Here is a 57,227-nt window from a genome sequence, read left to right on the forward strand (position 1 = left end):
CCCGGCGGCGGAGGCGGCGGCGGGGCGATCGGAGCGCCCGGCGGGGCGCGCGCGTGCCCGGCCATCATGACCACCGGCGCGGGCGGGGCGCCCGGGACCATCGGCTGCTCAGGCGGCACCGGCAGGAACATGTGGTTGGTGAACTGGTCCTGGTAGGCGCCGCCGCCCCCGATCTTCACGCCGCCGCCCTCACCGGACGAGACGGGAGTGCCGTCGGGCAGGGTGGCCGCCGTGTGGCCGCTGTTCCAGCCGACGACCAGCGCGCCCGGCTGGGTGCCGTACTGGAACCCACGCTCGAGCAGCGCGCTTTCGATGTTTCCCGTGTTGAACCGGTCCCCGTACACGGGCCGACCGGTCGCTGCATTCGTCACCCAAGACACCAGGCCCGAGCAGTCCGTACCGGCAGGCGAGTCGCCGCCGGTGACGTACGGCGTGCCGGACACCTGGTTTACAAGCGTCAAAAGCGTGGCAATAGCAAACACGCGGTCGGACGCTACAAGTTTCCGGACAACGCCACCAAATTCTGTGATGGCCTTCACAGCCTGCGGTTTCTATTGCCTACTTCACGAATAGCATTGCAGAGTCACCCTTTTGGCGTCGGCTTAGCAACATCGGATACCACCGGTCGAATTTGGCCGTGCAGCAATCGAATTGCCGCCGCGATATCGCATCACACTGTGAATCACGTTGGACTCCAGTCGATCTGCCGTGCACCGCGAGGGTTGCGACGAGAACTCAGCCGAGCGCCAGCAGCAGCGGAACCGTCTGTTCAGCGAAGGTGAGCGACCCGTGATGCCCGATCAGTGACGATTCCAGCGGCTCGGCGGTGCGCCGCACGATCGCCGCGGTGTCGCGGGCGGCGGCCACGATATCGCCGATGCGGGGCCGGACCTCGTCGCTGACCTGGGGTCCGAACCAGGCGGCCTCGATGGCTTCCTCCTGGGAGAGCACCCACGCGCGCTCACCCAGCACGGTCCGCCAGGCGTCGAGCACATCGCCCTGCGAACCGTCCTCTATATAGACGTGCCGGGCCCGCGCCTCACCGGCGACCGCCTCCACGCCGTCGAGCAGCGCCGGGGTGGCGTCGACGTCGACCGTGCGACCAGGGGAGACCTCGACCATTCCGTGGTCGGCCACCACGGCCAGCAACCCGCCCGGCGGCAACGCTTCGACCACCGATTCGATGAGCGTGTCGATCTGTCGCAGCTGCATGCGCCATTGCGTCGACCCCGGGCCGTACAGGTGGCCCAGCATGTCGAGCTCGGCGTGGTACCCGTAGCAGAATCCGCCGTCGGACAGCGTGGTCTGCACCGCCGCCGCGAGATCGCCGAGTGCATGAACACCCACGTAGCGTCCGCCGCGAAGCACGGCGCGGGTGAGGCCGGAGCCGGTGAACTCGGCCCCGGAGATGACGCTGACGGCGACGCCCACCGAGGTGGCCCGCTCGAAAGTGGTGGGCAGTGGCTGCATCTGTTCAGGGATGACGGTGCCGCGAAGGTCCTGGCCCCAGGGGTGCGGGCGCCATCGCAGGGCGTTGATCACACCGGCATCCGGCACTCGGAAGGAGTAGCCGACGAACCCGTGCTCGCCGGAGCGGCGGCCGGTGCCGACGGCCGCCAGCCCCGCGGCGGTGGTCGACGGGAAGCCGACGGTCACCGTCCTGCCCCGGAGCGACGCCATCGTGGGTGCATCGGCGGCGTACCGGTCGAGAAGTTCGGCGCCCAAACCGTCGATCAGCAGGACACAGGCGCCTCCGAGGTCATCGACGAGCCCGAGGGAGTTCTCGAAACCGCGGGCGCCCATCGCCGACAGGATCGACGGCACCACATCGGCCAGATGGGGCAGGGCGGGATCCGGTGTGGGCAGCTCCACGAGCTGAGCCTGCCACACCCGGGGACCGGGTTTCGTTGCCAGCGCAAAGACCCAGCTCACAGGGTTCTTTACCGGTTCTTGACCGCATGTTGAATCGGCCCTCAGACGATCGCGATGTGATTACGCTCCAAGAGGTGGAACTGGGGGTTCTGGGACCTCTGCAGGTCCGGCAGTACGGGTTGCCGGTCGCCATCCCCGGTGCCAAGCCCCGGGCCATCCTCACCATGCTCGGGCTGCACGGCGGTTCGGTCCTGTCGGGCGACACTCTCGTCGCGCTGCTCTGGGGCGACGAGCCGCCGCGGACAGCCACCAAGGCGTTGCAGACCCACGTCTCGTCGCTGCGTCGCGCCCTGGGGGACGGCTTTGTGTTGACGGAGGGCACCGGCTGGACCCTGAGCACCACCGAAATCGACGCCGTCGGCTACAAGACCGCCGCGAAACTCGGCCGTAAGGCCCTTGCCGCGGGCGACCCGACCCGCGCGGTGAGCCTGTTCGACCAGGCGCTGGCCCTGTGGCGTGGCATTCCTGAACTTCCGGACAGCTCGCGGGGATCGTCGGAGAAGACGCGCTGGCTCGAAGGTCACGCCGCCCTGGTGGAGGACCGGGCCGACGCCCTGCTCGCGACGGGTCGCGCCGCCGAGATCGTAGGGGAACTCGAGTCCGCGATCGCCGAAGCGCCTCTGCGCGAACGTCGTTGGGGTCACCTGATGCTCGCGCTGTACCGGGCGGGACGTCAAGGCGAGGCATTGGGCGCATACAGGCGGGCGCGGTCGCTGTTGGCCGAGGAGCTGGGTGTCGATCCCGGACCGGAGTTGCGGAGGCTGGAGGCGGCGATCGTCGCGCAGGATGCCGCGTTGGAAATGCCTCAGTCGCAGCAGCTTTCGACGGTCACCCGCGCGGTGACGTTCCTGCTGACCGATATCGAGGGATCGACGGCGGCGTGGGAGGCCGATGCCGACGCGATGGGGAGGGCGCTCGCCCGGCACGACGAGATCGTTGAGCAGGTCGTCACGTCGCGCGGCGGTCGGCTCATCAAGACCCGCGGCGAAGGGGATGCGACGTTCTCGGTGTTCGACCGGCCGTCGGCGGCCGCGGCGGCCGCAATCGAACTGCAGGGAGCCATCGGTCACGAGGATTGGCGGCTCGCGCACCCGATGCGGATCCGGGTGGCGCTCCACACCGGAGAAGTGGAGTTTCGCGACGGTGACTACTTCGGCCGGGCAGTCAACCGCGCTGCGCGTCTGCGTTCCCTGGCCACGGGTGGTCAGATCCTGTGTTCCGGCGCGACCGCCGAGCTTGTCATCGACTCGCTTCCGGATGACGTCCTGCTCGCTGACCTGGGCACGCGCCGGTTGCGCAACCTTCCTCGGCCCGAGCATGTCTTCGAACTGCGCATGGAGACCGCGGACGATCCCGCTCCGCCCACAACCGAGGCACCGATGGTGCGGCCTGCGCTGCCCGGCGTCCTCGTCGGCCCGGGACCGTTCGTCGGACGTGGGCATGAACTGGAACGACTGGTGTCGGCATGGCAGTCGACCCTTGCGGCGGGCACCCGGGCGGTGCTGATCGCCGGCGAACCGGGCGTGGGCAAGACGCGGTTGGCCGGAGAATGGTCGCGTCACGCGTACGAGCAGGGCGCCGTCGTCTTGTACGGCCGCTGCGATGAAGACCTCGGCGCGCCGTATCAGCCGTTCGCCGAGGCATTGCGCTCGCTGGTGTCATGCGTCGATTCCAACCGGCTGCGCAGCGTGCGAGGTGTCGAGTCGCTGTTGCCGTTGGTGCCGGGACTGGGCGATGCGCTGCCTGACGTGACCGTGCCGCCGCGTGCCGATCCGGACACAGAGCGCTACGCGATGTTCGACGCGGTGGTCGCTCTCCTGGGCACAGCCTCCGCGACCGCCCCCGTCGTGCTGATCCTCGACGACCTTCACTGGGCGGCCAAACCGACGCTGTTGTTGCTGCGGCACCTGCTGCGTTTCGGGGATGAAGCTCGAGTCCAGATCATCGGCACGTACCGCAGCACCGATCTCGACCGCTCCCATCCGCTGGCCGCGATGCTCGCCGACCTTCACCGCGACGGTACCGCGACTCGGCTGCAGCTCAGTGGCCTCGAAGAAGGCGACGTCACCGCCTATGTCGCCGAAGTCGGTTACCACGACGAAGAACTGGGCCGGGCGCTGGCGACCGTGACAGGTGGCAATCCGTTCTTTCTGATCGAGGCCCTGCGCCACGTGGAGGAAAGCGGGGGCCGTTGGGATCCGAGCACGCTGCCGCAGGGTGTCCGAGAGGCGGTGAGCCGCAGGCTGTCCCGACTCACGGCCGAGACGAATAAGGCGCTGGCGGCGGCCGCGGTCGTGGGGAGCCGGTTCGCGTTGACACTCGTCGAGCAGGTGGTGGGTGAAGACCTTGTGGATGCGTTCGACGAGGCCGCTAAGGCGGGCATCGTCATCGAGGAGCCCGGGGCCGTTACCGGTTCAATCACGCCCTGGTGCGGCAGTCGCTGCTTGCCGAGCTTCCCTCCGTGCGACGCATGCGGTTGCATCAGCGCATCGCGGGGACGCTCGAAGGCGAAGCCGGCGCCGATGACGAGCTGCTGGCCGAGTTGGCCTATCACTACTTCGAATGTGCTTGGGCCGGAAACGCGGTCAAGGCGGTCGAATACTGCCGGCGTGCGGCGGATCAGGCGATGTCGCGGGTGGCTTACGAAGGCGCGGCCGACCTCTATGACCGTGCGCTCCATGCGCTCGAGGAACTGGACGACGAACTACCCGACCGCGACGCGTTGCAAGCCGAGTTGCTGATCGCCCACTGCGAGGCGTTGCTCGCCGCCGGCGATGTGACATCAGCCAAAGATGCGGTAACGCAATTACGCGCGACTGCTGGCGATTCGGGCAGGCTCGGGGCATGGGGGATCTGTTTTGACGGTGAGCTTTCGATGCTCACCGATCCCGAGCGGCTGGACGATATCGAGTCGGCGGTGAACGTGGCCGCCGAACGACTGGCGGCGTTGGACGACGCCGCGGGGGAGGCCAAGGCGCACACCGTCCGCGCCGGATGCCTGGCGCGTCTGGGCCGCATCGGTGACTGCGAAACGGCTTTGGACCAGGCACTGACGGCGGCACGACGGGCCCGTGACCACAGCCGGGTCAACGCAGTACTCGCGGGTGCGCCGCTGGCGGCGCTATGGGGACCCAATCCGGTTCCGCGTGCGGGCGGGCGGTGTCTGGATGTGGTGCGGCTGTTGCGCATCACGACCGGGTCGCCGCTTGTGGAGGCGACGTCGACGCGGTGTCAGGCGGTGCTCGATGCGCTCCGGGGACGCGCGGCCGAGGGGCGTCGCCTGATCGAGTCGGCGAGACGGACGCTGACCGAACTCGGCCTGCGTCACGCGCTTCTGGAGGTGGACCAGTTCGCCGGCATCATCGAGTTGGTGGCCGACGATCCGGCGGCCGCCGAACCCTACTTGCGTCGGGCCTATGAGGGCCTTCGGCGTATGGGTCTGGACACCGACACCGCGGACACCGCGGTGCTGTTGGCGCGCGCATGTCTGGTGTTGGACCGGGATACTGAGGCGGACGAGTTATGCGCCGAGAGTGAGCGTCTCGCTGGTCACGGGTCGAAGGCATCGATCGCGTGGCGGACGGTCAGAGCGCAGTTGCTGGCACGCGCCGGTGCCCACGATCGGGCCAGGCAGATCGCCGAGGAAGCGGTCGGCCTCGCCGGAGCCACCGACGCTCTGGTCGATCACGGTGATGCTTGTCTGGCGCTGGCCACAGTGCTGCGTATCGCCGGAGATACGGCAGGTATGCGAGCCGCGGCAGAACAGGCGGTGACGCTCTACGACCGGAAAGGTGCTGCCGCTCTTGCGGAGAAGGCGCGGAAGCTCCTGAATGCCTCTGCTGCACCTAGGCCCAGCGCGGTCGAGCAACCGGTTGTCGAGTTGTCCAACACGTGCGTCGAGGTGGGGCAGCGCGTGATCGACGCCATTAACCGACAGGCGTGGGAGGAGTTCGAGCGGCTTTTCGCCTCAGAGGACGTCGTCGAGAGTCGACGGAAAATCGTCGGGTTCACCCGGGCCGATCTGCAGCAGGGTAACTGGGCGCACCAGAACAGACACATCTTCGAGGCGAGCGGCGACGTACGGATCACCCAATCGGTCGTCGCCGTGCGAGGTGACCGCTTGGCGCTCTCCCGATTGTTTGTGGGGAGCACCGACTCGAGTCTTGGTGCGCCACAGGACGAATTCCTGCAGATCTACGGCATCGACCACGACGGTCGCGTCTCGCTGCAGGTGTGGTTCGACCCCGAGGACCTTGACGCCGCGCTGGCGGAGTTGAATGACTTGTACGGTCAGCGGGAAAAGTCGCGGCAGCGATCGCCACTGGAGAATACTGCGACGCGGACCATCAGGAAGTCCTGCGAGCTCTTTGCGGGCCATCAATGGGATGAAATCACCAGACTATTTGCCGGGGCCGTCCGGGTCGATGACCGCCGGCGTGGTCTTCACCGAGTCAGCGACGACCGCGCCACAGAGGTTGCAAACCTCCGCGAACTCGCCGCCCTAGGTGTAGCGCAAATCTCGGCGACACCCCTGGCTTTAAGGGGTAATGGACTCGCTCTCAGCCACTTGCTATTTCAAGGACGCGATACGCGGCCGGAGGCCTTTGCTACTGAAGTGTTGGCATTGACGGAAGTCGATGACCCTGGGCTGATCACGGCGATGATCGGTTTCGACCACGACGACTTTGACGCGGCCATCGCGGAGCTTGACGCACGGTACTCGGCTGGCGAGGCGCAGCCGTTCGCGCAGACCTGGTCAGTCGTCACAGAGCTGACCGCCGCATTCAACCTGCATGAGTACGATGCGACGGATTGTCCGAGCATCGACCACCGCCGGGTCATGCGGTATGCGGGCGGGGACCTGACGATGGCCACCCTCACCCAGAGGAACTTCACGCCGGATCTCCGCACTTACATCGAGGTGGTACATCGGCTCAGTGATCGCGGTGTGGTCACCACCAATCGGTCACACGGGATTGCGCCAGGGGGCTTTGAAGCCGAATGGCGGGTCGTCAACATCCTGCTGATTGAGGGCGACGAGCTCAAGCGCTTCGAGGTCTTCGACGAGGCGGACATAGACGCGGCGCTGAAGCGATTCGACCAACTCACTCTCCCCGCAACGCTCTTGGAGAATGCGGCGAGTCGCACGCACGAGCGCATGCAGGAGATTTTCGCGAACCGTGATTGGGATGCAGCGGGCGAGCTGCTGAGCGAGGACGCTTCGGTCGACGATCGCCGCCGAGTGGTGAATACCGACATCCGGCAGGGGCGGGACGCAACCATGGCGAGTATGCGGGCGGGCGCTGAGCTCGGCGCGAGAAGCATCGCCTCGGTTGTGCTCGCCGTTCGTGGTGACCGGCTGGCGCTGCTCCGCACACGGTACGCGGGTAGGGATCCGAAGCCCGAAGCCTTCCATATGGACGACCTCACTCTGGTCGAGATCGACACCGACAATCGACTACGCGCCGGCGTTATCTTCGATCTAGACGACTTCGACGCTGCCATCGCCGAACTCGACGCTCGATACATCGGAGGCGAAGCTGCACCGTATGCGCGCGCATGGTCGGTCATCGCCGGCGCGTACGCATCGGTGAGTCGACGTAAGCGACCCGCAATGACACCGAACGCGGTGAGTGTCGACTGGCGGCGTGGCGCCGCATTTGAAACCGATGGCCTGATGGCGTATATCCGCGGCGGGCGGGAGCTTGAGCTGCATGCAGGCCCGTACGTAGAGACGGTTCATCGACTGAACGACCTCGGAGCTGTCGTCACGTATGCGTCGAAAGCGGGATCTGACGAAGGCTTTGAAGCGGAGTGGCGGGAAGTGACCCTTTCGACCGTCGACGGCGATCTCATCGACCGCTGCGAGCTGTTCGACGAAGCAGACCTCGAGACCGCGCTCGCCCGCTTCGACGAGCTCAGCCGTCAGGCGCACCGGCTCGAGAACGGGGCAACCAGAGTAAGTGACCGCCTGTACGCGTGCTTCGCGGCGCGAGACTGGGCTGCATTGGCTGACCTGGTGATCGACGACTTCGAGGGCTATGACCGACGCCAAGTGGTCAATGTCGACTTGCATGGTCGCGACGCCATGGTCGAAAGTTTCCGATCGGTCACAAATTTCGGCGACCCGGATGCGACAACAGCCGTCCTTGCGACCCGAGGCTCGCGGCTGGCCCTGACGTCTGTCCGGTACGCCGTCAGCGACGGGGCGTCCGATGCCTTCCACGTCGACCTGCTGCAGCTGGTCGAGATCGACGCCGCCGAGCGGATCGCATCGCTCGTCACGTTCGATCTCGACGACACCGAGTGCGCCCTTGAGGAACTTGACACCCGATACATGTCCGGGGAGGCCTCGTCCTACGCACAGACGTGGGCGGTCATCGTCAGGGGTTATGCGGGACTCAATCACAACGAACTCGCGCCGACGACGCCCGACTGGGTGAACGTCGACCACAGACGTTTGGCGCCGGTCACAGCTGGCCGGCTCGGTGCCTACATACGGACATCCCAGGTAGAGACACCTGATATCGACATCCATATCGCGGCGGTGCACAGAATCTCTGAGCTGGGAGCGGTCGTGACTCGAGCGGTGACCGGCACCTCGCGCGAAGGGTTCTATGCGGAGTGGCGGGAGATCGACCTTGTGACGGTGGAGGGCGAGTTAGTCAGTCGCTGCGAGATTTTCGACGAGGCCGATCTCGATGTCGCCCTGGCGGAGTTCGACGAGCTGAATCAGTCGGAACCACGCTTGAATAACGCCGCAAGCCAATCGGCAGAGCGATTCCGAACGTGTTTCGCGAGGCATGACTGGGACGCCGCCCGCGAACTTCTGGCCGCGGACTGCACTTTCGACGACCGCCGTCAGGTTGTCAACGGCTCTTTGTTGCGTGGTCCCGATGATGAGATTGCCAATCTGCGGGTTATGGCGGACCTCGGGGTGGACACGGTGTCTTCTGAAATCCTTGCGATTCGCGGCGAGCGGCTCGCCCTCAGTCGTACCCACTACTTTGGATCTGACGATTTCCGAGCGGACGTCCTCGACATTGTCGAGATTGACGCAGAGGGCCGGCTCGCGGCCTACGTCACGTTCGACGCCGACGGTTTCGACGCCGCGTTCGAGGAATTCGAGACGCGTTACGTCGCAGGCGAAGCCGCGGGTTACGCAGGGACGTGGGCCGTCGTTGCGGGTATCTTCACGAGCCTCGCTCGCCACGAAATCCCGCCGTCGACGGCAGACTGGTCAACCATCGACCACCGTCGGGGGACACCGCTTGCCAACAGTGACCTTCGGGAAGTGACCGCTGCCCTCTGGGACCTCACGCCAGATCTTCACAATTACATCGAGGAAGTGCACCGGCTCGGCGACAAGGGAGCGCTCGTCACGCAGGTCTCCCGCGGAACGACGGCTGAGGGGTTTCCAGCCGAATGGCGGATGCTCAACTTGATCACGGTCGACGGCCCACTGGTCAGCGGCTGCGAACTCTTCGACGAAGATGACCTCGACGCCGCACTCGCGCGATTCGAGGAACTCAGTCAGCCGGTGCGGCGACTAGAGAACGCCGCGAGCCGCGAATACAAACTTTTCAATGCTCACTACACGTCTGGTAACTGGGATGGTCTGGCTCAGACGATGGCCGACGACTTCTACGCAGACGACCGTCGGCGCGTTGTAGGCGCTGGAGGCCAACAAGGGCGAGATGCGGCGATCGCCCATGCGCGCGTGACCGGCGAGCTTGGCGTCAACAACTGGACATCGGCAATCGTCGCGGTCCGAGGGGAGCGACTCGCGCTGCTGCGTTCCCGTTTCTGGGGCCGCGACGAGCGTCCGGGTGCTTTCGACACTGAAGTGCTCCACCTGATCGAAATTAACGCGGAGCTTCGTCTGACCAGATTCATCGCGCTCGACGTCGACGACATCGACAGCGCCTTCGCCGAACTCGAAGCTCGGTATCTCGCGGGCGAAGCTTCCGCTCACGCACACACGTGGTCGGTCATCGCCGGCGCCTACGCCGCGGTGCTTCGCCATGAACTGCCGCCGACGACGCCGGATTGGGTCAACGTAGACCACCGGCGAGTGACGTCGTTCGCGCCAAATGAGTTGGAGCCATTCCTGAAGACCGCCTGGGATGTTCTCAATCCAGACATCAGGATTCACGTCGAGACTGTGCGCCGCCTGACGGATACGGGAGCAGTTGTCACTCGCGTCATTCACGGGACGTCTCGTGAGGGATTCAGCGCCGAGTGGCGTGAGATCGGGCTCTCGACTATCGAGGGCGATCGGATCAACCGGTCAGAACTGTTCGACGAAGCCGATCTCGACGCCGCGCTTGCTCGCTTCGACGAGCTCAGCACCCGCGGACCGAACATAGAGAACAACGCCGGCCGGGTGGATGCGCGCTTCTGGGAACGCTTCGCCACCCGTGACTGGGATGCGATTTCTGCGGTTATATCCGACGACATATGCATAGACGACCGCCGCCGTGTGGTGAACGCGGGCGTACAGCGCGGGCGAGACGCACACATTGCGGATCTTCGAGCCATCGCCGAAGCAGGGGCGGCGAATACGCGTTCGACGGTCATCGCGACCCGCGGAGAACGGCTCGCACTCACCCGCGTCCGTTCGTCCATGCGCGGACTTGAACCGGAGGAGTCGAGTGCTGAGGTCTTGAGCCTCCTCGAGGTCGACGCCGACAACCGTATTGTGGCTCGGGTTGGGTTCGATGTCGACGACATCGACGCCGCCTTCGCCGAACTCGACACCCGCTTCCTCGCGGGCGAAGCGGCCCGGTATGCCGAGGTGTGGTCGGGCATCGCGGAGGCCTACACCATGTTCAACAGGCACGAAGTCCCGCGCGTATCGAACTGGGAGACGGTCGACCACCGGGTGCGCGAAACCTTCGCCGCGGAAGACCTCGCCGCGTATATCCGTTCCGGGTGGGACGTCACACCAGACAACAAGATGTATATCGAGTGCGTCCATCGGTTGAACGATCGCGGTGCCGTCCTCACACACACGGCGTTTGGCCGGTGGCCGGAAGGCTTTTATGCCGAATGGCGGATGATCGCCCTGCTGACGATTGGCGACACCGTCACGAATCGCTGCGACCTATTCGAAGAGGCCGACTTGGACATTGCCATTGCCAAGTTCGACGAGCTGGGCGCGCTTCCGCGCCGGCCGGAGAACGCAGCCACTCGTGCGTTGGCACGCGCGTGGGCGTGCTTCGACTCGCGGGACTGGGAAGCGATGCAACAGGTTTTGACCGAGGACTTCACCTCGTACGATCACCGCCAGGTCGTCAACGCCGGCGTGCGGCGCGGTCGCGCGATCCATATCGAAAACATGCAGTCCGTTGCCGAGGTTGGCTTCAAGAACATCGGGTCAGCCGTCATCGCGACTCGCGGGGAGCGCCTCGCGTTGTGTCGCAGTCGTTTCGCGGCACGCGGAGTACCGCGTGATGAGATCGCCGCAGAAGCTCTCCTGATCGTCGAAACAGACGCCGCCAACCGGCTGGTGTCGAACACGGTGTTCGACAACGAGGACATCGCCGTCGCTTTTGCAGACCTCGACGCCAGGTACACCGCAGGGGAGGCGGCCGCTCACTTACGTACGTGGTCGGTTGTGACACAGGCTTATACCGCGCTCAATCGGCATGAGAATTTTGAAAGGGATTGGATCTTCTCCGACCACCGGCGAGGTACACCATTCGCATCCGACGTCTCCGTCGCCTCAAGGCATGCCGCCGTATGGGACGTGATGCCCGACCGGAGTGCTCACATCGAAGTTGTGCATCGCCTAGGCGACGCGGCAGTGCTCCTCACAGCTGTCACCCGCGGTACGTCGCCGGAGGGTTTCGATGTCGAGTGGCGATTCATTAAACTTCTCACGGTCACAGGAGGCTCAATCGACCGGTGCGAGCTGTTCGACGAGGCGGACCTTGATGCCGCAATAGCCAGGTTGAATGAGCTCACTCGGCCAGCGCCGCGGCTCGATAACGCCGCAGTCCGGGTGCGAGCATATGGCGCCGATGCTTACAACCGCCGAGATGCGAAAGCCTTGCTCGCGCGCGCCATGGGTCACTATGAGGACCACCGCAAAGGGTTGCGTGATGAGGGAGCGATGGACAGGAAGTTTGCGGATGCGCTTCTGTCGGAAACACCGACGAGCTGGCAACTGGAAGTTGAGCCTGTCGCTCTAAGGGGCGATCGACTCGCGCTGACTCGAGAAACGTTCCGCGACAGCGCCGATGCGTCGGGACCCGTCACGGTCGAACTGATGGTGCTGACCGACGTCGCTGAGGACGAAGTAGATCTGCAGACAATATTCTTCGATACCGAGGATGTAGACGCCGCCTTTGTGGAGCTGGAGCGTCTTTATGTCGCAGGCGAAGCAGCTGCGCACGCGCATACGTGGTCGGTGATCACGCAGGCCTATGCCGCCTTCAACCGCCGCGAGATTCCTGCGACTACACCCGCGTGGGCTGATCACCGGCTAATCGCCACGATCGAGGCAGATGACCTCATCGCAAACCTCCGTGCCGCGTGGGACATCGTGCCAGATGTCACTGTGCACATCGCAATGGTGCATCGGCTGAACGAACGTGGAGCGGTCGTCGAGCAGGTCGTGAAGGGAAGCTCAAAAGAAGGATTCCCCGCTGAATATCGCGAACTCGCCGTTGTGACGGTCGACGGAGACCGGACCGACCGCTTCGAGATGTTCGACGAGGAGGACCTCGACGCCGCCCTAACGCGATTCAATGAACTCAACCAGGCGCCGCTTCGGACCGAAAACGCTGCGACGTGGATGTGGCGGCGTCTCGCTACTGCCTTCAATCACCACGATGTTGACGAATTCCTTGCCCTCACTTCGGCAGACGGCCGAATCGACGACCGCCGAAGAGGATTGCAAGCTCTGCACGGTTCCTCGGACCGCAGGAAGGCTGCACAAGCGCTGTTTGAGACGCCCCTGACCTGGCGGATGGACATAGAACATGTCGCGACCAGAGGAACGCGACTCTCGCTGGCCCGTCTGATTTACCGTGACACCGCCGATGACAACAGACCAATCACCGTCGAACTTCTAGCAGTGGTCGAGATCAACGACGACGGCTTGATGGACGACTTCGTTAACTTCGACAGCGATGACCTCGACGCCGCCTTCGCCGAACTCGAGGCCCGATACCTCGCAGGTGAGGCCGCGCCGTACTGCCGTACATGGTCAACGGTCGCTGACGGATACGCCGCGTTCAACCGGCGAGAGCTATTCAATACCACCCCGGACTGGGTGAACATCGACCACCGGCGTGGCGGCACCTCGTTCGCACCGGGTGAACAGATCCCGTTGGTTAGTGCCACGTGGGACGTCGTTCCGAAGATCCGCGCCTACGCCGAAGTCGTCCATCGGCTGGACACCCTTGGAGCGGTCGTTACCCAGGTGGTGAAGGCCACGTCTCAAGAGGGATTCGACGGTGAATGGCGAGAACTCACGTTGCTTACGGTCGACGGTGATGCACTCAGCCGCTGCGAAGTGTTCGACGAGGCCGACCTGGACGCGGCACTCGCGCGGTTCGATGACCTCTGTCGACCCGCGCATCAGCTCGTAAACGCCGCAACGCTCACGCGGGCTCAGTTGATCCATGCTTTCGACCACCGCGACCTCGATGACTTCCGCGTACTTATCACCCAGGATGGACGCTACGACGACCGACGGAAAGGATTGCGCAGCCAGGGTTTGCTCATACAGGAATTCGTGCCCAGCATGATCTCGGAAGCGCCCGCAAGTTGGCAGTGGACTGACGAACCGGTCGCCATCCGGGGACACCGTTTAGTGCTGTGCCGTGACCGGTTCCGCAACACCGACGCGCCCGGTCAGCCCATCACAGTCGAAGATTTGTCGATCACGGAAGTCACGGAAGACGGATTGGTCTGTCACTCCGTGATTTTCGACAGCGACGATCTCGACGCCGCGATGAGAGAGCTGAACGCTCGCTGGATCGCGTCGGGCGAGGTCGAGCATCCGGAGGTGATCGAGGCGGCGCGCCGTGTTACCGAGACAACGAACCGCCATGACTGGGAGGCGCTTCTTAGGCTCGGCGCCGGTGCCGTATATGCGAACCACCGGCAGTTGTCGAGTCCAGACATTCAAACGGTCACCGACCACATGTCATCCATCCAGGCGATGGCCTCGCTGGTGCCAGACCTATGGATCGAACATTCGCAAGTTTTCACCTATTCGCCGGAGGGGCTTGTGAGCGAGGTCGTTGTGAAGGGGACATCGACCAACGGTTTCGCGATTGAGTTACCCGTGGTGATGCTCACCCTCTTCGACGGCGATCACCTCTCCCGTTTGGAGGTGTTCGACTCCGACCAGCGCAGCTCGGCATTGGCGCGCTTCGAGGAGCTCAGCGCAACCGCTTGACAGCACCGAACGTGCGACCATCGCGAGTCCCCGCGCCGCATCACGTGCTGAGCGCGCGCTCGGCGGAGGGGGACCAACTGACCATTGACACGCAGCCAGTAGGCTGCCTATCGTCGAACGTGCAGCCAACCGGCTGCATGAACCAGGTGGCAGGGATGGACGACGTTTTCAAGGCGCTGGCCGACCCGAATCGGCGCTTGCTTCTCGACAGCCTCAACGACCGCAACGGCCAGACGCTGCGCGATCTGTGCTCGGGTTTGTCGATGGCTCGCCAGTCCGTGAGCAAGCACCTCGCCGTGCTGGAATCCGCCAACCTCATCACCACCGTGTGGCGGGGGCGCGAGAAGTTGCACTACCTCAACGCGGAACCGATCAACGCGATAGCCGACCGCTGGATCCATCAGTACGACCGCGCGCGGGTGCAGACGCTCGCGGACCTCAAGACAGCATTGGAGACCCACCCTATGAGCAGCAGCGAATTCGTCTACATCACCTATATCCGCACCACACCCGAACGCCTGTGGCAGGCCATCACAGACCCGGCCTTCTCCAACCGCTACATGGGTCACGCCTTGGTGTCGGACTTCAAGAAGGGCTCCTCCTATGTATGGTCCGACTGCACCGGGCTGGAGATCACGGATCCGGAGCAGGTGATTCTCGAGTCGGAGCCGTATCGGCGGCTCGCGTTCACCTTTCACACCTTCGTGCCCGAACTGGTGACGCTGGGCCTCGACCAGGACGTCGTGAAAAAGGCGGCGGCCGAGAGGCGGTCGAAGGTCACCTTCGAGATCGAACCCGTCGAGGACGGCCAGGTGAAGCTGACTGTCGTGCACGACGAGTTTCCGCCGGAAAGCACTGTGCGTGGCCTGATCTCCGGCGGATGGCCATGGAAGCTCGCCAACCTCAAGAGTGAACTGGAAGCAGCGTCATGACCTCGATCCCTGCGGTCGCGGACCGCGAGACGTGGCAGGCCGCGATCGACGCCTTACGGGTCCGGGAAAAGGCCCATACCCGCGAAGGCGACGCGATCGCCGCGGCCCGCCGGCGTCTGCCGATGGTCGAAATCGACTCCACCACAATGCTCGTCGGCCCGGGAGGGCCGGTCACCTTGCTCGATGCCTTCGAGGGGCGCCCGCAACTGATCGCGTACTACTTCATGTGGCATGCCGGCCACCCGGCACCCGCGCAGTGTGAAGGCTGTACATGGTGCGCCAGCCAGGTCACCGAGCTGTCGTACCTTCACTCTCGGGGCATCACCTACGCAGTGTTCTGCCAGGGCCCCTACGACGAAAGCCGCCGCTACCGCGATTTCATGGGATGGGAGATGCCGTGGTACTCGGCGCAGGACTCTCTCGAGACCCTGCTCGTCGGACGCCAGAAGAATCTCATGCACCTGGTTTGCTATCTGCGCGACGGCGACCGTGTCTTCGAGACCTACTGGACGACCCGCCGCGGCGTCGAAGCCATGGATTTCAGCCTGGCGCTGATGGACCTCACTGCGTACGGACGCCAGGAAGAGTGGGAGGACTCACCACCGGGCTGGCCGATATACCCGCTCGCGGCGGATCGCCAACCTATGCGCAGCAACGGACGACCGATCGCCCACTGGCCGCGACTCGCCGCCGGGCGTTCCGACGACTTAACCGCGAGATGACAAGGGAGTGAGAAGAAGTGAAGACACGACCGATAGTTCCCCCAGCAGAATGGGACAGCGCCTGGCAGGAGATGCTCGTCAAAGAGAAGGAACTCATGCGAGCCCGCGACGCCCTGGCCGCCCAGCGCCGACGGATGCCGTGGATGGCCGTCGACAAGAACTACACCTTCGAGGGGCCCGAGGGCAGGGTGAACTTGCTCGATCTGTTCGACGGCCGACGCCAGCTGATCGTCTACCGGGCGTTCATCGAGCCCGGCACCTCCAACGGTGACTGGCCCGAACACGGCTGCGTCGGTTGCTCTTTGATGGCCGACCACGTTCCGCACCTCGCCCACCTGAACGCCCGCGACACCACGTTCGTCTATGCGTCGCGCGCTTCGCAGCCCGACCTGGAGGCCATGAAGAACAAGATGGGTTGGCGACACCCGTGGTACACGATCCTCCCCACCAAGGACGCAGTCTTCGACGTCGACTTCGGCGTCCACGACTGGCACGGCACCAACGTTTTCATCCGCGACGACGAGAACCGTATCTACCGCACGTATTTCATCAACGAGCGCGGGGACGAGGTGTTCGTCAACACGTGGAACCTGCTCGACGTGACGCCGCTCGGCCGGCAGGAGGATTGGGAAGACTCACCCGAGGGCTGTCCGCAGGACCCGCCCTACGAGTGGTGGCGTTGGCACGACACCTACGACCAGCGCACGCCCTAGCGCGACTCCGTTTGTGAAACCACCGACGGAAATCCCGCAAAAACTGCCGCTAGTTTCACAAACGAGATCCGCGAGCGCCAAGAACGGCTACAACCCAAGAGGAACCGGCTACGACGGCACGGTCGCCAGCGCTTGCGCCACGCATTCGGCCCACTGTTGCGAGTCGACGGTCATCCACGCCGTCTCGCCACCGAATGCGCTCGAGATCACCAGGTCCGGGGCAACAGTGCCCAAGAACTTCACACTTTCGCGCAGCTGGCCGGCATCGCCGCGGCCCGGAACCAGGAACGTCGCCCACGTTTCCGAAGCGGTCGGAAACATGGTGTCGCCGGTGAACAGATAGCGCTCACCGGTCACACCGGTGACGAGATAGCTCGTGCTGCCAGCGGAGTGGCCCGGCGTGGGAAGCACCTCGACACCGTTGACGTCTACGTGCCGCACAGAAGCGACGGCCACGTCGACGCGCGCATGCTCGGCGATGGTGTCGATCTCTGCCTCCGGCGCGTGCAGCCGTCGACCGAACCGCTTCTCGATTCGTTTCAGGTTCGGTCCGGCCTCGTCGAGATGCGACAGATACTGCGCGCTGACGCCGCCGAGCGCGTCGATCGCGTCGAAATCGGCCTCCGTGGCGGGGCTGTAGAACAGTACGTTGCCATGCGGACCTCGCCACAGATACGCGTGCGTGGTGAGGCCAGGAAACGGCGAGTCCATCCGGGTCTGCCAGAGATCGTCCCGGATCCGGGTCAACTGCGTTGTGGAAGTAGTCATGTATTGACTCTGCGACCTGAACCATTGTTGAGGTCAAGCGATTTCTCACCGAACTTCACCTCCGAGTGACACCATCGAGAGATGGCGCGCTCACACATCGCCGCGCTGACGGCGGCCCTGGCAACCACTGCCGCCTCGATCGCTCTCGCTCCCAGCGCCTCTGCGGTGTGCTACTCCGCCGACTGCGTTCCCAACGTCGCGCGCAATGTCGTCGAGGGGACGCCCTGCAAGCCCGGCAAGTATTTCAATTACGGGCTCGGCCCCACCGGTGCAACGTTCGTCTGCAACAGGGTGGGCGTCTGGACACCGGCCGGGCCGCTCGTCGGCATCCACAACGTCGCGATGGACTGCCCCGAACAGAACGTGTCGGCTCAGGGCTCCGACGGCGTCGCGTTCGTCTGTACCGACATGGGCGGCGGGCACCTGCGGTGGGCCCACCGTATCGACACCGCGGAGTGAATCAGAACACCGCAGCAATCCGCGCCGCCACGTCCGTCGCCACCGATAGCGATGCCGGATCGGTAGCCGGTGAGTAGCGGTCGGCGGCAGGGTCGTATGTCGCGCCGGCGATCGACCCGTGGTCGGCCTCCAGCACGACGCACGAGACGGGCCAGCCGTTGCGCTCGAGTGTCGAGGCGAACTCCCGGCTGGCCGAGGACGGTATCACGTCGTCGCGCGCACCGTGCAACAGCGTGAACGACGCAGGAACACCGTTCAACTCAGCCGGCAGCGGTGAGCCGCTGACCGGATCGGGGACCATGAATGCCCCCGCGAGGCAGACGGTGTGGGCCACACCGAACTCTGGGGCGTGAACCGCCAGACCGGCCGCCGCCAGGCCACCCATCGACCAGCCGACGACTACCAGCGGCCCGTCGCCGGCATGCTTGCGCGCAAATTCGGCCGACGCCAACAAGTCGCTACGCCCACGGTCGTCGGCGTGCGAATTCCAGTCGGCCAGCACAACCGACAGTCGGTGCTCGTGCACCCGTTCTGCCAGGGGCCGCATCGCGGCGCGCGAATCGGTCTGCGCTCCGTGCCACATCAGGACGGTGCGTTGCGCCGGGTCGCCGTAGACGTCTGCGGACCGGCTGGGGGAGTACTCGACGGAGTGCACCACCCTGGAGTGCCCCGACGAACGCCGAACCAATCGTCAGCGCGAATAGCGCTCCACGAACCGGCGCAGGATGGTCTGCGGATAACGGACATCCCATTGGCGGACAGCAGATTTCAAGACTTCGGCGGATTCCGGCGGGAAGTACCCGTAATCCTTGTAGACGTCGATCCGGGTGATCAGACCGTCGAGGTCCAGTTCGGGGTGGAACTGCGTGGCGTACACGTGACGCCCCACCCGGAACGCTTGGACCGGGCAATCCGGTGACGATGCGAGGCGTTCGACGCCGGGCGGTAGCGAGGTCGCGCCTTCCCGATGGCCGCCGTAGGCGTCGAAGACGTCGGGCACCTCGGCGAACAGTTGGTCGTCGCGGCCCGCCGAGGTGACGCTGACGGTGAGCCCGCCGACCGGTTCGGGATGTGTGCGGTCCACCGTGGCCCCGATGACGGTCCCGAGCGTGCCGACGCCGTAACAGCATCCGAGAAACGGGAAGTCCCGGTCGACGATGCGCCCGATGAGGTCCAGTAACTCCGACTCGACCCGCCGCTGCGTCGCCGACTTCGCATCGGCGGGATCGCTGACGTTATAGGGCCCGCCGCCGAGGATGATTCCGGACCAGTCGTCGAGGTCGATGTGCCCGAGCGCTTCGTGCGTCAACCGGATGCGCCGCATGCCGGTGGTATCGAGACCGGCGAACCGCATCATCGCCCGGTATTCGTCCTCGGCGGCTTCGTCCTCACCGCGGATGGAGAGCAACAGGAAGGGCGCCGGATGCGCGACACCCCGCGAGCCCGATGAGCCCGCGGGGCGCCGCATTTCGTTATCGACGATCAGACTCGGGTGTTAATCCAAGTCGAAGCGATCGTTGTTCATGACCTTCACCCAGGCAGCGACGAAGTCCTCGACGAACTTGTCCTTGCTGTCTTCCTGGGCGTAGACCTCGGCGATGCCGCGCAGCACCGAGTTCGAGCCGAACACCAGGTCGTTGACGGTGGCCGTCCATTTGAGCTGTCCCGTCGCGCGGTCCACACCCTCGTAGACGTTCTCCGCCGCACCCGACTTCCACTCGGTGCTCATGTCGAGCAGGTTCGTGAAGAAGTCGTTGCTCAGCACACCCGGCTTGTCGGTGAACACGCCGTGCTTGCTGCCGCCGTGGTTGACGTTCAGCACCCGCAGACCACCGATCAGCACCGCGAACTCTGGAGCGGTCAGGTCGAGCATGTAGGCCCGCTCGACCAGCAGCTGCTCCAGCGGAGCCTTCTCACCCGCCCGCGCGAAGTTACGGAAGCCGTCCGCCCGCGGTTCGAGCACCGCGAAGGACTCCACGTCGGTGTCCTCCTGCGTGGCGTCGGTGCGCCCCGGCGCGAAGTGCACGTTGATCTCGAAACCGCCGTCACGCGCAGCCTTCTCGACCGCAGCCGAGCCGCCCAGCACGATGATGTCGGCCAGCGAGATCTTTTTGCCGCCGGTCGCCGAGCTGTTGAACTCCTGCTGGATGCGCTCGAGCACCGGAAGCACCTGCGCCAACTCGGCGGGCTCGTTCGCCTCCCAGTCCTTCTGCGGCTCAAGGCGAATCCGCGCGCCGTTCGCGCCGCCGCGCTTGTCCGTGCCACGGAAGCTCGACGCCGACGACCATGCGGTCTTGATCAGCTGTTGCACGGTCAGGCCCGAGTCGAGCAGCTTGCTCTTGAGCTGGGCGATGTCCTGTTCGTCGACCAGCTCGTGGTCCACCGCGGGCACCGGGTCCTGCCAGATCTCCTGCTCGGGAATCCAGGGCCCGAGGTAGCGGCTCACGGGACCCATGTCGCGGTGCATCAGCTTGAACCACGCCTTGGCGAAGGCCTCGTCCATCTCCTCGGGATGTTCCAGCCAACGGCGGGTGATCGCGCCGTAGATCGGATCTTCCCGCATCGAGATGTCGGTGACGAGCATCGTCGGCTTACGCGGCGGGCCCCCGAACGGATCGGGAATGATCGCCTCAGCGTCCTTGGCCTCGAATTGCCAAGCGCCGCCGGGACTCTTGGTCAACTCGTACTCGTAGCCGTACAGGGTCTGCAGGTAGCCGTTGCCCCACTCCGTGGGGGTCGGCGTCCACACGACCTCGAGGCCGCTGGTGATGGTGTCACTGCCCTTACCGGAGGCGAACGCACATTTCCAACCCAGCCCCTGCTGCTCGATGGGGGCGCCCTCCGGCTCGGGTCCGACCAGGTCGCCGTCGCCGGCGCCGTGCGTCTTACCCAGAGTGTGGCCACCGACGATCAGCGCCGCGGTCTCCTCGTCGTTCATCGCCATCCGGCCGAACGTCTCGCGGATGTCGTGCGCAGCCGCCAGCGGATCCGGCTTGCCCTCAGGGCCTTCCGGGTTGACGTAGATCAGGCCCATGGTGGTCGCACCGAATGGCTCAGCCAGCTTGCGATCGCTGTCGTTGGTGCCGCCGTAGCGCTCGTCGGTGCCCAGCCAGGTGTCCTCCTGGCCCCACAGCATCTCCTCGGGCTCCCAGATGTCCTCGCGACCGAACGCGAAGCCCTTGGTCTTGAAGCCCGACACTTCGAGTGCGGCGTTTCCGGCGTACGCGATGAGGTCGGCCCAGGAGATCTTGTTGCCGTACTTCTGCTTGATCGGCCACAGCAGACGGCGCGCCTTGTCCAGATTCGCGTTGTCCGGCCAGCTGTTGAGCGGGGCGAAACGCTGGGCACCCTGGCCCGCGCCGCCGCGGCCGTCGAAGATGCGGTAGGTGCCTGCGGCGTGCCAGCTCATGCGGATGAACAAGCCCGCGTAGCTGCCGTAGTCGGCGGGCCACCAGTCCTGCGAGGTGGTGATCAGCTTGTGGACGTCGGCCTTGAACGCCTCGAGGTCGAGCTTTTTGAATTCCTCGGCGTAGTTGAAGTCCTGGCCGAGCGGGTTGCCCTTCTCGTTCTGCTTGTGCAGCACCGACACGTCGACCTGGTTGGGCCACCAGTCCCGGTTCGTCAGAGGAGCGTGCGACTTCGGCTTCGGCGAATCGATAGCCGGGTTCTCGCTCTCGCTGTGGCTGGCTGTCTTGGAATCATCATGAGGCGGGCGAGCGTCGGACGTATCAGATGACACAGCGTTCCTTCCGGTGGGTTATTTGGGCTGTGATCACGGTTGTGATCGGGAAACCTGCGATACCAAGCACTCTGGGCACAAGCCCCAGTAGATGACCTCGGCCTCGTCGAGCACGAAGCCGTCCAACGCGCCCTTCGGGTCAAACGGCGTCAGACAGGGCGCTTCGCCGACGGCGCAGTCGATGTCGGCGATGACGCCACACGACCGGCATACGACGTGATGGTGGTTGTCGCCGACACGCGACTCGTAGCGGGCGACTGACCCGGAGGGCTGGATCTTGCGCACCAGCCCCGCGGTGGTGAGCGCGGCGAGCACGTCGTAGACGGCCTGCCGGGAGACGTCGGGGAGGGCGCGACGCACTGCGCCGAAGATCGACTCCGTATCGGCGTGGGGGTTGCCGTAGACCGCCTCCAGCACCGCAAGCCGCGGGCGGGTCACGCGAAGATCGGCGGCGCGTAGCCGATCCGCGTAGTCAGGCGTGGGGGACACGCTGCCAATATGCTCTGTTTTCTGGAATCAGTCAAGAGTGTGTTCAGAGTCGGTTCATCGGCGTGTCGGACAACTTTTCACCGATGTTGCTGTCGTCGCCGAAGTGCCTTGTTACCAACGGTTTCGAACGTCGCACGCCGCCTGCGCGCACTTTTCGGGCCTGAACCGCGGCGAGCCCCGCTGCTACCCTTCGGTGGCTGCCGGGGTCTGTGGTCAGGGGAGCGGACCAACCCGGTGTGGTTATCAGGCAGGACCCCGAACGAAAACGCTACGGACTTCCGCGAAGAGAGTGTTGTGCGCACCGGAGAAATCAAGGCCCTTTCCGGCCTGCGCATCGTCGCCGCCGTATGGGTGGTGCTCTTTCACTTCCGACCCCTGCTAGAGCAGTCCGTGCCGGGGTTCCGATCGGCGTTCGCGCCGCTGCTCAACTGCGGTGCCCAAGGTGTCGACCTGTTCTTCATGCTCAGTGGGTTCGTGCTGGCATGGAACTATCTCGACCGCATGGGACCGTCGTTCGAGTGGCGAGCCACGCTGCGCTTCCTGTGGCTTCGGCTGGCCCGCGTGTGGCCGGTCTACCTGGTGACGATGCATCTGGCGGCCCTGTGGATCATCTTCACCCTGCAGGTCGGCCGGGTGCCGTCACCGGCAGCCGAGACATTGACGGCGACGAACTATCTGCGCCAGGCGCTGATGGTCCAACTGTGGTTCGTGCCCTACTTCGACGGCTCCAGTTGGGACGGGCCGGCGTGGTCGATCAGCGCGGAGTGGCTGGCCTATCTGCTGTTCGGCGGTCTGATCCTGGTGATCTTCCGCATCGCTCGGTCGACAAGGGCGAGGGGCCTGATCGCGCTGGCCTTCGTTGCCGTGATGCCGCCGATCCTGCTTCTGCTGGCGTCGGGGCAGTTCTATACCCCGTGGAGTTGGCTGCCGCGGATCGTCATGCAGTTCACCGCCGGCGCCCTGATCGCAGCGGCGGTGCGCAAGCTCGACCCAAGCGATCAGGCTCGGCGCGCCGCCGGGTACGCCGCACTTCTGCTCGGCGCCGCGATCGTCGCGATCCTCTACCGACTCGATGCACACCCACTGCCCAAGATCGTCGACGGTGCCGGCCTGGTCGACGTGCTGTTCGTGCCGCTGCTGTTCACCCTGGCCATCGGCGCCGGATCGCTGCCCTGGCTTCTTTCGCTGGGGCCGGTCGTGTACCTCGGGCATGTGTCGTTCTGCCTCTACATGGTTCACGAGTTGGTGCACACCACCTGGGATTGGATGGTGCAGCAATTCGGGCTGACGCTGTCATCGGACTTCACGGGCAAGCTCATAATGGTTGCCTTGCTTGGCACCGCGCTGATCGGCGCGGTCATGCTGTACCACTTTGTCGAGGAGCCCGCCCGGAAATGGATGCGCAGCATGCTGAACGGCCCCACCGCGTCGATCCCGGATGCGACAGGCAGGTTGCACACCGTGTCGCGCCCGCGCGAAAGGTCCGAGGTGATGACGGCCCGCGCCGGGTGACGACGCTTCTCGCGCCCGTGTTCTCACGGTCGTACGCCGGCGCGGTGAGGAGCGCACTGACCGTCGCGGTGGCGATCGCCATTCTCGTGGTCACCGGTTATCAGCATCCGAAGCCGATGGAGCACAAGGAAATCGACGTGCTCAGCTTCGCGCTCAACCGCATCGCGGTGATCGGCGACTCGTACACGACCGGAGGCCCGGAAGGCGGGCTCGGCGAGAAATCCTGGACCACCCAGGCCTGGCAGATCCTGGCCGAGCAGGGATTGTCGACCACAGCGGTCGTCGGCGCCGAGGGTGGAGCCGGCTACGGCACCCGTGGCAACCGGGGCAGCCTCTTCGAGGATCTGACCGCCGCGACGGTCAAGCCCGACGACACGCTGGTGGTGTTCTTCGGTTCGCGCAACGATCAGAACGTCGACCCGACACAGTTGTCGGTGCTGGTCTACGGCACGTTCCTGTTGGCCCGGCGGATCGCGCCGTCCGCGCTCTTCCTCGTGATCGGGCCGCCGTGGCCGACGGCCGACGTTCCCGCCGCCGTCATGCGCATCCGTGACACCCTCAAATATCAGGCCGAACTGGCGGGCGCGACGTTCGTCGACCCGATCGCCGCCCGGTGGTTCGTGGACCGGCCCGAGCTCATCGGCCCCGACGGCGTGCACCCCACCGACGCCGGTCATACCTACATGGCGGAAAAGATTGCGCCATTGATCGGCGCGCAACTGCCGCGACGGGTCTGATCCGTCCTATCGTTGCTGATCGTGCGACTCGGTGGACGCCTGTACCAGCTGCTGACCCGCGTGATGTCACTGCGCATCATCGTGATCGTCGCGGCGCTGTCGGTGGTCGCGTTGGTGATCACGCTGGGCGCGTGGGTGTGGTTCGGCGTCACCAACGACCAGTACAGCCAGCTGGACCGTCGCCTCGACTCGGTGAGCAGCCTCGGCGACATCAGCGAACTGCTGCGCACCGCGCAACAGGCCGACGTCAACCCGCCCATCCCCGACGGCGGCCTGGTCCGCACGGCCCGCGTCGACGAGATCACGGTCTCCATACCGGAGAACATCGTGTTGCCGCGGTTCGACGTCGGTTACGCCGACACCACCATCGACGGTGTCGAATACCGGGTCCGGACGTTCACCGCCGGCGACGCGTTGATCGCGATCGGCGCACCGCTCGCCGAGACGCAACGCCGCATCGACGAACTGCACCGACGGGTGCTGCTGATCTGCGGGGGCGTGATCGTGGGCACCGTGCTGGTCGGGTGGGTCATGTGGTCGATCATGATCAACCCGTTCCGCTTGCTGGCCCAGCAGGCGCGCGCGATCAACGCCCAGTCCAAACCGGAAGAGGTTCAGGTGCGCGGCGTTCAGGAGGCCGTCGAGATCGCCGAAGCCGTCGAGGGGATGCTCGCCCGGATCGGTGATGAACAGCAGCGCACGCGTGCGGCACTGGAGTCGGCGCGGGATTTCGCCGCGGTGGCCTCGCACGAACTCCGCACACCCCTTACGGCGATGCGCACCAACCTCGAGGTGCTCTCCACGCTTCAGATGCGTGACGAGCAGCGCCAGGAGGTGATCGCCGATGTCATGCGCACCCAGAGCCGGATCGAGGCGACGCTGACGGCGTTGGAGCGACTCGCGCAGGGCGAACTGACCACCGTCGACGACTTCGTCCCCGTCGACATCACCGAATTGCTGGACCGTGCCGCACACGACGCGATGCGCAACTATCCCGGGCTGAAGGTGTCGCTGTCGTCGTCGACGACGGTGCTCATGGTGGGCCTGCCTGCCGGGTTGCGCCTCGTCGTCGACAACGCGATCACCAACGCGATCAAGCACGGCGACGCCACCGAAATCCAGCTCGGCGCGGTCGCTTCCGGTGAAGGCGTGCAGATCACCGTCGACGACAACGGTTCGGGGATCCCCGAGGAGGAGCGCGCCGCCGTGTTTGAGCGGTTCTCCCGCGGCTCGACGGCGGCGCGATCCGGGTCGGGGCTGGGGCTGGCGCTGGTCGCCCAGCAGGCCGAGTTGCACGGCGGCACGGCCGCGATGGAGGCCAGCCCACTCGGAGGGGCCCGGTTGGTGTTACGCCTGCCCGCGCCGAGCTGAACTGATTACGATCCGAAGATGGCCAAACTCGAGTTGTCGCGTCAGCTCACGTTGACTCCGCAGGAGGCATGGGAGCACGTATCGGATCTCAACTCGTTGGGGGACTGGATGGTCATGCACGAAGGCTGGCGCAGCGAGCTGCCCGACGAGCTGACGGTCGGCACCACGATTGTCGGCGTCGCGGGGGCCAAGGGGTTGCGCAACCGCGTCACGTGGACCATCAAGCAATTCGACCCGCCCAAGCTGATCGAGGTCACCGGAAAAGGTGTCGGCGGCACCAGGTACGGGCTCACGATGACGGTCGCCGAGGTCGACGCCGGTTCGGCGTTCACTCTCACCATGAACCTCGGGGGAGCGCCGCTGTTCGGGCCCATCGGCGCGACGGCGGCCCGCGCGGTCAAAGGCGATATCGAACGTTCGATCCGCAAATTCGAAGAGCTCTACGGCTGATCACTCCGGGCCGCCAAGCCGCGGCGCGTGGCGCGGTTGACCACGATCGCAGCGGGTACCACTCTTCGCGTGTCGCAGACCATGGAAATGACCGTTCTGGACCCCCGCACTGGCGACGAAGTCAGCAGGATTCCGATCACCGATCCTCGAGCTGCGTCCAAGCCGTGGGACGAGCCCGCGCAGCCGCGCCGGGGTGGGCGCGCACCCCCGCCGCCGAACGCGCGGCCGCGCTGACCAAGGCGGCCGCAGCGGTTCGAGCCGCGGTCAACGAACGTGAGACCGGCAAGACCCGCGACGACGCGTTGGGCGGAGTCGACGCGGGCGCGGGCACGCTGGTGCAGTACGTCGAACTCGGCCCGCGGCATCGCGGCCGCAGCCTGCACGGCTCCTGGTCAGCAACCGATCTGATGGTCCCCGAACCGCGCGGCGTCGTTGCGGTACTCACCCCGTGGAACGATCCGGTCGCTGTGGCGGCCGGCCTGCTGGGCGCGGCGCTGGTGACGGGAAATACGGTGGTGCACAAGCCAAGTGAGCGGTGTCCGGCGACCGGTCGGCGGTTCGCCCAACTGTTGGCCGAGCAACTTCCCGACGGCGTGCTGGAAATCCTCGACGGTGACGGATCGGTCGGCGGCCAGCTTGCCTCGGCGCCCGACGTCGACGTGGTGGCGCACGGTCTGTTCTACCCGCCGACGGTGCTCGCCGACTGCACACCGGAGATGTTGGTGTTCTCTGAGGAGACCTTCGGTCCGGTGGCCCCGGTACGAGTGGTTCCGGACTTCGACACCGCGTTGCGTGAAGCGGCCGACGACCGCTACGGCCTGGCCGCGACCGTTCTGACCGCAGACATGGGGCACGCTCAAGAGGCGTGGCGAGCTCTACCGGTGGGCACCGTGAAGATCAACGATGTGTTCGGCGGAGCGCCCGGCGGGGCATCGCAACCGCGCCGCGCGAGCGGTAACGGCTTCGGCTTCGGCCCGGAACTGCTCGACGAGATGACCGCGATGAAGGTCGTACACATCTCGCCGCCGAACACCTGGGGCACTCTCGCGCGGCCCACCTCACAGCGAAACATTCTCCCAGGGCCCAGCTGTCAGCATCACCTTCGATGCCCACCTCACAGCGAAAAATTCGCTCCCAGCGACTTTTTCGCTGATAGGTGGGCGCTGCGCCGACCGAGTCCGCGAGAGGGCAAGGGTCCGCTGCAGGTCCGCGCGAGAGGGCACCGGTCCGCGGCCCCGCGGGGGGTCAGCGGCCCTAATCCTCCTTGCGGATCAACCGGCCCAGCGCCTCGCGATCGGGGGCCAGCAGCTCCTCGATCCTCGGCTGGTTGATGTCGGCCACGATGATCTCGCCGACCTCCTGGTACACGTCGGTGAAGATGCCGTGCGACTTCATCTTCTCGGTCTGATAGATGTTGTCCTCGGTCGGCGTGACGTAGTACATGATCTCCGGCTTGAACCGGTGGATCAGCCACAGGTGCACCACGCTCATCAGGCGCTTCTGGCGCAGCTTCTCGGCGAACGTGTTCTGGTCGCGCACCGTCAGGATGCTGCGGCCGTGCCGGTCCTTGATCGGGTCGACGATCACGTTGGCGAGTTTCTCGTCCTCACCGTCACGCTCACCGAAGATGCCCAGTTCCAGCACGTCTGACCCGGGCCGGGTCGGGCGCAACTGCACCCGCAGCCGCTCGTCGAGTTTGTAGTGCTCACCCCACATCGCCAGCCACTCCTCGAGCAGCTTCTTGGGCACCTCGGTCTGCACCAGATGCTGGTGCTGGGTCGAACCCTTGCCCATCGCCTTGGTGGTCGCCAGGCGGCCCGACGACGCGGCAAGCGCGGCATCGCTGCGCGGCCCGCCGACGAGCGTCTGCGGTGTGCGGTAAGGCGATTCGACCAGGCGCATCTTGCGCTGCAGCCGCGCAAGCGCGAGCATGCCGTCCTGGCGCAACGCGGTGGCGAACTCCTCGGACGCGACACCGTCGACCTGATGACCGCCGTAGGTGATGAAGTTGAAGACGAAACCCATCTTTCCGAGTTCTTCGGGAAAGACCCGCATCTCGTCATCCGTCATGCCGGTCGTGTCCCAGTTGAACGAGGGTGACAGGTTGTAGGCCAACATCTTTTCCGGGAACTCGGCGTGAATCGCCTCGGCGAACTCGCGTGCGTCGGCAAGGTCGGCGGTCTTGGTCTCCATCCACAGGATGTCGGCGAACGGCGCGGCGGCAAGCGATTTCGCGATCGCGTAGGGGATACCGCCGCGAACCTGGTAGTAGCCTTCCGGCGTCTTGGCCAGCTCGCAGTCCCAGCCGACCGCCGCCCCGATCTCCCTGGCCTTCTCGCGCGCGGTGTAGAGAGGGGCGCGCTCGGCGAACGCCCGCCACTCCGCGACGCTCATGTCGAGTTGCTCACCCTCGCTCTCGCGGAACTCGAGCAGCTCGGCGACCGCCTCGCCGTAGGTCATCAAGCCGGCGTCGAGCTGCCAGGCGTCGACGGCCTTGGATTCGACCCGGTCGAAGATCGCGTCGATCTCACCGTCGGGGCGGTCCCGGTACTCCGAGGCGGCCTCGGCCACCGCATCGCCGATGCCATGGTGGTCGAGCCAGGCGTTGGCGGTGGTGTACTCGCCTTCGGGCAGCGCGTAGAGCAGATGGCCGTTGAGTTCGGTGACGCCCGCCTCATAGAAGCGCCGCATCATCGCCAGATAGCACGACTTGTACGACGGCACCTTGAGGTTCGTCACCCCGAGCAGGAACGGCTGGTCGCGCTCGTCGGCGCGGCTGTCGATCAGGTTGGCCGCCTCGGCGTCGGTGCGGGCCACGATGATGCCCGGCACCCGCATGATGTCGAGCTGGAAGCGGGCGGTGTTGAGCCGTTTGATCTGCTCGTCGGAGGGCACCAGCACCTTGCCGCCCTGATGGCCGCACTTCTTGGTGCCCGGCCGCTGGTCCTCGATGTGGTAGCCGGGCACCCCCGCCTCCACGAACCGACGAATCAGGTTGCGCACGTGCGGATCTCCGCCGTGGCCGGTGTCGGCGTCGGCGATGATAAACGGGCGGAAGTCGACGGGAGGGGGCGCTGCCGCGAGTTGTTCGCTGGTCATCTGTAGCCGCAGGTACTGCTGGTTGCGGTCGGCGGTGAGCAGCGCACGGACCAGCCCGGCCGCCTCCTCGGGCACCTGGCTGAGCGGGTAGCTGGCCAGGTCGGGGCCGGGGTCTTCGGTCGTCGACCCCTTCGCCGACGTCGCCCAGCCGCCGAGGTAGATGCCCTCGATGCCCATCCGCTTCATCGTCACGGCCTGGCCAGGCGAGTATGGGCCGAACGTGGTGATGCTCTTCTTCTGTGCGAACAGTTCGCGCAGGCGCTCGTAGAAGGCCGTGGCGGCCTCGCGCGCCACGATGTAGTCGGAGGGGATCGTGCCGCGCTGCTCGGCGACCTGACGGGCCGAGTAGAGGCGGATGATGCCGTCAAATCTCGGGCTGTCGAAGTACCGCTGCGTGGCAGCGACCTCCTGGTCGAACGGGGTCTGAGGCGCGGCGTCCGTTTCGATGATGGCCATGCCCCCACAGTACGACCCGGCCTTTGCCGGGGATGGCGTTATCAGCAGGGAGGCGTCACGTCGACGCCTCAAAGGTGTCCGCGATGCGCTCGGCGATCGCCAGCGCCGAGGTCGCCGCCGGTGACGGCGCATTTCGGAGCACCACGACGCGGCCGCGCACGCTGATCCGGAAGTCGTCGACCAGACCGCCGTCGGGGTCGAGGGCCTGGGCCCGCACGCCGGCGGTGCCGGGCACCGCGTCCTTGTCACGCAACGACGGCACGTAGGCCCTGGCGGCAGTGATGAATCGCCGCTTGGACAGCGAACCGGACACCTCGCGGACACCCGTGCGCCAATGCCGCCTGGCGAACCGCCAGAAAGCGGGCGTCGAGGCGATCGCGCTCAGATCGCGCAGCGACACCGTGCCCCAGGTGTAACCCTCACGTGCCAGCGCGAGCACCGCGTTGGGTCCGATGAGCACCTGACCGTCCACGCGCGGGGTGAGGTGCACACCCAGAAACGGATAGCGCGGGTCGGGCACGGGATAGACCAGACCGTTGACGAGATCGCGCCGGTGCGGTTTCAGCGCGTAGTACTCGCCCCGGAACGGCATGATCACCGGATTCGGGCCGTCCCCGGCCATTTCGGCGAGCCGGTCGCTCTGCAGGCCACCGCACACGACGGCCCGGTCGAACCGGGCCTGGTCGCCGATTCCCTCCGTACGGGTGCTGACCACCACGTCGGAGTCGCCCACCCGTAGGCCGGTCACCTCGTGTCCGAGAAGGACTTTCGCACCGGCATTCGTGGCGTCGGCGGCAAGCTCCCTGGTCACCTCCGCATAGTCGACGATCGAGGTCGACGGGGAGTGCAGCGCGGCGATGCCACGCACATTGGGTTCAAGCTCAAGCAGTTCCTCAGGTCCGATGATCCGCACCCTGGGTACACCGTTCGCCGACGCCCGCCGTTCGATGTCGGCGAGCCTGTCCTTCTCCTCGTCGGTGAGCGCGACCAGGACCTTGCCGCACGCGATCCGGCGGATGCCACGCTCGGCGCAGAACTCTTCGAGCAGGCTCACCCCGCGACGACAGAGCACGGCCTTCTGCGAACCGGGTTGGTAGTACAGACCCGCGTGCACCACCCCGCTGTTCCGGCCGGTCTGGTGCGACGCGAGACGGTTTTCCTTCTCGAAGAGCGTGACATCGGAGTCGGGACGACGACGCACGATCTCGCGGGCCACCGCGACACCGATGATGCCGCCACCGACCACTGCGATCCGTTCGGTCATCGCCGGGCGCCACAACAAAGGGAGGTAATCACTGTTCGGTTACGGTACTGCATCTCATTGACGCTGAGCCAGGCGCGAATTGGCGTCACGAGCAAACCACGCGTACAAGTGATTACAGCGCCATCGGTATGCGCGCAGACGAAGAAAGAGCAACGAACCATGAGACGCATCTACGCCTTGGTGATCGGTGTCGCCCTGTTGGTGGCCATCCCTGGGGTGGCGGTCGCTGCACCATCCTCCCGGTCCGCGGCGAACCAGCAGGCGGTCGACCTCGTGATCGCGCGCGGTCTCGCGCAGCGCGGCGTCCCCTTCTCCTACGGCGGGGGAGACGCCAACGGGCCGACGAAGGGCAGCGGCACGCCCGAGAACGTCGCCGGACTCGACCGCGAAGGCCACATCGTCGGCCTGGATCCCGCGCTGAGCACCGTCGGTTTCGACGCGTCGGGCCTGATGGTCTATTCGTTCGCCGGTATCGGAGTCAAGCTGCCGCGGTCCTCGGGTGCGCAGTACAACGTCGGGCAGAAGGTGTTGCCGTCCGAGGCGCTGCCCGGTGATCTCATCTTCTACGGCCCCAACGGCGATCAGAGCGTCGCGCTGTTCCTCGGCAACGGGCAGATGCTGGAGACGGCGGACACCGGGGTGACGGTCTCCCCGGTGCGCACCAGCAACATGGCGCCGTATCTGGTCCGCATCATCAAGTGAGCGATCGGGCCTGACCGCCGGCGATAGCGCGCAGCTTGTCGGGATTTGCGATGTTGTGGATGGTCGCGATGCGGCCGTCGTCGTCGAGGTCAACGGTGAGCGTGGCGATGATGCGCCCAGCGCCGCTCAGTACGATTCCGGGGCCGCCATTGATCTCCACGACTTCAGCTGTCATATCGGCGATTTCGATGCCTTCATAAGGCCGCTTGGCGGTGCCGGCGAGCCAGCGGGCGACGTTGGCCGCGCCGATGAGCGGTCGCAGCGCCTGGCGGACCTTGCCGCCGCCATCGGTCCACAAGGTCACCTCCGGCGCGAGCATCTCCAACAGCGCGTTGATGTCACCGCCGACGCTCGCGGCGAAGAATCGCTCGGTGACTTGCCGCTTCTTGGCCCGGTCGGCCTCGAACCGCGGTCGGCGGGCCTGGACGTGCTCGCGTGCGCGGTGGGCGGCCTGTCGCACCGCCGACTCGGAACGTTCGACGGCTTCGGCGATTTCGGCGTAGCTGAAGTCGAACGCCTCCTTGAGAACGAACACCGCGCGTTCCAGCGGGCTGAGGGTCTCGAGCACGACGAGCATCGCCAGCGAGACCGAATCGGCGGTGACGGCGTCGTCGGCGGCATCGGACGCGGTCAGGATCGGCTCCGGAAGCCACGGCCCCACATAGGTTTCGCGCTGCCGCTGTGTCGAGCGCAGCCGATCCATCGATAAGTTCGACACGATGCGTGACAGGTAGGCTTTGGGGTCGGATACCTGGGAGCGGTCGTCCGCCGACCACTTGAACCACGCGTCCTGGACCACATCCTCGGCATCGGCGGCCGAGCCGAGTATGCGGTAGGCGATCGCGAACAACAGGTTGCGGTGATCGGCGAACGTCTGCTGGTCATCGGTCACTTTGTCAACCTGCCCCCGCGGCGCCACATGGCGGCGCCGAACGCCGGGATCAGCTTCAGCAGGCGGTAAGTCGTCCAGGGGCTGGAGCTCACCGCCTCTTTATACGCGACGGCGAACCGGCCGGCCAGATAGAACCATCCGGGGCTGTCGTCGGCATGGGTGAACTGGATGACGGCGTCGTCACGTCCCAGGCTGACCGGCTGGTGGATGTAGCCGAAGCGGAATCGCTTGGGGCTCTTGCCCTTCAGCTCACGTGCGATCGACGCTGCGGTGTGCACACCGGTGGGTATGCCGCTCTGGCAGGTGCCGTGGATGATGCCGTATCCCTGCTGCACCGCGGCCGCGTCGCCGACTGCGTAGACGTTCGGGTGGCTGACGGAGCGTAGCGACTCGTCGGTGACGATGCGTCCACGCTCGTCGACCGTCAGCCCCGCCGTCGCAGCCATTGGTGACACCCGCACCCCGGTTGTCCACAGCACAGCCTGCGCCGGGACCACCTCGCCGTCGGCCAGCGCGACGCCGTCGGCCATCACCTTCACGATCTCGACGCCGGCGCGCACCCGGACGCCGAGGCGTTCCAGCCCGGCGTGCAGTCGTGCCCGCGCCTTCTCGCCCATCATTGCGCCGGGAAACTGGCGGCTCAGCAGAACAATGTCGAGCTCGGGATGTTGTTCGGCGATCTCGGCCGCGGACTCGACGCCGGTGAGCCCGGCACCGGCGACCACGACGGGGCCGTCGCCGATCCGCTTCAGGTGCTCGGCGAGCAGTTGGGCGTCCTGGGCGCTGTTGAGGGTGTAGGCGAACTCGTCGACGCCCGGGACGCCGTTGCTGTCGGCGACGGCGCCCAGCGCGTAGACCAGGGTGTCGTAGCGCAAGATCGTGGCGTCATCGATGCGAACGGTCTGCGCGTCGGCGTCGATGCCGGTCACCCAGCCGTGGACGAACTCGATGCCGGTGCCGGTGAGCCGGTCGGGTATCGGCAGGTTGTTCAGCTCCTGGCCGGAGGCGACCTGGTGCAGCCGCAGCCGCTCCGTGAAGCGGGTCTGCGCGTTGACCAGCGTGATGTGCACGTTGTCGCGGCGCTTCAGCCGGCCCGCCAGCGCCGTGGCCGTCGCCATACCGGTGTAGCCGCCGCCAAGTATCACGATGTTCTTCATGGGTTGCTGCCTTTCTCGTCTGTCCTCACACACCCCAGACGTATGCAGCGACCGGATTTGTGACATCGGATCGCCGACAACTGATAGAGAAGACGGATGACCTCGACGTTGGAGACCTCGGCATCGGCCGGCGACATCACGGCGAAAGCGCGCGGGCTACGTGATCTCGTCGCCCGCGAGGCCGGCGAGTCGGAGCGGTTGCGCACACTGAGCCCGACCGTGGTCGAGGCGATGTGGGACACCGGCCTGATGACGGCGTTCAACCCCGCTCCCGCCGGCGGCAGCGAACCGTCGTTCGCCGAGATGATCGAGACCTGGATCGAGATGGCATGGCAGGACGGGTCTTTCGGCTGGATCGGCATCGCCAACCTGCCGTCGTCGTTCGCTGCCGCCGCGTACTTGCCGGACGCGGGCTTCGCCGAGGTGTTCACGGCCCACGACAACCGGGTCACGATGGGCGGGCAGTTCTTCCCGAACGGTCAAGGCGCCGCCGTGCCCGGTGGTTACCGGCTGACCGGGTCGTGGAGCTTCGGTTCGGGGATCGGGCATGCGCAGTATGTCGCCGCGGGGTTCCTGCCGATGGACGGGACCGAGATGCGCTGGGTCAGCGAAGGTGTGCCGGACATGCAGATCGCCATCCTGCCGCGTGAGCAGGTCAGCTTCAACGACGGTTGGCACGTGCAGGGGCTCAAGGGGACGGGCTCCTACGACTACAGCGTCGAGGACGTGTTCGTTCCCGCCGACCGCACGTTCGCGTTGTTCACTCGTGAGCCGTTGCGCGGATCGTGGCCCGCGACGCGGATGGGCATGATGCCCGTCACCGCCGCCGGGCATGCGTCGTGGGCGCTGGGCGTCGCCAAGAGCATGCTCGACGACGTCGAAGAACTGGCCGCCACGAAGTTCCGGATGAGCGACATGGCGTCGCTGGCGAGCCGGCCGACCTTCCAGAAAGGGCTGGCCCATCACGTCGCGGCGTGGCGGGCGGCGCGGCTGCTGGTGCTCGATGCGTTCGCAACGGCAGAAGCCAGTGTGGCGGCGGGGGAGGACCTCACGCCGACCCTGCGCGCGGACATGAGGGTGGCCGCGGTGTACGCCACCGACGTGGCTCGTCAGTGCGCGGAGTGGGCACATCTGGCTGCGGGCACCAGTGCGATCCGCGAGGGCAGCCGCCTGGAACGTGCGTTCCGCGACATGTACACCGGCACGCAGCACGCGTTCATCAGCGAGAAGGTGTCGATCGACGCGGCTCAGGTGTGGCTCGGCATCATCGACGACCAGTTCGGGCTCTGATCACCCTGTGCGGGCGATGAATTCGGTGATGATACGGCCGAGTTCGTCGCCCCGCTGCTCCTGAATGAAGTGGCCCGCACCCGTGACCGTCGTGTGCGGTTGGTTTTTCGCGCCGGGGACGTGTTCGGCGAAAATTTTGTCCCAACCGCGCGTCGCCGGATCGCCATCGGAGTACGCGGTGAGAAACGGCCGGCGCCACTGGCCGAGCGCGGCCATGGTCTCGCGACCGATCGCGGCCCCGGGGTCGTTGCGCGTCAACGGAATCAACGCGGTCATTTGGCGTAGGCCCGCGGTGTATGAACGGTCGGGGAAGGGTGCGTCGTAGGCGGCTCGCACGTCCGGGCTCAAGGGTCCGGCCACCGCGTCGAGGGAGAAGCTCGGAACGAGTTCCGGTGAGCGTTGGTAGTACGCCACGTAGTCGAGGAGGGTCTCCTGAAGGATGACCTGACCGTCGCCGACGGCGTGATGCGGCCATTCGAGCTTGCCCGCCAGGCCTGGGTCGCAGGTGTGCAGGATCGTGTTGGTGGCTAGGACGCGGGCGAAGCGGTCGGGGTCGCGCGCGAGCACGCTGAGTCCGATGGGCCCGCCCCAGTCCTGTACGACCAGGGTGATTTCGGTGAGATCCAAGCGGGTGATGGCACTGTGGATCCAGTCGACGTGCCGCTTGAAGGTGTAGGCGGTCGGGTCGGTCGGCTTGTCCGAGCGGCCGTAGCCGATGTTGTCGGGCGCGATCACGCGCAGACCCGCACAGCACACCGATGACGTGCCGGTACAGATAGGACCAGGTCGGTTGGCCGTGCAGCAGCACGACGACGGGCGCGTCGGACGGTCCCGCATCGACGTAATGCATTCGTAGCGGGTCCATTCCGCGTGTCTGCACGTCGACATAGCCAGGGGCGAACGGGTAGTCGGGCAGCGCGGCGAAACGGTCGTCCGGTGTTCGCAGGACATCCATCCCAGTCACCGAACAACCGATTCGAGGACGCCGTCGACGATCATGGTGCTCAGCGTCCTGCGGTCGAACTTTCCGCTGGACAGGATCGGGATCTGGTCACTGGAGGCCAGCACCCAGCGGGTCGGCACCTTGTATGTTGACAGGTGCGCGCGGGCGTGGGCGGCCAACGCGTCGATGTCGACGCGTGCGGCGGCGGGCACGACGACTGCGCACACCTGCTCCCCGCGTAGGGGGTCGTCGATACCGAGCACGAGACACTGTGCCACGGCGGGGGATTCCTCGATGACCGCCTGGACCTCGAGCGGTGAGACGTTGGCCCCGGCGGCCTTGATCATGTCGGTGGTCCGGCCCACGTAGAACAGCCGCGGATCGCCCGGTCTGCGGTAGACGCGATCGCCCGTGTGGTACCAACCGTCTTCGTCGAAGGTCTCCGACCGTTCGCGTTTGTTGTAGCCGGCCATCACGCCGATGCCGCGGATCAGCAGTTCGCCGACCTGCCCGTCAGAAACCAGTGCGCCGTCGTCGTCGACGATGCACATGTCGGTGTATGCGAACCCGCCCGCGGTCTCGGACATGGTGCGATGCACGGGATATCCGTCGGGTACGTCGACCATCGCGATGTCGAGCGGACCGTCGCGCAACATCGGCGCGCAGGCCAGATCGCGGCCGGGAAAGCTCGGATGCTCACGGAGCCGCTGGGTGAACGCGGGCCATCCGACGACTCCAGCGGCCCGCTCGCGTTCGATCAGATCGAGTGCGCCCTCGGCGTCCAGTTTCGGCATGACGAGCACCGTGACGGGTTCGTGCAGCGCACCGGTCGCCGCGAGCAGCCCGCCGACCCAGAAGAACGGCATCGCACACAGAATCCGCACTGCACCTTCGCTTTTGGATACCGCGCGGATCGCGTTCGGCCATGTCGATGTCTGTCGCACGAGGGTACCGTGCGTGTGCATGACGCCCTTCGGGTCCGCTGTCGAGCCCGACGTGTGGATGACAACGGCCAGATCGGCGGGGCTCACCTCGGCCTCCGCGGCGGCCAGCAGCTCGTCCGGTAGGCCGTCGGCGTCGCCGTCCCACCGCGTGGCCCAAGGGGGAACCGGGCCGTCGACGAACACGAGCCGACGTAGGTACGGAGCGCCCGTCATGGCCAACCCTCCGCCCCGCTGGGTCGTCAACTCCGGCCAGGCCGCTTCGAACCGGTCGGCGACATCGATGCTCAGCACGCGCCTGGGAGCGACGATCAGCGCAACGTCGGCCAGCCGAGTGACTTTGGCGATCTCGGCCGGGGCGTAGAGCGTGCTCAGCGGCACGACCAGCGCGCCGATGCGGGAGGCCGCCAACCACCAGAGCACCCAGTCCACCCCGTTGGGAAAGAACAGGCCGACGCGGGTTCCTTTGCCGACGCCTTGCCCCAGAAGCCACCGCGCAATGCGGGCCGAGCGCTCGTGCGCCTCACGGTAGGTGAGTCGGTCCGTCGGGGTGACCAGATAGGTGTGGTCGCCGAATTCGTGGCATGCATGCGCCAGGAGCGCGGGAACGGTCGGTCGCGGCTGCTGCGTCACCCCGTGATTGTCTCCAACGCGCACTGGGCGACCGCACGAGGCGGTCGCCCAGCGGCGTCAGCGAGCTCAGGCGCCCAGCGTGGCCTGGATGTCGCCCTTCATCGCGGCCAGCTGCGAACCCCAGTAGCCCCATCCGTGGGTGCCGTTGGCGGGGAAGTTGAACGTGCCGTTGCCTCCACCGGCTGCCTGGTAGGCCTGCTGGAAGCTCTTGTTGCTGTCCAGCGTGATGGTTTCGAGGAACTGGCCGGCGATGTCGCCGCCGCCCCCGAGTTCGGACGGGACACCGTTGCCGCAGTACACCCAGATGCGGGTGCCGTTGGCCACCAACTTGCCGACGTTGACCGTCGGGTCGTTGCGCTTCCAGGCCGAGCTGCCCGGCGGGCCCCACATCGCCGTGGCGCTGAATCCGCCCGCATCGCGCATCGCGACGCCGACCAGCAGCGGCCAGATGCCCTCGGAGAGGTTGAGGAAGCCCGACAACGATGCCGCGTAGCGGAACTGGCCGGGGTGGTAGGCCGCCAGGATCAGCGCCGCGCTGCCCGACATGGACAGGCCGACCACCGCGTTGCCGCTGGGCGAGACGCCCTTGTTGGCGGACAGGTACGCCGGGAGTTCAGACGTCAGGAAGGTCTCCCACTGGTAGGAGTAGCGCCCGCCGTTGCCGACCGCGGGTCCTTGCCAGTTGGTGTAGAAGCTCGACATGCCACCGACCGGCATCACGACCGACAGACCGGATTCGAAGTAGTTCTCGAACGCGGCGGTTTCGATGTCCCAGCCGCTGTTGTCGTCGCGCGCCCGCAAGCCGTCGAGCAAGTAGACCGCGTGCGGGCCACCGCCCTGGAACTTGACCGGGATGTCGCGGCCCATGGCGGCCGACGGGACCATCAGGGTTTCGACGGGAAGGCCCGGTCGTGAGTATGCCGCTGCGGTGGACGTGCCACCCACCGCCGCGACCAGGCCCGGTATGAGCAGGGCCGCTAGCGCGCCGGCCATCATGCGGCGCGCCCAACTGTGTCGCAATGTCATCGCTGTGAACTTCCTGGTCGAGGGATACCGCCGAGCGGTCATCGCGGATGGGCGGACCGGAGCCGGGTCAGGGCTGCCGGTTCAGGCGCTGCTGCTTCACACCTGCCGCGATACGGGACACCCGCCGCGCGTAGCCGCTGCTGACGGTTATGTCGGCACCGGCAGCGGCCCCGTTACCAAAGCGTGGGGTGCGTCACGGTTCCGCTGGCGGGCCGCGGTGGTGCCTATTTGCCGTTGGTCGACAGGCGCTTGCGGACGTAGGTCTTGAGTTCGGCAGACAACGCGTCGGCCGCGAGCAGCTGTGGAAGCAACGACGCGTCGGACATCCTTGCGCGGAACGCCAACTCGACGGTCACCTCGTGGTCGGGGCGGTACTCGACGGAGATCTCGTCGCCCGCGCCCACCGTTCCCGGTGAGACAACACGCAGGTACGCACCGGGTTTGGCGGCCGTGGTGAAGGTTTTCATCCAGCGGTCGATCTGCAAAAAGGCCGCGAAGGTGCGGCACGGTGTGCGCGGCGCCGAAACCTCGAGCAGGAGGCCGTCGGTGCCGACGCGCCAACGCTCACCGATGCGCGCCTGTGTCACGTCGACGTTCATCGTGGTGAGGTTCTCGCCGAACATGCCGTTGGTCAACCGGCGGTCCAGTCGACTTTCCCAGTCGTCGAGGTCTTCTCGCGCATATGCGTAGACGGCCTGATCGTCACCGCCGTGCAGCTTCTTATGGCCGATGGTGTCGCCGACGAGTCCGCTGCCCAGGCCGCCGCGCATCGGTCCCGGCGCGCGCACCGCGACCCGGTCCGCCACGGCGACCTTGTCGATGCCCGTCGACCTCGACGGCGCATCGGGATTGACCCGCACTCGCGCAACGTTCACCGACAGCACTTCTGCCACCCGGACAGGTTAGCGACGGAGTGGGCGAGCCGCCTGGCGGGATTTTCACTCGACCCCTTAACAAAATGCTACTACCGAGCGTAGTATTTGCCGAGGTAGCGACAACCAGAAGGGTGTCACCGTGAAGTGGAGTTTCGCCCAGGTCGGCCTGCTGGTCATCGCCGCGTTCCACGTCATACAGGCGGTGATCGGCTTCATTGTGGAGCCGAGCTTCGCGACGGGCCCGGGCGCACCGACTGCGCAGGTACTCGGAATGGACTACAACGGCTGGCACGCCGTCGCCGGTCTCGCCCTGTTCGGACCGGGACTGGTGTTCGCGTTTCGCAAGTCGTGGTCGGTGTTGTATCTGCTCGTCGCGGCGGTGGCGGGCGCGTTGCCGGGCATCTGGGCGTTCTTCTCCCACCAGGTGGCGTACGTGTTCACGTTCCCCAACAACATCACCGACGCGATCGTGCATCTGGTCACCTCAGCGGTAATGCTGGCGGTGGCCGGTATTCAGATCCGCATGGACGGCGGTGTGCAGAACTCGCTTGCTGATCTGCGCAGGGGGTCGTGACTCGGCACCGCCTCCGCTAGTGTGCCGGCGGCGCTAGTTGGCTCCGTCCTTGTCGTCGGCCGAAGGGATTCCCTCGGGCGGCGGCGACGAATACGCGGGAGCCGTCGGCGGGACGCCTTGCTCCGCGCCCTCACCCTGGTTCGCGTCGTCGGAGGCTTGTTCGGGTGAGCTCATCAGTTCTCTCCTAGTCCACGATGGTCTCGCCGAGCGATACCCGAACCCCTTGTCACGGAAACCGCGGAGTTGGGATCGGTAGCCGACCGGATCTCGTGTACTTGCCTCGACGACGGCCATCGAGCGCCGAACCGAGCAAGAGGGCGAAACATGACCACACCTCACACATCGAAGCGAATCCTCGGCGCGGCATTGATGTCGTTCGCGATCACGAGCGCCGGCTTCGGGTCGCTGGCGGGCACGGCCCAAGCGCTGCCCGGCGGGCTGGCGCCGCAGCAAGCGTGGCCCGGATGTCCGGACGAGAATCCGTCGGGGCCTTGCCGGTGGTGCCCGGGTGATCCGCCGGTGCAGACCGGGAATCTGCGGGTGAATCCGGTGGTATGGGACAACAACGTGTGCCACACGTATTGGTACGTCTACCACGGGCAGGGCAACGTGGCGCAGAACATCTTCGAAGGCGAGGCGCCACCACCGCCGCCACCACCACCGCCCGGCTTCACCCCGCCCCTTCCGCCGGGCTGGTGCTGGTCGCTGTTCATCCCCGGGCCGTGCCCGTAAAGCAGGATTCGCCCGGAGCTAGTATCCGCCGATGGGTGAGCCCCAGCTGACCGATGACGGCCACTTCCTCGTCATCAACGGTCGCCGGTGGCGCGCCACCGATCCGGCCATACCCGAGGATCGGCGCGCGGAGTTGACCCGAATACTCATGGCGTGGCGCCGAGAAGTGCGCCGCACCAAGGGAACTGCAGACGAGCAGACCGCGCGGGCCGGTGTGCACGCGGTCAAGGTCGCGTTGGGTGAGCGGGGCTCGCCGCCGTGGTGGGAGCAGACCGACGAGCAGCGACGCCGGCGGTGGCAGGCGAACGTAGCACCGCCAGAAGACGGCTGACACGGTCGTCCGTCAGGCGCGTCGCACCCCGGAGACCGCCGAGCGCGGCAGCCGTCCCGCACGCGAGTGACCGGTCAGGTGGTCGCCGTGCACCTGCACATCGAACTCGAGTTTGAGCCTCATCGGTTTGGTCACCGTCTGCCGCCATGTGACCCGTTGTCCGTCAACGTCTTCGACCAGAGTGATGTCACTCAGCGGCACGCGTTCTGAGTTGCTCTGCGCGGTGCCGGTGATCGCACCGTTTTGTTCGACGAAGCTGTACACCACTTCCAAGGTTCCGACCGGTGTTTTGATGCGCACATCCCAGTCGCCGACGACGCTCGTCATGCCGAGGCTTTCGGTGCGCGCCCGGTGTCGGTCCAGACGGTGCCCCGCCGCTCGTAGGCGAACAACTCCTCGATGGCCAATGCGATGCGCGGACCGTAGCTTCGGTCGAGCAGATGGAGCGCAAGGTCCAGCCCCGACGTGACGCCGCCTGCGGTGACCAGGTCATCGTCGTCGACGACCCTGGCCGCCACCGGAATTGCGCCTGTCGCGTGGAGCACGTCCACACCGAGATGGTGGGTGGTGGCGTGGCGGCCGTCGAGCAGGCCCGCCATCGCCAGCGCGAGCGACCCACCGCATACGGTCGCGACCGTGATGTCCGGATTGGCGAAGGCTTTACGCATCATCGGCACCGCGGCGGTCTCGCCGAAACGGGCGAGCAGGACGGGGATGGTCGCGACGCCCTCATCGGGGTCGCCGTCGATAGGGCCTGCCGCGCCGGGCACGATCACGAAACCCGGCTTGGCGGGGTCGAGTCGGGCGGTCGCGTTTAACGTCAGCCCCCGCGAACCGCTGACTACCGGCCGCGGACCCTCGGCCGAGACGAACTCGACTTCCAGTTCGCCTGCGACGAAGTCGCTGCCCGCGACGAGCACTTCGTACGGGGCGACGGCGTCGAGTGGGTCGAAGCCGTCGAACAACACGATCTGTGCATGCATCGACGTCATGGGACTCTCGCGTCGCCGCGCAACGGCTGATCGCCCCACCCGGACGCGCGCACGAAATCGAAGAACGAGAACGACGACCCGTTGATCAGTTCGTGCAGGTGCGCGGGAAACGAGAACGGGGGAGCCTTCATCGGGTTGAGGCGGACATCGCGGGCCACGGCGTCGGCGATCGCGTACCCGAGGTCGTGACGTGGCCACGCGGCGTGGACCCGGTCGGCGAAGCCGGGGGAGAGCAGGTGTGTGTCCATGCCGTTGATGTCGAGGGCGATTCCGTTGAAGACCACCGCCTGCTCGGGCCCGAACCGGTTCGCCAACCCGGCGCTGGTGTGAAGTGCGATCGCCTGCCACACCGTCGTGATCCGATCGCCCGAAAGCCCGTGTCGGCGAAGGAAGTCCGCTGCCGCATCGGCTCCGTCGACCTCGAATCGCTGATCACCCCTACCGGCATCCGTGACACCCAGGTCGTGCAGGAGACAGGCGAGGAAGACGAGTTCGTCGTCGTAGTCGGTACCGCTGCGCATACCCTGGCTCGAGGCGATCTCGCGCGCGAACAGATAACTGCGGACACAGTGGTTGATGAGGAAATCCGGGGAGACGTCGATGACGTATCGCAGTGCTTCCGAGCAGATTTCGGTATCGGGTAGGGCCCAGCTGTCCATGTCGGCTTTCGCGTCGGCCAGCGTGGCCATGTCTTCGGTGCGCATGCCGTGAGGGTGCCCGGTTGCGGCGTGCCCGACTAGTGGCAAAGTAGCCAAGATTCAACGGAATCTGGCCACTCCTGCCTGGCGGGATGGTCGGTGGCTGCGCACACAATACGGCTGTAGCACAGAGGAATACGCTCAGTTCGCTTCGCCGGCACCATGGGTGGCTATCGTGAGTTGAATGCAGGGCTGGACCGCCGCGGCGGCCTTCGGACGCTCGGACTGCGAGCGCATTGGCGACACGATGCTTGGCCAACCCGTCCTCGCTCTCACCAGCCTGGCGTACGTCGTCGTGGGAATAGCCGTCCTGTCCTGGGCCCTAGGCGGTAGAGCGGTGCTGGCGGGAGCCGCAGGAGTGGCGTTGGTGGCTGTCGGCTTCGGCAGCTTCGTCTTTCACGGACCTCAACCGCACTGGGCGGGACCGGTGCACGACTGGCCGATTGTCGGCCTTGCGGCGGTGTGTGTGCTCGGGGTGGTCGGCAGCGCGCGAGGGCGGCGCTCGGTGTGGGTCGCGGCTGCAGTGGTCTTCGCGCTCGGCCTGGCCGCCTATGCCGCCGGGCGCACGGACTCGCCGCTGTGCCGGCCCGATAGCCTGTGGCAGTACCACGGCCTCTGGCATGTGTTGTCGGGCGCCGCAGCGGGATTAGCCGCCTGGGCCATGATGCCCGCACGTCAGTATCGTTCACGTCGATGCCGTTAGATCGAACACCGCGTGGCCGCGTCCGCCGCGGCTTACGCAATGCGCTGCGCGGCCCGCGCGATCCGGCGCCGGTCGCGGGTCAGCGGCGCCGCCGTTCCGATGGGATGGGCGACCTGCACACCCGCAAGGTTCTCGATCTGACGATCCGCCTCGCCGAGGTGATGCTGTCTTCGGGCTCGGGCACTGCCGACGTCGTCGCGACCGCCCAGGACGTCGCCCAGGCATATCGACTGACCGACTGTGTCGTCGACATCTTCGTCACCACCGTCATCGTGTCCGCTCTGCCGACCGCGGACAGCCCACCCGTCACCATCGTTCGAGCAGTGCACGCCCGGTCAACGGACTACACGCGACTGGGAGAACTCGACCGGCTGGTTCAGCGGATCACCTCCGGCGGTGTGACGGTCGATCAAGCTCACGAGGCGATGGACGAGTTGACCGAGCGGCCGCACCCCTACCCACGGTGGCTCGCGACCGCGGGCTGGGCGGGTTTCGCTCTGGGCATCGCCATGCTTCTCGGTGGTGGCTGGTTGACCTGCATCCTGGCCGCAGTCACGTCGGGGGTCATCGACCAGGTGGGGCGACGGCTGAATCGCTGGGGTACGCCGTTCTTCTTCCAACACGTCGCAGGCGCGGCGATCGCGACCTCGGTCGCCGTGGCGGCCTTTTTGTATGCCGATATCGGACCGACGGTCATGGTGGCCACCGGCATCGTGGTGCTGCTGTCAGGTTTGACGTTCGTCGGCGCGATGCAGGACGCGGTGACCGGCTACATGCTGACCTCGCTCGCCCGGTTGGGCGAAGCGGTGTTGCTGACGTCGGGGATCGTCGTGGGCATCCTCGCCGGCCTGCAGATCGCGGAGATCGCCGGCGTGACCATCTCGCTGCATGTCGATGCGACCGAATCGTTCATCGCGCCGAGCGGGGGGGTACGGATCGCGGTCGCGGTGTTCGGCGCGGCGCTGGCGGGCGCCTGCCTGACCGTGGCGAGCTATGCGCCGCTGCGGGCCATCCTCACCGCAGGGCTTGCAGCCGGACTCGCCGAGGCGGTCCTGATAGCCCTGGGCAATGCGGGGTTCGGTCAGGTGTTCGCGAGCGGTGCCGCTGCGGTCGGTGTCGGTCTGGTCGCCACGTTGATCTCGATCCGTCGGCAAGCACCTGCCTTGGTGACGGCCACCGCGGGGATCATGCCGATGCTGCCGGGCCTGGCGGTGTTTCGCGCGGTGTTCTCCTTTGCCGTCGACGGCAACTTCGACAACGGCCTCCGGCAGATGATGTCGGCGATCGCGATCGCGCTGGCCCTGGGCAGTGGCGTGGTGCTGGGTGAGTTCATCGGCTCGCCGCTGCGCTACCGGGCCGGCCGGATCGGCGACTTCGTCCGCAAGGAAGGGCCACCCGGGCTGCGTCGTGCTGTCGGGCGCGTCGTGCACCTGCTGCCGGCCGAGGATCAACCGTCGGAGATCATCCCGCGGACGCGCAGCGTCGCGCTGCAACCGAAGCCGACGGGGGACACACAGGAAGAAACCGAGGACAGCGACGCGTCGGACCGCGACGAGAGCCGCGAGCCGTAGTAGGTACAGACACGCCCTGGGTTTGGCCGCAGCAAATGCAGGCTATAAATTCGAAGCATCGGATTCGCGACTACCGCTGGAGGCATGCTTATGAGGTTTTCCAAGACCACGCTGGCTGCCATTGCAGGCGGACTGACAGCGACGACTCTAGGGCTGACCGCTCCGGCAAGCGCCCAGCCGTCTCCACCGCCGCCCCCACCGCCGATGCTGGCCGCGGAGGCCCCCAATCCTTATGCACCGCCTCCGCCTGGTGTGTCTCCGCCGCCGGCGCGGCCGATGGCCGGGGAACCGGTTCCGTCGTGGGCACCGCGGAAGCCCGCTGAGTTCTGGCTCGGCGAGCCCGTCGTGTGGCACTCGGGCTGGGGCGGACGCTGGGGCGTGTGGAAGAACGGCGCCTTCATCCACCTGTCGAAGAACCCGGTCACCGCCGGCGGCTGACCGCTACGGGTCAGCTCGAGGCGTCGAGGATCTTGATGGCGAAGATGAGTGAGTCGCCAGGTTGGATACCCGCGGCGGGCTGACCTTCGGGGTAGCCGTCGGCGGACGTCATCGCCACGGCGACCGTCGACCCCACCTTCTGTCCGGCGATGGCCTTCTGGAAGCCGGGCACGACCCCGTCGAGCGGGAAGTCGACCGGCATGCCGCGCTCGTAGCTGTTGTCGAACACGGACCCGTCGCGTCCGTTGACGCCCATGTAGCAGACGAAAACGGTGGCCGTCTCGGAGACGACCGGTCCGTCACCGGGCTTCAACGTCTGCACCTGGGTCTCGGACACGCTGAACGGCGGCTGCACGTTGATCAGCGGTGCCGTCGAGTCGGTGGATCCGGTGACGGCTACGCTGCCCGTCTCGCCATTGAGGGTCCACTCGGGAGTGCCACCGAACTGCGGCGGGGCCGTCGGGCACATCGCGCTGGCGGGATCGCCCGTCTCGACGGGTGGGGGGATGAACTCGTCGGCCAGAGAGGACGTGCTCGTCGAGGACGTCGTAGTGGTCGATGACGCTTCCGTGTCCGAGCCGCACGCCGCAAGAGCCAGAACCATCGATGCGGTGCAGGCGAACAGTCCAACGGGAAGAGACACACGCGAGGATTTCACGGTCGCCACGCTACAGACAGCGGCGCTGACGGTGCTCCGGTGGTGCTTGGGGGTCTGACCGCGGATGTACGTTCTGATACGGCTGCCACTGCGCGTCGCGGATGAAACGGCACTCTCGGCCGCTCTCTGTGCGACGGTAACGGGATACAGCCTGCCGAAGAGGGGCGCGATGGCGACGCGAGCAGCGGTCGTGTGTGGAGCGAGCATCGGGGGACTGCTCGCTGCGAGAGTGCTGGCAGACGCGTACGACTCGGTGACCGTCGTGGAACGCGACAAGCTGCCCGTCGACGTGTCGCATCGGGCAGGCGTGCCTCAGAGTCACCACCTGCACATGATGACGAGTGCGGGTTTGAAGATCCTCGAGGAGATGTTTCCCGGCGCTACGACGGAGTTGAAAGCGGCGGGCGCACCGATCATCGACACGCACACCCTGTCGGCGGTGTACGTCGAGGTCCGTGGGCATGCGCTGTGTCGGACGGCGGCATTGGCCGACCCTGACGCCATGCCTGTGCAGCCGGCCAGCAGGCCGCTGCTGGAATCAATTGTCCGCGAACGGGTTCACGCACTGCCCAACGTCACGGTGCTCGACGGCCACGACGTCGTCGAGCCCGTGTTGAGCGATCGTGCGGTACGCGGTGTTCGTATCAGCGACCGCGCTGGGTCACGGCGACAGACGTTGCCCGCCGATCTCGTGATCGACGCGTCGGGGCGCTCGGCGCGCACACCGGCCTTCCTTGCGGCGCATGGCTTCACACGTCCCGTCGAGCGGTCGTATCGCGTGCAGCTCAGCTACGCCAGTCAGTTGTTTCACATGACGCCGGGGGCGCTGGACGACAAGGTGGTTTTCGTCAGCCCGACGCTGCAACGCCCAACTGGCGTCGGAATGCTCGCCTACGAGAACGACACGATGATCGTGACGCTGATAGGTGTCGCTGGGCACAGGCTGCCCACCGAGCTGCCGGAGGTGTTGGCCGCTGTGGCCGAATGCGTGCCCCCGCATATCGGCGAAGCGCTTCACGACGCCGAACCGCTGGGGGAGACGCATCATCGCCAGTTTCCGACCAGCGTATGGCGCCGCTACGACAGGGCGTCCGCATTTCCTCAGGGGCTGTTGGTGATTGGGGACGCGGTATGTAGCTTGAACCCGATGTACGGCCAGGGCATGACATCGGCGCTGATGCAGGCTCGCAGCCTTCGACAGACCCTTGCCTCCAACGGTGAACCGTCGAGTCAAGACTATTTTCGCGATGTTGCACGGCGGCTGGCTCCTCTTTGGTGGGCGAACCGGCTCAACGACTTCGGCTTCACCCCGGCGAGCCGATGGAGGTCATGGCCGCAGCGTGGGTTCAACAGCTACACCACCGCCTACATGGCCGCCGCATCGACTGACATGGCGCTCACCGAAACGTTCCTGCGCATGCTGCAAGGCGTGGACCCCGGGACGAGCCTCGTGCGCCCCAGACAAGTCGCGCGGGTCGTCGGTCACGCACGGCGGCGCTCTCGTCAGTAGTCCCACACGGTGGGCACGCACCGGAAGACGTCGCCGGCGGTCGCTACGTGGCAGACCGACGGGAACGGCAGGTGAGTGGCCACCAGGGACTCACCGGTCGCGGCCATTTCCCGGAGAAGTTCGATCCGTACGCGGGCCGACTCTTCTGGGTCGTGTTCGAAGCCGTTGTGCCACTCCGGGTTATCGAAGCCCGGGGCGAAGACGGCGTCGCCGGCGAACGTCAGCCGGTCACCGCCCGAGTCGAGGCGGACGATGGCATGACCCGGCGTGTGACCTCCCGTGCGGGCGACGAGCACTCCGGGCGCCAATTCGTACTCCGACTCGAAGGTCCGCATGTGACCGCGGTACTCATCGAGGAACCGCCCGGCGATCGACCGGAGCGCGTCCGGAACGGGAGCGGGCATGTCGGTGTGGGAGAAGTCGGGCGCCTCCCAGAACTCGGCCTCGGCGGCCGCAACGTGGACCTGCAGGTCGGGACGCAACCGTTCCTTCAGGCCCTTCGTGAGCAGCCCGCCCACGTGGTCCATATGCAGGTGGGTGAGCACCACGTCGGTCACCGCCGAGGGGTCGATACCGGCGGCTTCCAGACGATGGACGGTCTGCCCGGCCCGCGGAAAGTCCGGGAACTCCACGCCGAGCCCGGCGTCGACCAGGATGGTCCGACCAGCGGTGCGCACCACGACAACGTTGAGGGGCCAGGCGAGGACGTCTCTGGGAAGGAACCGGTCGTCGAGCCAACTCCCGAACTCGGTCGGGTCGGCGTTGGTCGCCATCGTCCTGGCCGTGATCGGGAGCACCCCGTCGCTGATCACCAGCACCTCGATGTCGCCGACCTGCACCGCGTACCGCGATGGAACCAACTCGTCGAGGTTCGTCGTGTCCGAATCCGAGATGCTGTCCACGCTCATGGCTGTCCTCCTGATGGCGTTGCCGATGACAAGGCGGATGACCTGTCTGGGTTGTGGAACGCTTCACGACAGCGGGATTTATCCATGCCGAGTAACCGGCCGAGTTCTTTGGCGAGCGCGCTGAGGCCGAACGCCACCCGCTACGCGCCGCAGCTGTGTTCGATCACAAAATCGCGAATGCAGGCGTTGACCTGATCAGGCACCTCGGCGGGCAGGGCGTGTGACGTGTTGAGCCACAGGCGGTACGGCCAATGGGGAACGACCGAGCGGATCCGCTGAACCGCCTTGGTCGAATCGTGAACTGTGTCGCTGGCCAGGAGGACCTGTACGGGAACGCGCACGGCACGTAGCAGACGGTCGCTCGCGAACCTCAACGCCGGTGTGCGGACCGGCGGTCCAAAGGTGGCGAAGCCAGACGCGAACAGCCCGGCGAGCGTGTCGATTGGGCTTCCCGGTTCGGCGTGGCCGGTCACCCATACTGCAGCACGTTGAGCGCGCACAGAGTTCGGCCGCCCCAGCAGGACTGCGAGGTTCCGCCAGAACTTCGCGGAGAGCCGTGCGACCGTGCTAGCCGGATCGACCAGCGTGACCGTCGCGACCCGAGACGGAAGTCGTGCGGCAGTATGCGTGGTGAGCCAACCTCCATACGAGTGACCCACCAGATGCACATCATGCAATCCCAGCCCTTGCAGGACCGCGTCGATGGCGAGTGCGCAATCCGCCGGTGTCAGCATTGTTTTCGACTGAACGCTCGCGCCGGGTTGGCCCAGCATGTCGATCGTGTACACGGAGAAGTCATCTGCCAACGGCGCGACTTGTTCCCACCACATAGCCGAGGTGAGGTAGAAGCCGTGGATCAAGACGACGGGTACACGGCCGCGCGAGCCATGTTGGTACACCCGCACGGTGCCGAATGGTGTCCACACATCGTGAACCCCTTCCGGACGCGGGCTCAGGGCACGGGCGTCGTCGTAGACCGCAAGATAGCGTCGCCGCGCATCCGCGTTCCTGAATCCGGCGTCCACCAGAGTCAAGAGAATAGGGATCAGCGCGGTGCGGTGACGACGAGCTCGTGATCGCCTGCCGCCCAGGCAGATTCGAATACGTCGGTGGTCACATGCTCACCGCGCGTGTCGTCGCCGCCACTGTCGCCGAGATAGACGGCGTCGTTGTCGTAATCGATGGCGGCGACGGTGACCAGGTGACCGCATCCTGTCCGGTCACCGTCTCCATCCCAGATGGTGGTGGAGTTCACGCACACAATCGCCTGTCGCCCGTCGCCTAGATAGTCCGCCAACGCGTCCATACCGGTGGCGAGTCCACCCTTGGCGGCCGTGTCGTCGTTGGTGTAGTCGGCTTTGATCCCGTAGTGCTTGAGCAGGAGCAGGAGGTCGGTCGTGCAGGTGCCATGACCGACACCGCCATCACTGGGATCGATGCTTTCGTCATACACCGGCTCACCCGGGTCGCAATCGCTTGGCGTCTTAGCGGCGAGGTCGATGATCTCCCGCTCGGTGGGCGGCGCCCCGGTCAGTTCGCCGACCACCATGCGGGTGGCCATCAACCCGCAGTCGCTTTCGGTTTGTTCCTCCCAATAGTGCAGGGCGGCCGCAGGATCTCCGTAGACGCCGCCGGTGATCTCGGGCTGGCCATCGCCGTCCTCGTCTTTGACGATCGGTTGAGCCTGTTGATCTTCTGGATTCGCCTCAGCTTGTCGAGCCGCCGTTGATTCGTCGGCCGTTGCCGCCGGGGTCTCCTCGGGCTCGGTTCCACCACCGCAGCCGGCCCCGGCAACGATGGTCAGACTGGCGATAACGGTTGCGGCGAACGCCTTCCGGCTGCGCGCGCGTTGCTGGCGAAGTTGCACTTCGCGAAGCTAGCAGATGCTTGTGAGTTTCCTGGGCATTACTGACGTGCCTGTTGCGGACCTCGAGGTAACCATCCGCAAACGGCAACGTACCTATATCTGGGCGTGTCTCGCGGAAGAGGTGGAAGTCATCAGGCTGTTATCGCGAAGACGACGTGCGCCCTCGGGCTTCACCGCGCCCGCCCGACGGGGGTCGACGATCGTCCATCGACAGCGCCGTGATTCGTGGATAGAGGATCGCTGGGCCAAGCCATCGAGCTACGAAGCCACGCAGTGCGGCACCCTTACGAATCGGCTGCCCAGGATCGGTCAGCATGGACTGCACTGTGCGCAAGGTCATCTCGGCGAGATCTTCAAGAACGGCGCTGTCAAAGCCGTGAAGTTGCCAGTCCACATCGAGCCGGCGAAAGAATGACAGGCAGAATGCCTTTGCGGTATCGGAGGTCAACGAGGTGACAGCTTCCCCGTCCTGCCGCCGGCTCAGTAGGTTTTCCAGCTGGGGATCGCCGGTGAGGGTTTCGACCGCGAACGACACGCATTCGACGAGTGCCGTGACGGGGTCGTTGACGCCGCTGACATGCTCGACAACCTGATCGATGAATCCGTCTACGGCACGCATCGCGCTGGCGATGAGTAACGCGTCAGCATTGGGGAAGTAGCGGTACACCGTTTGGCGTGTGACCCCGAGCCGGCGAGCGACGTCGGCAAGGCGTATCGCTGGTCCGTGCTCAGCGACCACTTCGTCGACCGCGTCCAGGATTCGGGCAATCGCTTCCTCGTCTGAGCTGGGTGTCGCGCCTGCCCAGCCGCGGCTACGCATGCGCGGTCGCAATCCTTGCGCTGGTGAATTCGATCTGAAGCGTTAGCGGACCAGTCATTCCCAACAAGGATTTCCACGGCGCCGGACCAACGCGGCGGGGTGCATCGAGACGGCGGGTGAGGACCACAAGTGCCTCCGCCAGCTCACGGCGCGCAAGATTGGCCCCCAGACAATAGTGGGCACCGCCGCCAAAAGTCAGAATTGGCGGTACGTCTCTGCGGGTGATGTCAAACCGCTCCGCATCGCGATAGATCGCTGGGTCACGATTGGCTGCAAAGGTATTCACCAGTATGAAGGTCCCTGCCGGGAACAGGTAGCCGCCAAACTCGACATCCTCGGTCGCGGCCCGCGGCACGATACTGGCCGCCGGTGAGTGGCGCATGCTCTCCTCGACAGCCTGCATCGCGAGCTCCGGTTGGTCGCGAAGCGTCATCCACTGATCGGGGTGCTCGCAGAGCACCTGGACCGAGGCGGCCAGTTGATTGCGCGTGGTGTCCGTTCCCGCCATCAGGAAGCCGGCCACCAACATCCGGAGTTCGTCGAGATTCAGCCGGTCTCCGTCGCTTTCGGCGCGGATGAGTTCGGAGAGCAGATCATCGGTGAGGCTGTGTCGACGGGCGGCGACCATGTCGTCGACGTAAGCGTCCAATTCGCCCCACGCCCGCATGATCGCGGACTCGTCGAAGTTGGCGTCGGGCTGGAAGTTGAGGGCCTTGAAGACCTCCTCAGTCCAATCTGCGAACAGGTGCCAATCCTCCCGAGGTGCACCGATGAGCGCGCACATGACCGGAGTGGGGTAGGGACGCGCAAGGTCGGTCACGACGTCGCAGTGTCCGGCGTCCGCCACCCGGTCGATCAGCCCGTTCACCACCTCCTGGATGGTGTCTTGAAGCCGCGACGTCGCGCGCGGAGTGAACGCTTTCGACACGAGTTTGCGTAGACGCATATGAGGTGCGCCGTCCAGTCCCAGGAGGCTGTTCGCCATCTTGTCGAACAAAGGACCCGACGTGATGCCCTGTGAGGCCAGAGTGATGCCGGGCGGAAGCCGAAATCTGCTGTCGCGCAGGATCTCGCGGGAAAGTTCATATGACAGGATTTCCGGCCCGAAGGGGCCGATGGCGATGGGTGCACGTGCCTGCGCCGCTCGGACATCGTCGAGGATGTCGTGCGGCGTGGCGGCGAGACCGTAACTGAAGGTGGGAAGGCCCGCATCGAAGACATTGAGAGCAGCGCTGGTCACGGTCATCAGAAGCGACCTTCCCGAGTTCTGGACGTTTTGCCTCAAAGCGTATGACCATTAACGGGCCGGTGTCAACGAATGGGAGCAAAATGCGAGGCAGATGACGACTCTAAAATAGCTAGATCATACGAATTGAACCCAAACGTACGCAGCGCCCAGCGGCGGCAGGCTCTCCAAATGGCCTACAGCCACTGACTCGAAAGACGTATCGGCAACCTTGCGTAAGCGGTCACGATTTTCGCCCACGGGCGGACAATTGATCCATGTCCACTGCGGTTTGGATCACGATCGCGGTATTCGCGGTCGGGGCTGTCGCCGGCGGGTTGTTGCGGATTCGCGCCTGGCTGCAGAAGCCGGCACCACCCGAGGTGATCGAAGCCGCACACCGTGACGACGACGAAGGCGACTGAAGGTCACGACTCAAACAGACCGGTAGTGGCTGTCCGAGGCCAGTTCTGTGGAACGCTGCGGCACGAGTGGGACCGGCTCATTTCAGGATCGCCCGCGCTGCGCGCTCTGCGATCAGCATGACCGGCGCGTTGGTGTTCCCGGAAGTGATGGTGGGCATCGCCGACGCATCGGCCACCCGCAGGCCCGCGACGCCACGCACGCGGCAGTCGGTGTCGAGCACCGTGGCGGCCGACCGTGGCATACCGCGTGTATCAAAGGCACCCATCGCGCAGGTGCCTACCGGGTGGAAAATGGTGGTACCCAGTTCACGCGCCGCCGCCAGTAGGTCTTCGTCGCTCACCAGTTGCGAGCCGGGGAGCATTTCTTCCGGACAGTAGCGGGCTAGGGGAGGGGCGGCCATGATCTGCCTGGTCATCCGAAGGCCGCGCACGGCGACTTCACGGTCGGCATCAGTGGACAGGTAGTTGCAGATGATCTTTGGGTGGGTCAGCGGATCTGCACCGACCAGACGCACGTGCCCGCGCGAGGTGGGTCGCAGGTTGCAGACCGAGGGAGTGATGGCGCTGAAGGGGTGCAGGGGTTCCCCGAATTTCGGCAACGACAACGGCTGCACATGCCACTCCATATCCGGGCTGGCCAGCGCGGGCTCGCTCTTGGCGAAAGCCCCCAGTGTGGACGGCGGCATCGTCATGGGTCCCGATCGCAGCAGCAGGTACTGAATTCCCATGCCCGCCCGGGTGATCCAATTCCGGTACAGCATGTTGACGGTTCGCGCGCCCCGAATGCGGTAGACCGTTCGAAGCTGCAAATGGTCCTGGAGGTTTCCGCCGACTCCTGGCAGATCAACGACCACCGGCACGTGATGCTGGGTGAGCAACCCCGCCGGGCCCAACCCCGAAACCTGCATCAGATGGGGCGAGCCAATGGCGCCGGCGCTCAGGATCACCTCCCGACGGGCTCGGGCGTCGACGATCTGGCCGTCTTTGAGCAGCCGTAGGCCGGTGACGCGGTGCTGCGCCGCGGTCCAGGCGCCGCGACGCTGATCGTTGCTGACCTGATCGTCCATTAGCAGCTGGAGAGCCTGAGTCTGCGTGTAGACGGTGAGATTGGAGCGGTGGGTGACGGGGTGCAGGAAGGCATCGGCCATCGACCAGCGCCGGCCGCGTCGTTGATTGACATGAAAGTAGGCGCTCCCGGAGTTGTCGCCCCGGTTGAACTCTTCGATCGGCGCAATGCCCAGTTCGGCTGCGGCGGCCTGCCAGGCGTCCAGAATTTTCCAGCGCACTCGCGGTCGCTCCACGCGGATCTCACCGCCGGCGCCATGCCACTCGTCGGCTCCGCCGAAGTAGTCTTCCAACTCCTTATAGATTGCGAGTGTTTCGCCTGGACCGTCTGGGCCGCCCCAAAGCCAGCGCTCGTCTCCGGTGGCTTGCGCCCACAGCTCGTAATCGCTTGCCTGCCCGCGCATATGGATCATGGCGTTGATCGACGAGCAGCCGCCTATCACGCGCCCCCGCGCGTAGATGATGCTGCGGCCGGCCAAACCTGGGTCGGGCTCCGTCGTAAAGCACCAGTCGGTACGGGGGTTGGCAATGGTGTACAGATAGCCGACTGGCACCTTGATCCAGAACCAGTTGTCCGCGCCGCCGGCCTCGATCAGGAGCACCCGGTGATCGGGGTTGGCGCTGAGCCGATTGGCGAGCAGGCAGCCCGCGCTGCCCGCTCCCACGATGACGAAGTCGAACTCGGCATCAAGTCGAAGTCCTTGACGGCCCCTGGATCTCACCGCTACCACATTAACGGGCAAGGTAGCTTTCACCCTCATGGTCGGGCACGCTCGTGCCGCTCTTGCGTAGCGTCAAATTGGTGCGTTGAAGGATGGTGCCGCCGCCTTAGCCTTGAGTCATGGGCGAGGGGGAGTCAGCGGTTCATTGCGACGGGCCTACGAGGCGGTGGTCTCCGCCGATGTCGGCCCGTTCCTGCGTGCACGCGGCTTTGCCATATCGGACTGCGGTTTCAAACGGGAGCGGGGGCCGCTCTACGACATGATCCACCTTCAGCCCGACTGGCACAACGGCACGATGTCGTGGCACGGGTTCTTCGTCAATGTCGGTATCGGATCAGTCGAGGTCGACGCCGCATGTCCTCGATACGAGCGAGTGAGACATCCGCTCAAAGGTTCGCTGCTGCAACGTCGTTGGGAGCACTTGGTACCCGATCTGCCATACGAAGTGCGGTTCGACCGTCGCACCGAGATGCGGCAGTTCGCCGGCGCGCTCTGCGACGGCTTCGACTTGGTACTGGTCGAGATGGAACGAATAAGCACCACAGAGCAATTGGTGCGATACGCAGTCGACAACAACTTGCTCATCGAATATGACAAGACCTGCCGGTACCTGGCTGCAACTGGTGACATCGACACGCTGACGGAATACGTGACAAGGCTGCACGATTGCTTCGGACATCAAGACCGTTGGTCGATCTTCAGCGGCAACATCAGCGCGGCTGCTGGGTGCTGGGCGGAGGAACTGCGGAAGCGAGGATTGCTGCACCCGATTACCTCCAGTGGCGGGCATGAGCTGTCCTGATGGCGGCGGTCCCTCTGGAACCAGCAGTTGTCTTACAAAACGTCGTACACTGTGGCTATGGCTGACACGATCACCTTCCGGCCGGACGACGACACAGCCAAGGCGCTGGAGGTTTTGACCAGGGACGGCACGGCTGTGTCCGCAGCCGTTCGATCTGCCCTCATCGATGCCGCACGTCGAAAGGCCAATGCGGCGATTCGCGCCGAGGCGGAAAGGCTCGCCGACGACGAATCCGACCGCGCTGAGGCCACGCAGGTACTGCGCGACATGGAGACGCTGCGTGCGTGGTGAAGTCTTTCGGTTACACGCCCCGCGGGGGAGTCGCGGTCACGAGCAGTATGGTTCCCGATACGCCGTAGTAGTCCAGTCAGATCACGTGCCGCTGTCGACCTGGCTGGTTGCACCGACGTCCACGTCGGCTCGTGCCGCCAGCTTCCGACCCGAGGTTGAAATCGCCGGCGTGAACACCCGAGTACTTGCTGAGCAGACCGCGGCGGTCGACCCGGGTCGGCTTGGCAAGAGCGTCGGGTTCCTCAGCTTCGACGAAATGCGCCGCGTTGATGCGGCCCTACGTGTCGTTCTCGGTCTATGAGCTCTGCGCCATCACCCTAATCAAATAGTAGGCGGCGCAAGTGAAGACGCCGCCAACGAAGCACGACGAACTTACTGGTAACCCGCCATAATCGATCCTGCGGTATTCGTCCCGGGTGAGGAAACGGCATGATGGCGGAAGCGTTGGGACGGTTGTCGAACCGCGTCGGCGCCGACGCGTCCTACGCGGTATTCGACGAAGTATGGGCCTGCAAGTACGAGATGGCGGCACTTAGCCGCTGCGGGTTATCACCAAACGCACCGAGACCTGCATTGCATGACGGACAGAGAAGCCCCCGGATTTCGCCGGTGATGTGATCATGATCTACGGCGAGCGGAACCTTCGCCAGTGGCCTGCCGTCGCTGCGAGGTCGACCACCGACTCTGTTCAAGTCGATTTTGATCTCGTCGCGTCCGCAGATTGCGCAGCGATAGTCCTGCGTTGCCCGCAGTAAATCGTACTGCTCGGGCGTGATTCGATACTTCGCCCACAGGTTGGCGCGTCGGATCTCCGCCGGATCTTGCTTGAGCCTGCGAGCCCGCTGGTAGCACGCCATACACAATGGATCGCTCTCTCGTGTACGCGCCATTCGGCTTCGCGGTTTGACTTTGCCGCATCCAACGACCGGAGAACAACGCAGCATTTCTGACTCGGACGAAACCGTCGGCGGCGGCGGATCCACAGGGAGAGTCTGGCAGTACGGTCCGACATCCAACTTGACATAGTGTGGCTTATCGGCGTTTTACTAACCAGGCCGATGCTTGCCGGGTCGATTACTCGCTGCGGCCGGCGTCCCGGAGCACTCCCGGCGGACCGCTCCGTTCCGGCCAACACGCCGCGCGGCGACGCCTTAACTGGTTGATACCACGCGCCAGGTGCGTGCGATCAACCCGTTAGCGATGTCCACACCAGGCCCGGTCATCGCGCCGCTTCGTGGCGTCGTCAGATAGTGTCCGTTCTCATTGAATCTGGGGCACATTTACTAGTCTGACCTGCATTGCCCCAGATTGGATGAGAATTTCGATCGCGACGTTTCTCATTGAATCTGGGGCAACCCTGCTTCCGCGCCCGGCTGCG

Annotated in this window: 50 protein-coding genes; 23 read left to right on the plus strand and 27 right to left on the minus strand. The window is 65.7% G+C overall.

Annotated elements, in window-relative coordinates; all coding sequences use genetic code 11:
• Both CEX88_RS24070 and CEX88_RS24075 read right to left on the minus strand, forming a co-directional pair.
• On the minus strand, positions 1-482 hold a 482-nt coding region (locus CEX88_RS24070; protein WP_099459218.1), incomplete at its 3' end, for an NlpC/P60 family protein.
• Between the two features lie 253 nt (positions 483-735).
• Positions 736-1,872, minus strand: coding sequence for an alkaline phosphatase family protein (locus tag CEX88_RS24075; protein ID WP_094295438.1), 1,137 nt, complete (start codon positions 1,870-1,872; stop codon positions 736-738).
• 2,530 nt (positions 1,873-4,402) lie between these two features.
• Between CEX88_RS24075 and CEX88_RS24080 the strand changes: the two genes are divergently transcribed.
• From CEX88_RS24080 to CEX88_RS24095, 4 genes are all read left to right on the plus strand, one after another.
• Positions 4,403-14,347: a nuclear transport factor 2 family protein gene (locus CEX88_RS24080; protein WP_476638878.1), complete on the plus strand. Its 9,945-nt coding sequence runs from the start codon at positions 4,403-4,405 to the stop codon at positions 14,345-14,347.
• A 155-nt stretch (positions 14,348-14,502) separates the two neighbouring features.
• Complete coding sequence (locus tag CEX88_RS24085) at positions 14,503-15,279, plus strand: ArsR/SmtB family transcription factor (RefSeq protein WP_094295439.1); 777 nt, start codon at positions 14,503-14,505, stop codon at positions 15,277-15,279.
• Complete coding sequence (locus CEX88_RS24090) at positions 15,276-16,001, plus strand: DUF899 family protein (protein ID WP_094295415.1); 726 nt, start codon at positions 15,276-15,278, stop codon at positions 15,999-16,001. The genes CEX88_RS24085 and CEX88_RS24090 overlap by 4 nt, the downstream gene beginning before the upstream one ends.
• Positions 16,002-16,018: 17 nt before the next feature.
• Positions 16,019-16,714: a DUF899 domain-containing protein gene (locus tag CEX88_RS24095; RefSeq protein ID WP_094295416.1), complete on the plus strand. Its 696-nt coding sequence runs from the start codon at positions 16,019-16,021 to the stop codon at positions 16,712-16,714.
• A gap of 108 nt (positions 16,715-16,822) precedes the next feature.
• On the opposite strand, the gene CEX88_RS24100 is transcribed toward CEX88_RS24095, so the two are convergent.
• Positions 16,823-17,482, minus strand: coding sequence for an MBL fold metallo-hydrolase (locus tag CEX88_RS24100; RefSeq protein WP_094295417.1), 660 nt, complete (start codon positions 17,480-17,482; stop codon positions 16,823-16,825).
• 81 nt (positions 17,483-17,563) lie between these two features.
• Between CEX88_RS24100 and CEX88_RS24105 the strand changes: the two genes are divergently transcribed.
• Positions 17,564-17,941 carry a hypothetical protein gene (locus tag CEX88_RS24105; RefSeq protein WP_094295418.1) on the plus strand — a complete coding sequence of 126 codons (378 nt, stop codon included), beginning with the start codon at positions 17,564-17,566 and terminating at the stop codon, positions 17,939-17,941.
• Position 17,942: 1 nt separating this feature from the next.
• Here CEX88_RS24105 and CEX88_RS24110 read toward each other — a convergent pair whose 3' ends face one another.
• From CEX88_RS24110 to CEX88_RS24125, 4 genes are read right to left on the minus strand one after another with little or no spacing between them, the layout of a single operon-like run.
• The gene (locus tag CEX88_RS24110) at positions 17,943-18,596 is read right to left on the minus strand and encodes an alpha/beta hydrolase (RefSeq protein WP_238382182.1); all 654 of its coding nucleotides are present in this window, start codon (positions 18,594-18,596) and stop codon (positions 17,943-17,945) included.
• Positions 18,597-18,632: 36 nt separating this feature from the next.
• Positions 18,633-19,409, minus strand: a complete 777-nt coding sequence (locus CEX88_RS24115; RefSeq protein WP_094295419.1) for a glutamine amidotransferase — start codon at positions 19,407-19,409, stop codon at positions 18,633-18,635.
• A gap of 27 nt (positions 19,410-19,436) precedes the next feature.
• Positions 19,437-21,680: a catalase/peroxidase HPI gene (gene katG / locus CEX88_RS24120; RefSeq protein ID WP_066840489.1), complete on the minus strand. Its 2,244-nt coding sequence runs from the start codon at positions 21,678-21,680 to the stop codon at positions 19,437-19,439.
• A 33-nt stretch (positions 21,681-21,713) separates the two neighbouring features.
• Positions 21,714-22,169: a Fur family transcriptional regulator gene (locus CEX88_RS24125; protein ID WP_126315859.1), complete on the minus strand. Its 456-nt coding sequence runs from the start codon at positions 22,167-22,169 to the stop codon at positions 21,714-21,716.
• A gap of 294 nt (positions 22,170-22,463) precedes the next feature.
• On the opposite strand from CEX88_RS24125, the gene CEX88_RS24130 reads away from it, so the two are divergent.
• From CEX88_RS24130 to CEX88_RS24150, 5 genes are all read left to right on the plus strand, one after another.
• Complete coding sequence (locus tag CEX88_RS24130) at positions 22,464-23,681, plus strand: acyltransferase family protein (protein WP_064418580.1); 1,218 nt, start codon at positions 22,464-22,466, stop codon at positions 23,679-23,681.
• A 44-nt stretch (positions 23,682-23,725) separates the two neighbouring features.
• A complete protein-coding gene (locus CEX88_RS24135; protein WP_066840587.1) occupies positions 23,726-24,418 on the plus strand; it encodes an Rv0518 family GDSL lipase in 693 nt (230 codons plus the stop codon).
• Between the two features lie 63 nt (positions 24,419-24,481).
• Positions 24,482-25,789, plus strand: a complete 1,308-nt coding sequence (locus CEX88_RS24140) for a sensor histidine kinase (RefSeq protein WP_082694195.1) — start codon at positions 24,482-24,484, stop codon at positions 25,787-25,789.
• An 18-nt stretch (positions 25,790-25,807) separates the two neighbouring features.
• Positions 25,808-26,239: a type II toxin-antitoxin system Rv0910 family toxin gene (locus tag CEX88_RS24145; protein WP_066840483.1), complete on the plus strand. Its 432-nt coding sequence runs from the start codon at positions 25,808-25,810 to the stop codon at positions 26,237-26,239.
• 164 nt (positions 26,240-26,403) lie between these two features.
• On the plus strand, positions 26,404-27,570 hold the full coding sequence (locus CEX88_RS24150; RefSeq protein WP_238382183.1) for an aldehyde dehydrogenase family protein: 1,167 nt from the start codon (positions 26,404-26,406) through the stop codon (positions 27,568-27,570).
• Here CEX88_RS24150 and aceA read toward each other — a convergent pair.
• Complete coding sequence (aceA, locus tag CEX88_RS24155) at positions 27,494-29,794, minus strand: isocitrate lyase ICL2 (protein ID WP_094295420.1); 2,301 nt, start codon at positions 29,792-29,794, stop codon at positions 27,494-27,496. The genes CEX88_RS24150 and aceA overlap by 77 nt on opposite strands.
• A 55-nt stretch (positions 29,795-29,849) precedes the next feature.
• A complete protein-coding gene (gene lhgO, locus CEX88_RS24160; protein ID WP_094295421.1) occupies positions 29,850-31,058 on the minus strand; it encodes an L-2-hydroxyglutarate oxidase in 1,209 nt (402 codons plus the stop codon).
• Between the two features lie 159 nt (positions 31,059-31,217).
• On the opposite strand from lhgO, the gene ripD reads away from it, so the two are divergent.
• Entirely contained in the window at positions 31,218-31,760 is a 543-nt protein-coding gene (ripD, locus tag CEX88_RS24165; RefSeq protein WP_094295422.1) for an NlpC/P60 family peptidoglycan-binding protein RipD, read from the plus strand.
• On the opposite strand, the gene CEX88_RS24170 is transcribed toward ripD, so the two are convergent.
• Both CEX88_RS24170 and CEX88_RS24175 read right to left on the minus strand, forming a co-directional pair.
• On the minus strand, positions 31,753-32,652 hold the full coding sequence (locus CEX88_RS24170; protein ID WP_094295423.1) for an RNA polymerase sigma-70 factor: 900 nt from the start codon (positions 32,650-32,652) through the stop codon (positions 31,753-31,755). The two genes, ripD and CEX88_RS24170, sit on opposite strands and share 8 nt — an antisense overlap.
• The gene (locus CEX88_RS24175) at positions 32,649-33,809 is read right to left on the minus strand and encodes an NAD(P)/FAD-dependent oxidoreductase (RefSeq protein WP_094295424.1); all 1,161 of its coding nucleotides are present in this window, start codon (positions 33,807-33,809) and stop codon (positions 32,649-32,651) included. Before CEX88_RS24175 ends, CEX88_RS24170 begins: the two co-directional genes overlap by 4 nt.
• A 96-nt stretch (positions 33,810-33,905) precedes the next feature.
• Between CEX88_RS24175 and CEX88_RS24180 the strand changes: the two genes are divergently transcribed.
• Positions 33,906-35,099 (plus strand): acyl-CoA dehydrogenase family protein, encoded by a 1,194-nt coding sequence (locus tag CEX88_RS24180; protein WP_094295425.1) that lies wholly within the window; start codon positions 33,906-33,908, stop codon positions 35,097-35,099.
• Here the strand turns inward: CEX88_RS24180 and CEX88_RS24185 are convergent, their stop codons facing one another.
• The 4 genes from CEX88_RS24185 to CEX88_RS24200 all read right to left on the minus strand — a co-directional run bounded on the left by CEX88_RS24185 (position 35,100) and on the right by CEX88_RS24200 (position 39,526).
• Positions 35,100-35,834: an alpha/beta fold hydrolase gene (locus CEX88_RS24185; RefSeq protein ID WP_238382184.1), complete on the minus strand. Its 735-nt coding sequence runs from the start codon at positions 35,832-35,834 to the stop codon at positions 35,100-35,102.
• Positions 35,835-36,059: 225 nt separating this feature from the next.
• Complete coding sequence (locus CEX88_RS24190) at positions 36,060-37,616, minus strand: class I adenylate-forming enzyme family protein (RefSeq protein WP_094295426.1); 1,557 nt, start codon at positions 37,614-37,616, stop codon at positions 36,060-36,062.
• Between the two features lie 66 nt (positions 37,617-37,682).
• Positions 37,683-38,642: an esterase family protein gene (locus CEX88_RS24195; RefSeq protein WP_066840449.1), complete on the minus strand. Its 960-nt coding sequence runs from the start codon at positions 38,640-38,642 to the stop codon at positions 37,683-37,685.
• A gap of 224 nt (positions 38,643-38,866) precedes the next feature.
• On the minus strand, positions 38,867-39,526 hold the full coding sequence (locus CEX88_RS24200; protein ID WP_202931632.1) for an MOSC domain-containing protein: 660 nt from the start codon (positions 39,524-39,526) through the stop codon (positions 38,867-38,869).
• Between the two features lie 130 nt (positions 39,527-39,656).
• Between CEX88_RS24200 and CEX88_RS24205 the strand changes: the two genes are divergently transcribed.
• Positions 39,657-40,091 (plus strand): DUF4383 domain-containing protein, encoded by a 435-nt coding sequence (locus tag CEX88_RS24205; RefSeq protein WP_064393817.1) that lies wholly within the window; start codon positions 39,657-39,659, stop codon positions 40,089-40,091.
• A gap of 33 nt (positions 40,092-40,124) precedes the next feature.
• On the opposite strand, the gene CEX88_RS26175 is transcribed toward CEX88_RS24205, so the two are convergent.
• Positions 40,125-40,265: a hypothetical protein gene (locus tag CEX88_RS26175; protein ID WP_156616962.1), complete on the minus strand. Its 141-nt coding sequence runs from the start codon at positions 40,263-40,265 to the stop codon at positions 40,125-40,127.
• A 150-nt stretch (positions 40,266-40,415) separates the two neighbouring features.
• On the opposite strand from CEX88_RS26175, the gene CEX88_RS24210 reads away from it, so the two are divergent.
• The gene (locus CEX88_RS24210) at positions 40,416-40,823 is read left to right on the plus strand and encodes a hypothetical protein (RefSeq protein ID WP_238382185.1); all 408 of its coding nucleotides are present in this window, start codon (positions 40,416-40,418) and stop codon (positions 40,821-40,823) included.
• A 31-nt stretch (positions 40,824-40,854) separates the two neighbouring features.
• Positions 40,855-41,154, plus strand: coding sequence for a hypothetical protein (locus tag CEX88_RS24215; protein WP_066840441.1), 300 nt, complete (start codon positions 40,855-40,857; stop codon positions 41,152-41,154).
• Positions 41,155-41,166: 12 nt separating this feature from the next.
• On the opposite strand, the gene CEX88_RS24220 is transcribed toward CEX88_RS24215, so the two are convergent.
• Genes CEX88_RS24220 through CEX88_RS24230 form a run of 3 tightly spaced genes read right to left on the minus strand, consistent with a single transcriptional unit; the run spans position 41,167 to position 42,850 of the window.
• On the minus strand, positions 41,167-41,481 hold the full coding sequence (locus CEX88_RS24220; RefSeq protein WP_066840439.1) for a hypothetical protein: 315 nt from the start codon (positions 41,479-41,481) through the stop codon (positions 41,167-41,169).
• Complete coding sequence (locus CEX88_RS24225) at positions 41,478-42,137, minus strand: DJ-1/PfpI family protein (RefSeq protein ID WP_094295441.1); 660 nt, start codon at positions 42,135-42,137, stop codon at positions 41,478-41,480. The genes CEX88_RS24220 and CEX88_RS24225 overlap by 4 nt, the downstream gene beginning before the upstream one ends.
• A 5-nt stretch (positions 42,138-42,142) precedes the next feature.
• Positions 42,143-42,850: an HD domain-containing protein gene (locus CEX88_RS24230; protein ID WP_094295428.1), complete on the minus strand. Its 708-nt coding sequence runs from the start codon at positions 42,848-42,850 to the stop codon at positions 42,143-42,145.
• A 178-nt stretch (positions 42,851-43,028) separates the two neighbouring features.
• Between CEX88_RS24230 and CEX88_RS24235 the strand changes: the two genes are divergently transcribed.
• The 3 genes from CEX88_RS24235 to CEX88_RS24245 all read left to right on the plus strand — a co-directional run bounded on the left by CEX88_RS24235 (position 43,029) and on the right by CEX88_RS24245 (position 45,556).
• The gene (locus tag CEX88_RS24235; protein ID WP_094295429.1) at positions 43,029-43,547 is read left to right on the plus strand and encodes a hypothetical protein; all 519 of its coding nucleotides are present in this window, start codon (positions 43,029-43,031) and stop codon (positions 43,545-43,547) included.
• Positions 43,538-45,118, plus strand: a complete 1,581-nt coding sequence (locus CEX88_RS24240; protein ID WP_066840437.1) for a threonine/serine exporter family protein — start codon at positions 43,538-43,540, stop codon at positions 45,116-45,118. The genes CEX88_RS24235 and CEX88_RS24240 overlap by 10 nt, the downstream gene beginning before the upstream one ends.
• A gap of 90 nt (positions 45,119-45,208) precedes the next feature.
• Complete coding sequence (locus tag CEX88_RS24245; protein ID WP_202931629.1) at positions 45,209-45,556, plus strand: hypothetical protein; 348 nt, start codon at positions 45,209-45,211, stop codon at positions 45,554-45,556.
• 10 nt (positions 45,557-45,566) lie between these two features.
• Here CEX88_RS24245 and CEX88_RS24250 read toward each other — a convergent pair whose 3' ends face one another.
• Positions 45,567-46,199, minus strand: coding sequence for an FKBP-type peptidyl-prolyl cis-trans isomerase (locus tag CEX88_RS24250; RefSeq protein ID WP_369816235.1), 633 nt, complete (start codon positions 46,197-46,199; stop codon positions 45,567-45,569).
• Positions 46,200-46,383: 184 nt separating this feature from the next.
• Between CEX88_RS24250 and CEX88_RS24255 the strand changes: the two genes are divergently transcribed.
• Positions 46,384-47,724 (plus strand): FAD-dependent oxidoreductase, encoded by a 1,341-nt coding sequence (locus tag CEX88_RS24255; protein WP_202931630.1) that lies wholly within the window; start codon positions 46,384-46,386, stop codon positions 47,722-47,724.
• Here CEX88_RS24255 and CEX88_RS24260 read toward each other — a convergent pair.
• The 5 genes from CEX88_RS24260 to CEX88_RS24280 form a co-directional block, all read right to left on the minus strand.
• Positions 47,718-48,632, minus strand: a complete 915-nt coding sequence (locus CEX88_RS24260) for an MBL fold metallo-hydrolase (RefSeq protein WP_094295432.1) — start codon at positions 48,630-48,632, stop codon at positions 47,718-47,720. The genes CEX88_RS24255 and CEX88_RS24260 overlap by 7 nt on opposite strands.
• A gap of 140 nt (positions 48,633-48,772) precedes the next feature.
• Positions 48,773-49,657, minus strand: coding sequence for an alpha/beta fold hydrolase (locus CEX88_RS24265; protein ID WP_238382186.1), 885 nt, complete (start codon positions 49,655-49,657; stop codon positions 48,773-48,775).
• A 20-nt stretch (positions 49,658-49,677) separates the two neighbouring features.
• Positions 49,678-50,499 (minus strand): cysteine peptidase family C39 domain-containing protein, encoded by an 822-nt coding sequence (locus CEX88_RS24270; protein ID WP_066840430.1) that lies wholly within the window; start codon positions 50,497-50,499, stop codon positions 49,678-49,680.
• Positions 50,500-50,638: 139 nt separating this feature from the next.
• Positions 50,639-51,319, minus strand: a complete 681-nt coding sequence (locus CEX88_RS24275) for a TetR/AcrR family transcriptional regulator (protein WP_094295433.1) — start codon at positions 51,317-51,319, stop codon at positions 50,639-50,641.
• The gene (locus CEX88_RS24280) at positions 51,312-52,565 is read right to left on the minus strand and encodes a cytochrome P450 (RefSeq protein ID WP_094295434.1); all 1,254 of its coding nucleotides are present in this window, start codon (positions 52,563-52,565) and stop codon (positions 51,312-51,314) included. The genes CEX88_RS24275 and CEX88_RS24280 overlap by 8 nt, the downstream gene beginning before the upstream one ends.
• Positions 52,566-52,822: 257 nt before the next feature.
• Between CEX88_RS24280 and CEX88_RS24285 the strand changes: the two genes are divergently transcribed.
• The gene (locus tag CEX88_RS24285; RefSeq protein ID WP_094295435.1) at positions 52,823-52,969 is read left to right on the plus strand and encodes a hypothetical protein; all 147 of its coding nucleotides are present in this window, start codon (positions 52,823-52,825) and stop codon (positions 52,967-52,969) included.
• Between the two features lie 77 nt (positions 52,970-53,046).
• Here the strand turns inward: CEX88_RS24285 and CEX88_RS24290 are convergent, their stop codons facing one another.
• Positions 53,047-54,756, minus strand: coding sequence for a GMC family oxidoreductase (locus CEX88_RS24290; RefSeq protein ID WP_094295443.1), 1,710 nt, complete (start codon positions 54,754-54,756; stop codon positions 53,047-53,049).
• Positions 54,757-54,841: 85 nt separating this feature from the next.
• Between CEX88_RS24290 and CEX88_RS24295 the strand changes: the two genes are divergently transcribed.
• Genes CEX88_RS24295 through CEX88_RS24305 form a run of 3 tightly spaced genes read left to right on the plus strand, consistent with a single transcriptional unit; the run spans position 54,842 to position 56,150 of the window.
• Positions 54,842-55,558, plus strand: a complete 717-nt coding sequence (locus CEX88_RS24295) for a DUF4304 domain-containing protein (RefSeq protein WP_238382187.1) — start codon at positions 54,842-54,844, stop codon at positions 55,556-55,558.
• Positions 55,559-55,615: 57 nt separating this feature from the next.
• Positions 55,616-55,849: a hypothetical protein gene (locus CEX88_RS24300; RefSeq protein WP_066840425.1), complete on the plus strand. Its 234-nt coding sequence runs from the start codon at positions 55,616-55,618 to the stop codon at positions 55,847-55,849.
• Positions 55,839-56,150 carry a type II toxin-antitoxin system PemK/MazF family toxin gene (locus tag CEX88_RS24305; RefSeq protein WP_082961503.1) on the plus strand — a complete coding sequence of 104 codons (312 nt, stop codon included), beginning with the start codon at positions 55,839-55,841 and terminating at the stop codon, positions 56,148-56,150. The genes CEX88_RS24300 and CEX88_RS24305 overlap by 11 nt, the downstream gene beginning before the upstream one ends.
• A gap of 181 nt (positions 56,151-56,331) precedes the next feature.
• Here CEX88_RS24305 and CEX88_RS24310 read toward each other — a convergent pair whose 3' ends face one another.
• Positions 56,332-56,832, minus strand: a complete 501-nt coding sequence (locus CEX88_RS24310; protein WP_126315858.1) for an endonuclease VII domain-containing protein — start codon at positions 56,830-56,832, stop codon at positions 56,332-56,334.
• Positions 56,833-57,227: the final 395 nt, after the last annotated feature.

It is taken from the genome of Mycobacterium neumannii (genome assembly GCF_002245615.1).
Taxonomy (GTDB): domain Bacteria; phylum Actinomycetota; class Actinomycetes; order Mycobacteriales; family Mycobacteriaceae; genus Mycobacterium; species Mycobacterium neumannii_A.

What these genes read in the sequence shown, in the direction of transcription:
- CEX88_RS24080 (WP_476638878.1), top strand. Translation starts at nt 4,403, where the DNA reads ATGCGGTTGCATCAGCGCATCGCGGGGACGCTCGAAGGCGAAGCCGGC.
- CEX88_RS24085 (WP_094295439.1), top strand. Translation starts at nt 14,503, where the DNA reads ATGGACGACGTTTTCAAGGCGCTGGCCGACCCGAATCGGCGCTTGCTT.
- CEX88_RS24090 (WP_094295415.1), top strand. Translation starts at nt 15,276, where the DNA reads ATGACCTCGATCCCTGCGGTCGCGGACCGCGAGACGTGGCAGGCCGCG.
- CEX88_RS24100 (WP_094295417.1), bottom strand. Translation starts at nt 17,482, where the DNA reads ATGACTACTTCCACAACGCAGTTGACCCGGATCCGGGACGATCTCTGG.
- CEX88_RS24105 (WP_094295418.1), top strand. Translation starts at nt 17,564, where the DNA reads ATGGCGCGCTCACACATCGCCGCGCTGACGGCGGCCCTGGCAACCACT.
- CEX88_RS24115 (WP_094295419.1), bottom strand. Translation starts at nt 19,409, where the DNA reads ATGCGGCGCCCCGCGGGCTCATCGGGCTCGCGGGGTGTCGCGCATCCG.
- CEX88_RS24140 (WP_082694195.1), top strand. Translation starts at nt 24,482, where the DNA reads ATGTCACTGCGCATCATCGTGATCGTCGCGGCGCTGTCGGTGGTCGCG.
- CEX88_RS24145 (WP_066840483.1), top strand. Translation starts at nt 25,808, where the DNA reads ATGGCCAAACTCGAGTTGTCGCGTCAGCTCACGTTGACTCCGCAGGAG.
- aceA (WP_094295420.1), bottom strand. Translation starts at nt 29,794, where the DNA reads ATGGCCATCATCGAAACGGACGCCGCGCCTCAGACCCCGTTCGACCAG.
- lhgO (WP_094295421.1), bottom strand. Translation starts at nt 31,058, where the DNA reads ATGACCGAACGGATCGCAGTGGTCGGTGGCGGCATCATCGGTGTCGCG.
- ripD (WP_094295422.1), top strand. Translation starts at nt 31,218, where the DNA reads ATGAGACGCATCTACGCCTTGGTGATCGGTGTCGCCCTGTTGGTGGCC.
- CEX88_RS24175 (WP_094295424.1), bottom strand. Translation starts at nt 33,809, where the DNA reads ATGAAGAACATCGTGATACTTGGCGGCGGCTACACCGGTATGGCGACG.
- CEX88_RS24180 (WP_094295425.1), top strand. Translation starts at nt 33,906, where the DNA reads ATGACCTCGACGTTGGAGACCTCGGCATCGGCCGGCGACATCACGGCG.
- CEX88_RS24195 (WP_066840449.1), bottom strand. Translation starts at nt 38,642, where the DNA reads ATGACATTGCGACACAGTTGGGCGCGCCGCATGATGGCCGGCGCGCTA.
- CEX88_RS26175 (WP_156616962.1), bottom strand. Translation starts at nt 40,265, where the DNA reads ATGAGCTCACCCGAACAAGCCTCCGACGACGCGAACCAGGGTGAGGGC.
- CEX88_RS24210 (WP_238382185.1), top strand. Translation starts at nt 40,416, where the DNA reads ATGACCACACCTCACACATCGAAGCGAATCCTCGGCGCGGCATTGATG.
- CEX88_RS24215 (WP_066840441.1), top strand. Translation starts at nt 40,855, where the DNA reads ATGGGTGAGCCCCAGCTGACCGATGACGGCCACTTCCTCGTCATCAAC.
- CEX88_RS24220 (WP_066840439.1), bottom strand. Translation starts at nt 41,481, where the DNA reads ATGACGAGCGTCGTCGGCGACTGGGATGTGCGCATCAAAACACCGGTC.
- CEX88_RS24225 (WP_094295441.1), bottom strand. Translation starts at nt 42,137, where the DNA reads ATGCATGCACAGATCGTGTTGTTCGACGGCTTCGACCCACTCGACGCC.
- CEX88_RS24230 (WP_094295428.1), bottom strand. Translation starts at nt 42,850, where the DNA reads ATGCGCACCGAAGACATGGCCACGCTGGCCGACGCGAAAGCCGACATG.
- CEX88_RS24235 (WP_094295429.1), top strand. Translation starts at nt 43,029, where the DNA reads ATGCAGGGCTGGACCGCCGCGGCGGCCTTCGGACGCTCGGACTGCGAG.
- CEX88_RS24240 (WP_066840437.1), top strand. Translation starts at nt 43,538, where the DNA reads ATGCCGTTAGATCGAACACCGCGTGGCCGCGTCCGCCGCGGCTTACGC.
- CEX88_RS24245 (WP_202931629.1), top strand. Translation starts at nt 45,209, where the DNA reads ATGAGGTTTTCCAAGACCACGCTGGCTGCCATTGCAGGCGGACTGACA.
- CEX88_RS24255 (WP_202931630.1), top strand. Translation starts at nt 46,384, where the DNA reads ATGGCGACGCGAGCAGCGGTCGTGTGTGGAGCGAGCATCGGGGGACTG.
- CEX88_RS24260 (WP_094295432.1), bottom strand. Translation starts at nt 48,632, where the DNA reads ATGAGCGTGGACAGCATCTCGGATTCGGACACGACGAACCTCGACGAG.
- CEX88_RS24275 (WP_094295433.1), bottom strand. Translation starts at nt 51,319, where the DNA reads ATGCGTAGCCGCGGCTGGGCAGGCGCGACACCCAGCTCAGACGAGGAA.
- CEX88_RS24280 (WP_094295434.1), bottom strand. Translation starts at nt 52,565, where the DNA reads ATGACCGTGACCAGCGCTGCTCTCAATGTCTTCGATGCGGGCCTTCCC.
- CEX88_RS24285 (WP_094295435.1), top strand. Translation starts at nt 52,823, where the DNA reads ATGTCCACTGCGGTTTGGATCACGATCGCGGTATTCGCGGTCGGGGCT.
- CEX88_RS24300 (WP_066840425.1), top strand. Translation starts at nt 55,616, where the DNA reads ATGGCTGACACGATCACCTTCCGGCCGGACGACGACACAGCCAAGGCG.